Genomic DNA, 57,439 nt, shown 5'->3' on the forward strand with positions numbered 1-57,439 from the left:
AGCGGAAACCTCCGCGTCGCTGAGGGTCTCGGCCTCGTCGAGCGGAATGTCGTAGAGCTCGAACGGGTCCGACTGGTCGATGCCGCCGCGGCGCTCGACCGCGGCGAGCACCCGCTTGCGGTAATCGTTGGGGTCGAAAGCGTGCATGGCGGCTCAGCTGTCGCGACGCCGGGAACGCTGCACCTGGTCGAGCTCGCGCGCGACATCGGCCTGGGACAGGGTTGCTCCGGTCTGCGCCGACAACGTCAGCGGCATGTCGGCGTCGACGTGGTGCGCTGTCACGTGCAGCACGCCGTCGAAGCCCATCTCGAAGGTGACGCGCACCTCGCTGCCCGCGGGGTAGCCCGGGGGAATGCCGCGAATCCGGCCCTCCACAAGCACTTTGGTGTCCTCGGGACGCATCGAGGCGGCCTGTCCCTGCTGTTCCACGATGGTCAGCTCGATCTGATCCTGGTCCTCGCGCACCGTGCCGAACGACCGACGCACCCGAACCGGCAGCGTCTGGTTGCGGTGCACCAGCCAGGCGGCCGCCAACCCGTAGTGCGAATCCAGTGCGAGCACACCGAATCCGCGCGAGACCACCGTGTCGACCTGGATCTCCAGCATCCGCCGCACCAGGCTCACCGGCTGGCCGAACGACTCCGCGACCCGCGCGACCGACTGCTCGAGATCCGCGGGCGCCGCCTCGTTCAGACCGGAGCCGTCGCGCAGCCGACCGCGGGTGACGAGATCGGCGACGATCAACCGCTCCATCTCGAGCTTCTCGCCGTAGAGCGCCGCGCCGCGCGCCACCGACAGATCCGGGTCGCGCAACTCGCCGATCAGGCCGAGTTCCTTCTCCAGCTCACGGGCGACCATCGGCATCCGGGAGGAGCCGCCGACCAGCAGCAGCCGGTCGACCGACGCCACGCCGCGCTTGCCCGCCGCGGCCAGACAATCCCTGGTGAGATCGAGCGTGCGGCGCATCAGCGAGGCCGTCATCGACTCGAGTTCGTCCCTGGTCAGCGTGATGACGGCGCGGGCGCCGTCGTGCGCGACGACGACCTCCGTGCTCTCCTGGACACTGAGCTCGCGCTTGGCACGCTCGGCCGCCAGCACCAGCGTCTGCGAACCCGCCGAATCGTCCAGTGGGTCTTCGGCATCGGGATTGGCCGCGCAGAACCGCTGAGACAGATACAGGGCGATCCGCTCGTCCCAGTCGGCGCCGCCGAGCTGGTGATCGCCTTCCACGGCGAGCACGGAGATGCGGCGATCGGCCAGCTCGATGACGGTGGCGTCGAAGGTGCCGCCGCCGAGGTCGTAGACGAGCACGGTCTCGCGCGCACCGGTTTTGCCGATGTCGACGCCGCCGTCGAGCCTGCCGAAACCGTAGGAGAACGCCGCGGCGATCGGCTCGGACAGCACGCCCGCGACATCGAAGCCCGCGTAGGTTCCCGCCTGAATGGTGGCGCGCCGCTCCTCGTCGCCGAAGTACGCGGGCACCGTGATCACGGCCCGGCGCACCGGCTCGCCGCCGCCGAATTCCGCGTCGGCGGCGAGACTCTTGAGGATCAGCGCGGAAACGGCGGGCGCGGACCAGGTCTCGCCGTGCGCGGCGAAACGCCACTCCGCGTCGCCCATTCGACGCTTCACCAGCGAGCACACGTGCTCGGGATCCAGCCGGGCCTGCCGCCGGGCGCCCTCGCCCACCAGATGATCGAACGCGGACGCGAACAGCACGACGGACGGAACCGTCGGTTCCCCGTTCATGCCGATCATTACTTCGGGCCGACCGTCGGCGTCGATCCGCGCGATCGCCGAGTTCGTTGTGCCCAGGTCGATGCCGTAGACCCCCATGGCAGGCGATGGTATCAGCCACCGCCGACAGTGGCGCAGCGACCGATGGGCGAATCCGGCTGACGCCCAGAACAATCGACTCGCGTCCGGGCTATGGTGCGAGCATGACGGAACCAGTCGCGGAATCGCTCGCCCAACTCGTCGAACGCGTCGAGGACCTGTCCCGGGTCGTCGCGCGCCAGGCCGCCACCATCGAGCGCCTCGCCGACGAAGCGAAGGCCCGCGCCCGCCAGGACCGCGCTGGCGCCGATCTTCCGCTGGTCGTCGAGCTGTTCGCCCTGCACAACGACACCGCCGCCTGCGCGGCGACCGCCGAATCGCCCAGGGAGCGGGCGGCGTTCGAGGTCATCGGCGCACGCGTCGAACGGCTGCTCACCGGTCGCGGGGCGGCGATCGTCACGCCGCGTCCCGACGACCCCTTCGACTCGCTCACGATGGAGGCCGCCGACGTCACCGCCACCACCGACCCGGACGCCGACCGCACCGTCGACGGGCTCGTGCACCCCGGGCTCACCGTGGCGGGCCGGTCGGTCCGTCCCGCGGGTGTCGTCGTCCGCCGCTATCGCGCGGTCGAAGAGTCCGCGTGAGTCAGCGGCCCCGCTCGTAGGAGTGGTCGGGCCGTTCGACGCGGTGGTACTCGCGGACGACGAGCGTCGGGATCGAGTCGCGGTCGCGGCGCGCGCTGCCCGGTTCCACGACGCCGCGCACCTCGAGCCAGGTGTCCTCGTCGAGCGGCTCCTCGATGCCGGACAGGTGCAGCCGAATGTAACGGGCATCGGCCACACAGCAAGTGATCACCACGCGACCGAGGTCGATGCCGTAGCCGCGCATGCGGCGCAGCACGAAACCGCTGACGGTGATCTCCCGGCCGTCCAGCGACCGGGTGGAGTCGAGCGTCGCACGGTTCACCACCTCGGAGATCGAGAGGAAAGGAGCGGGCTCGTCGGGCAACGGCGGGTAGGCGATCAACTCCGGTTGCGCGACAACGGTATCCGGCGGACGAATCGCCGAGCTGGTCACCGCCGCCCCCGCGCCGAGTGCGGGCGGCGCGACCAGCAGCAGGGTGGCGACCGGCGCGAGCAGCAGCCACTGCACGCGCCCATGCCCGTGCTCGTGTCCGTGCTCGTGCTCGTGCTCGTGCTCGTGCTCGTGCTGATGGCGATGGTTGCTGCCGCGCGACGACCCGCGATACAGGTCGCCGATGATGGCCGCGGTGCCGAGCGCGACGATGCCGATCCCGCTGACCAGCAGGAACGGAAAGAGCCCCGGCTTCACGTAGCGCAGGTAGGTGCCGTCGAAGGTGATGCGCAGCACCGCGATTCCGATCAGCAGCAACAGCAGGTTCTGCGTTTCCCGCCTCATCGCGCACCCCCGAGGAAGACGTAACCCGCCACCGTCGCGCAGACGATCGCGACCGCGAAGGTCGACGGCGCGAACCACAGCGCGAACCGCCGCCCGAACGCGCCCGCCTGCATCGCGAACAGCTTGACGTCCACGGCGGGCCCGACGACCAGGAACACCAACCGCGGCAACAACGGCAGCGTCGACATGCTCGCCGCGACGAACGCGTCGGCCTCCGAACACAACGCGAGCACCACCGCCAGCACCGCGAGCACCACGATGGCCAGCAGCATCCGGGTGGCCAGGTGCTCGAACCAGCGCGGCGGAACCAGGACGTGCAGCGCCGCAGCGGTCGCCGCGCCCAGCACCAGGAACGCCCCGGCTTGGAGCAGATCGTGGCGGGCCGCCTCGGCGAAGACCTCGGCCCGGGTGCGGCCGGTCACGCAGTGGTCCGGTCCGCCACGCGGCAGCATCCAGGCGGGGCTGCCGAACCGCGACCACAGCAACCCCATGACGAGGGCGGTGGCCAGCGAGCCGGCGAACCGCGCCGCCACCATTCCCGGTTCGCCGGGAAACGCGACCGCGGTGGCGATCAACACCACCGGGTTGATCGCGGGCGCCGACAGCAGAAAGGCCAGCGCCACCGAACTCGGCGCGCCCTGATCGATCAGCCTGCGCGCGACCGGAACGACGCCGCATTCGCAGCCGGGCAGCGCGAGCCCCGCCAGCCCGCCGACACCGATCGCGGCGGTCTCATTGCGCGGCAACACCTTCCGCAGCAGCGCGGGCGAGACGAACGCGGCGATGGCGCCGCTGACCACCACACCGAGCACGAGAAAGGGAATGGCCTGCACGAAGACTCCGACGAACATCGTCAGCGCGGTCTGGAGCCGCAGCCGCGCGTCGATCGCCGAGGCGAGCTGGGCCTGCCAGACGATTCCCGCCACCAGCAACCCGGCGAGAACGTAGGTCGACGACACCCGGATTCGCGTGCGGCGCGCTGGCAGCTGCTCGAGCATTCCCCCATCTTGCCAGGAATGAATATCGTTTTCGAAATAGCGAACCGGACGGTCAGGCGCTGCCGCGCGGAATCTCCGCGCCCACCTGCGCCCAGCGACCCGTCAGCGTCCGCCAGACCACCGCCGCGAGCCGCAGCACCATGAAAGCGACCAGACCGGACCAGATGCCCGCGATTCCCCAGTCCAAGACGAGCGAGAGCCAGATGGCGGGCAGGAAGCCGATCAACGCGGCACCGAGCGTCGCGGTCCGCAGAAACGCGGCGTCACCGGCGCCGAGCAGCACGCCGTCGAGCGCGAACACCACACCGGCGACCGGAATGATGCCCACGAAGAACCACCACACCACGTGGGTGCGATCCAGCACCGCAGGGTCGTCGGTGAACAGCGGCGGGACGACCGCGTACCCCGCGGCGAACGCACCGGCCAACGCGAGCGCGAAGACCTCCGACCACCGCGTGACGCGCCACGCGAGCCGCCGCGCACCCACGGCGTTTCCACCGCCGAGCGCCGCACCCACCAGGGTCTGGGCGGCGATAGCCAGCGAATCCAGCGTCAGCGCAAGGAAGTTCCACAGTTGGAGGACCAGCTGGTGCGCCGCGACGGACGCCGCACCGAACCGCGACGCCACGGCCGCCGCCGACACGAAACATGCCTGAAAGGCCAAGCTGCGCATGATCAGGTCGCGGCCGAGCACCAGTTGGGCGCGCATCACCGCCCACTGCGGAACCAGCGAAACGCGTTCGCGCACCAAGGCTCCCAGGAACAGCGCGGCCGTCACCGTCTGCCCGGCGACATTCGCCACCGCCGAGCCGGGCAATCCGAGTGTGGGCGCGCCGAGCAAGCCATGCACCAGCACCGGGCACAGCACCGCCGAAAGCACAAGACCGGCAACCACATACAGCAGCGGACGACGGGTCTCCTGAACACCGCGGAACCACCCGTTGCCCGCCATCGCGATCAGAATGAGCGGCACGCCGAACAGCGCGATCCGCACCCAGGGCAGCGCCTCGGCGGCGATGTCCCCGCCGCCCGCGATGGCGCTGGTCAGCGGAACGGCGAACGCCTGCACCGTGATCAGGATCAGCAGGCCGACCAGCACCGCGAGCCAAGTGGCCTGCACGCCCTCGGCCACCGCGCCGCGCTCGTCGCCCGCGCCGTGCCTGCGGGCGGCCCGCGCGGTCGTTCCGTAGGACAGGAAGGTCAGTTGGGTGCTCACCTGCGCGAGGATCAAGCCGCCGACGGCCAGTCCGGCCAGCGCCAGCGCGCCGAGCCTGCCGACCACCGCGAGATCGAACAGCAGGTAGATCGGTTCGGCGACCAAGACGCCCAGCGTGGGTAGCGCGAGGCCGAGAATGCGCCTCGGCCCGGCCTCGGCGGGATCGGCATCGCTCTCGGCACTGACGCCCGCGATATCCCGCGTGCTCATCCGAGCGCCGCGAGCAGTGCCCGCACCACGTCCTCCGGGCGTCCGTCGGTGGTGTACCCGGCCGCGTAACGGTGCCCGCCGCCGCCGAGCGCGGTCGCCACCTCCGCGACGTCGACACCGTCCTGCGCGCCGGGCCCGGAATCGCGGGACCGCAGCGACACGGTCCAGCGGCCGTCGACCGTGCGCGACTCCTTGAACACCGCGGCCACCCCGGCTTCGGCCGTGGTGCGAACGATATCGATGACGCTCTCGACCTCCTCCGACCGCACGCCGGTGACGTCGTCGCGGCGCACGAACGCGTACGCCAACCCGGTGCCGCTCCGCGCGCCGGGCTCCAGCCGGGCCGTGCCGAGCACCCGTGACAGCATCGGCAGCCAGTCGAACGGATGGGTGTCCAGCAGCGTGCGCGCGATCTCGGCGCCGTCGATCCCGGTGGCGAGCAGCCGTTCGGCCAGCTGGTGGGTTCCGGGCCGCACCCAGCGGAACGAGCCGGTGTCGGTGACCAGGCCCGCGTACAGGCAGTGCGCGACCTCGGCATCGATCGGCACGCCCCAGGCGTCGAGCAACCGGGCGATCAGGCTGGTCGTCGATTCCGCGCCCGAGTCCACCACGTTGATCGCACCGAAGCGGGTGTTCGAGCGGTGATGGTCGAGCACCAGCGCCGTCACCGCGCCGGACAGCCGGTCGGCCAGCGCGCCGAGCCGCCCCGCGCTGCCGCAGTCCACCGCGACGAGCAGGTCCACTTCGCGCGGCACCTCCGCGGGCCGGACCAGATGCTCGATCCCGGGCAGCGAGCGCATGGAAGCGGGCAGTTCGGCGGGCTCGGCGAACGACACCCACACCGGGATCCCGCGCCGATGCAGCACGAGCGCCAGCGCCAGACCGCTGCCGATGGTGTCGGCGTCGGGTTGCACATGGCACAGGATGGTGACCGATCCGGCGGCGTTCAGCGCCGCGACGGCCGCGTCGAGTTCGGCCTTGTTACCGCTCGTCGTCATCCGTGTCGCGCGTCACTCGGCGCTGTCGCGCTCGACCTTGTACGGATCGGCCTCGCCCGCGGGCCGCGCGTTGGCGGCCGTCCTTGCCACCGCGTCGTCGGCGGCCCTGGCGCGGGCCAGCAGCTCCTCCATCTCGCGCGCGGCGTCGGGCACCTTGTCCAGCACGAACGCCAGCGTCGGCGTGAACTTCACCCCGGTTCCCGCCCCCACCTTGGAACGCAGCACACCCTTGGCCTTCTCCAGACCGGCGGCCGCGGCCGCGTAATCCGGTTCGGCTTCGAGGGTTTCACCCATCACCGTGTAGTACACCGTGGCCTCGCGCAGATCACCGGTGACCTTCGCGTCGGTGACCGTCACGAAACGCAGCCGCGGATCCTTCACCTCGTATTCGATCGCGGTGGCGACGATCGAGGAAATCCGCTTCGCGAGTCGGCGTGCCCTGGCTTGATCCACCATGGCCGTCTCCTCCTCACTGTTGTCTGTATTCGGTTGGCGTCGCGGGGCTCAGTCTTCGGGCCCGAAGATCCGGCGGCGTACTGCCAGCAACTGTAACTCCGGGCGCGCCGCGACGTGCCTCTCACATTTGTCGAGCACCTCGGTCAGGTGATCCATGCCGGCACTGACCATGGCCACTCCCAGCAACGAGCGCCGGTACCGATCGTGTTCCCCGCCCTCGGCCGCGCTCACGCCGAAGCGTTGCAACTCGGCCAGTATCGGCCGGATGACCGACCGCTTCTCCTTCAGCGAATGGACGTCGCCGAGCAGTATGTCGAACTCCAGTGCACCTAGGTACACCCACACACCTTTCAGTGTTCTAGGCCGAACCGAACACCGCACCTCGCGCCCGGCGCCCCGCCGTAGGAGCGGGGCCTCGGACGCTGGTGCGGTGTTCGAATACTCGGACCGGTCAGTCGCGCGGCTTCTCGCGGAGCTCGTACGCCTCGATGACGTCGCCCTCCTTGATATCGGAGTAGGTCAGCGTCATACCGCACTCGTAGCCCTCGCGGACCTCGGTCGCGTCGTCCTTCTCCCGCTTCAGCGAGGAGATGGTGACGGTCTCGGCGATCACCACGTTGTCGCGCAGCAGACGCGCCTTGGCGTTGCGCTTGACCGACCCGGAGGTGACCATGCAGCCCGCGATGTTGCCGACCTTCGACGAGCGGAAGATGGCCCTGATCTCGGCGCGACCCAGCTCGACCTCTTCGTAGATCGGCTTGAGCATGCCCTTGAGGGCCTTCTCGATCTCGTCGATGGCCTGGTAGATCACCGAGTAGTACCGGATGTCGACGCCCTCGCGGTTGGCCAGCTCGGTCGCCTTGCCCTCGGCGCGCACGTTGAACCCGATGATGATCGCGTTCGACGCCGAGGCCAGGTTGACGTTGGTCTCGGTGACGCCACCGACACCGCGGTCGATGACCCGCAGCCGCACTTCCTCGCCGACCTCGATACCCATGAGGGCCTCTTCGAGGGCCTCGACGGTACCGGAGTTGTCGCCCTTGAGGATCAGGTTCAGCTCCGAAGTCTCCTTCAGCGCGGCATCCAGATCTTCCAGGCTGATCCGCTTGCGGCTGCGCGCGGCCAGCGCGTTGCGCTTGCGCGCGTTGCGGCGGTCGGCGATCTGGCGAGCGATACGGTCCTCGTCGACGACGAGCAGGTTGTCACCGGCGCCGGGCACCGAGGTGAAACCGACGACCTGGACGGGCCGCGACGGCAGCGCCGCCTCGACGTCGTCGCCGTGCTCGTCGACCATGCGGCGCACGCGACCGTAGGCGTCGCCCGCCACGATCGAGTCGCCGACGCGCAGCGTGCCGCGCTGGATGAGCACGGTCGCCACCGGACCACGGCCGCGGTCGAGGTGCGCCTCGATGGCGACACCCTGGGCGTCCATGTCCGGGTTGGCGCGCAGGTCGAGGGCCGCGTCCGCGGTGAGCAGGACGGCCTCGAGCAGTGCGTCGATGTTGGTGCCCTGCTTGGCGGAGATGTCGACGAACATCGTGTCGCCGCCGTACTCCTCGGCCACCAGGTTGTACTCGGTCAGCTGCTGCCGGATCTTCTCCGGGTTCGCGCCTTCCTTGTCGATCTTGTTGACCGCCACGACGATCGGCACGTCGGCCGCCTGCGCGTGGTTGATCGCCTCCACCGTCTGCGGCATGACGCCGTCGTCGGCGGCGACCACCAGGATCGCGATGTCGGTGGCCTTCGCACCGCGGGCACGCATGGCGGTGAACGCCTCGTGACCCGGGGTGTCGATGAAGGTGATCAGTCGGTCGTCGTCGCCGAGGTGGGTCATCACCTGGTAGGCGCCGATGTGCTGGGTGATGCCACCGGCCTCGCCCTCGCGGACGTTGGCCTTGCGGATCGTGTCCAGCAGTCGGGTCTTACCGTGGTCGACGTGACCCATGACGGTCACGACCGGGGGACGGACCTGCAGGTCCTCCTCGTCGCCCTCGTCCTCGCCGTAGGTGAGGTCGAAGCTCTCCAGCAGCTCGCGGTCCTCGTCCTCGGGGCTGACCACGTGCACGACGTAGTTCATCTCGCTGCCGAGCAGCTCGAGGGTCTCGTCGTTCACCGACTGGGTCGCGGTGACCATCTCGCCGAGGTTGAACAGCGCCTGGACCAAAGCGGCCGGGTTGGCGTCGATCTTCTCCGCGAAGTCCGACAGCGACGCGCCACGGGCGAGCCGGATGATCTCGCCGTTGCCGCGCGGCAGCCGCACGCCGCCGACGGCGGGCGCCTGCATGCTCTCGTACTCGGCGCGCTTCGCCCGCTTCGACTTGCGACCACGACGCGGGGCGCCACCGGGACGACCGAACGCACCGGCCGCACCGCCACGGCCACCGGGACCACCCGGGCGACCGCCGCCGCCACCGGGACGACCACGGAAACCACCGGCCGCGGGAGCACCCGCACCGGCACCGGGCGCACCGGTGCCGCCGCCACCACCGCGGTAGCCGCCGCCACCGCCGGGACGACCGGCGCCACCGGCGCCGCCACCCGGACGACCGGGACGACCCGCACCGGCGCCGCCGGGACCCGGACGGGCCGAACGCTGCGGCATCGCACCGGGATTCGGACGCGGAGGCATCGAGCCGGGGCTCGGACGGGGACCACCGGGACGGGGGCCGCCACCCTGGGCAGCGGCCGGACGCGGACCGGCCTGGCCGGGACCCGGACGCGGGCCGCCCTGAGCCGGACCGGGACGCGGGCCACCCTGCGCGGGACCCGGACGCGGGCCGCCCTGGGCCGGACCTGGGCGGGGACCGCCCTGAGCCGGACCCGGACGTGGACCGCCCTGGGGCGCCGGACGCGGGGCGCGCTCGGGCGCGGGCGTCGACGAGTAGGGGTTGTTACCGACGCGCGGGGTCTTGGGGCCGGGCTTCGGCCCACCGGGACGCGGACCACCCTGCGCGGGCGCACCGGGACGCTGCTGCTGGCCCGGACGCGGCGCACCCGGGGTCGGGCGCGGACCGGACGGAGCGGGCGCGGCCTTGGCGGCGGGCGCCGAGTCCTGCGCGGGCGCGGCGGGGCCCGGCTTCACGGCCGGACCGGGGCGCACACCGTCACCGGGACGGGTGGTGGCCGGGCCGGGAGTCGCGGCGGCCTGGGCCGCGGGCGCGGCCGGGGACGACGCGGCGGCTTGCGCCGGAGCCGGGGTACGTGGGCCGGGGCGCGGACCGCCCGCGGCGGGCTTCGCGGCCGGACGGGCCGACGAAGCGGGCCCGGGGCGCGCCCCGGACTTGGAGTCTGCCGCCGGCGCGGACTTCGCCGCCAGCGACTCGCGCAGCCGACGGGCGACGGGCGCTTCCACCGTCGAGGACGCCGACTTCACGAACTCGCCCTGCTCCTTGAGCGTTGCGAGTAGTTCTTTGCTCGTGACACCGAGTTCTTTGGCCAACTCGTGCACGCGGGCCTTGCCTGCCACTGCTCTCCTCACTGAGAGGTCGAGCAGTGCCACCGTTTCAGGGGACGGCGGCCCGCACGACCTCGGGTTATCTCCGATGGACGTTCATCGTTGGTACTTCACGGTGTGCTCATGAGTGCTCGTGCCTGTTCTCGAGGTAATGCTCCAGGGCTGAGATATCCAGATGTCCGGACACTCGTAGTGCTCTGCCGAATGCTCGGCGCCGTTCTGCGGTGCTCAGACAAGACGAAAGGGGGTGCAACCAGGCACCCCTCCCGGGAAGTCTGTGCCGCGGATCGGGAACGATCACGACGATACGGGATCCGTCGCCGGTTTCCCGATCTTGTGCCACGATCCGCAACAGATCGACGGCCAACTCGCGCTTCCGACATCCGATACACGTGCGCACCGGGGCCGACCGCCGCTCGGAAGCGGGGAGTCGATCGGTGGTGCGTTCGAGCGAAGAAGCCGAAGGCTCGTGCTGAACCTGGGACCACTGTACCGCTGCCCGGCCCCGAACGCCGAACCCCTCCCCCGCGGAAGTTACCAACATGTCATCCCCGGGGCGGGATTCCCTGTTCGCGGTGTGAGCTTCGCTCAACTGCGATGCGCCTCCGTCCGCACGCCGCCGCCCACGTCCGGGGCCGCGTCGCTGCGAATATCGATCCGCCAGCCGGTCAAACGCGCGGCCAAGCGGGCATTCTGGCCCTCCTTGCCGATCGCGAGCGAGAGCTGGAAGTCGGGCACCACCACGCGGGCCGCGCGGGCGTCGGGGTCGACGATAGTGACGGAAACCACTTTCGACGGCGAGAGCGCGTTGCCGACGAAGGCGGCCGGATCCTCGGCGTAATCGATGATGTCGATCTTCTCGCCCGCCAGCTCGCTCATCACGTTGCGCACGCGCTGGCCCATCGGGCCGATACAGGCGCCCTTGGCGTTGACGCCAGGCACGGTGGAGCGCACCGCGATCTTGGAGCGATGCCCGGCCTCGCGGGCCACCGCGACGATCTCGACCGAGCCGTCGGCGATCTCCGGCACTTCCAGCGCGAAGAGCCTGCGCACCAGATTCGGGTGGGTGCGCGAGAGGGTGATCTGCGGGCCGCGCGGGCCGCGGGAGACGCCGACCACGTAGCACTTGATGCGGTCACCGTGTTCGTATGTCTCGCCGGGCACCTGCTCGGCGGGCGGGATCAGCCCCTCGGTGCCGTGCAGCTCGCTGCCGATGCGCACCACCACGGTGCCGCGGGCGTTGGCGCGCGCGTCGCGCTGCACCACACCGCCGACGATGTCGCCCTCGTGGGTGGAGAACTCGCCGAAGGACTTCTCGTTCTCCGCGTCGCGCAGCCGCTGCAACACGACCTGGCGCGCGGTGGTCGCCGCGATCCGGCCGAAACCCTCTGGGGTGTCGTCCCATTCGGAGATCACGTTGCCATCGGCGTCGAGTTCGCGCGCCATCACCCGGACCACGCCGGTCTTCTGGTTGATGTCGATGCGCGCGTTGGGCTGGTGGCCCTCGGTGTGTCGATAGGCGGTCAGCAGCGCCGACTCGATCGCGGAGATCACCGTCTCGATCGAGATCCCCTTGTCGGCGACGATCGCGCGCAGGGCTTCGATTTCGATGTTCATTCCACGATCCCTTCGGTCGAATCGGACGCTGTTACGGGTAGTGCATCGGTGTTTCCTCGGGCATCCGCGGCGTCGTCGACCGCGAGAGCATCGTCGTCGTGCCCCGGTTTGGGACGACCTGGCGTCACCCCGCCCGCCAGCTCCAGCTCTCGCTCGCCGGGCGCGGAGAACTCGACCTGGACGACAGCCTCTGCGATATCGGCCAGCGGCACGTGCACCCGGTGCGGGTTGCGTTTGCCGCCGAGCACCAGCGCCACCGAATCCTGCGCCAGCGCACCGACTCGCGCCTCGAACCGCGCCGAACCCCCCGGTTCCGGTGGTTCGGCCCCCGGTCTGAGCGTGACGCGGACCTTGCGGCCCTGCGCGCGGCGCCAGTGCCGGTCGGCGGTGAGCGGGCGGTCGATGCCGGGGGTCGTGACTTCCAGCAGGTAGGGCGTCTCGCCGAAATCGCCCGCGTCGTCGAGCAGCAGCGAGAGTTCCGAGCTGAGGGTGGCGATGGTGTCGAGATCGGCGGTACCGTCGCTGTCGACGGTGACCTTCACCTTGGCCTGCGCGTCCGCGTGCTTGCCTGCCCTCGAGATCTCGACGCCCTCGAGGTCGAATCCCCGGCGTTCGACGAGCTCAGCAACGAGCTGGCTCACCCTTTCCTCGGTCGGCATCGGCATGTGGGGCGGCTCCTGGTTCAGTTGTGACGCGGTCGGAATTTTCTGTACCGAAGGTCTAGCGTAACGCGCCACGAGAGTGTAAAGGACCAGCGGCCCGAGACATGCGTCCCGGGTGCGCGGCGCGCAGGGCGGGTCGCTCGGCGTGACCGGAGTGGTCGGACCGGTCTGGCACGATGGTGCCGTGCCTCTCCGCCTCCTCGCCCCGCCATCGGCCGGGCGCACCTTCGGCAGCCGGGTCGACCGGCACGCGTCCCAGGACCCCCTAGCGCATCGTGTCCCCCTCGTCGACCGCCGCACCGCGTTGCGGCTCGCGGGCGGCGGAGCGTTCGGCGCCCTCGCGCTCGGCGCCGCGACGGGCTGCGCGGACGAATCCGTATACGAACCCGATCCGCTTGCCGCACAAGAGATCTCGGCCCGAACCGACGCCGCGGCGGCGACCGCGGCGATCGCGCTCGCTCCCCAGCGGCAGGCCGTGCTGAGCACGATCGCGAACGAACGCACCGCGCACGCGGACGCGTTGCGAACCGAGATCGCCCGCGCCGTCGGCGTCTACGGCGACGGGACCACCCCGGCGCGCAAGACCCGGGACAACGCCCTGCCGTTCGCCGCGGTCACGACCGGCCCCGAGACGACAGGTACGGACGTGCCACCGATCTCCCCGCCGAGCCTCGACCAGTTGCGCGGGCAGCTCGCCCGCTCGCGTAAGTCCGCGGCCGATCTCGCGGTGACCCAATCCGGTTACCGCGCGGGGCTGCTCGCCTCGATCAGCGCGGCCTGCGCCGCGCACGCCGGGGTGTTGCTGGCATGACCGACGCCGAACGCCAAGCCCTGCTCGACGCGCTCACCGCCGAGAACGCCGCGGTCTACGCCTACGGCGTGATCGCCGCGTTCGCCTCCGCCGAGCGGGATCGCCTCATCGCCGAGAACACCGCGGCGCACCGGGCCCGCCGCGACACCACCGTCGACGCGCTGCGTGCGGCGGGAGCGAGCGCACCGCCGCCGGAACCCGCCTACACGATGCCGTTCCCGGTGGACGGTCCCATCGACGCGGCGCGACTGGCCGTCACCGTCGAGAAGGACACCGCGGTCGCCTGGCGCGCGGTGGTCGAGCACGGCGAATCCGAACCGACCCGCCGCATCGGTGTCGACGCGCTCACCGAGTGCGCACTGCGCATGGCCGCGTGGCAAGCGATTCTCGGCGCGAACCCGCCGACCGTCGCCTTCCCCGGCCAGCCCTGAGACCGGTCCGGTAGCCCGACGTTCGCCGCTCGCTCGGCGAGCCGCCCACGCGGCTGAGATCTTCCAGCTGCGCGACGGTCTTTCAGCTGCGCGCGACCTGGCAGCTTCGACCATCGGTCGCTGGGCGAAGTCCCGACTCGCGCGCCTCGGCCACGGTCCGATCGAGGTCCGAAAGCGGGTGCGGCCGAAAAGTATTCGGCCGCACCCGGCTCGCTCAGGGGCGCATCTCGTAGGCGCCGTCGTAGGACGCCACCTGCGCCCACACCCGGTCGAAACGCTCCCGGTCGACCTCGGGGGTGCGCAGCGCCGCAACCGCCCACTCCCGCTGCGCGGCGGTGGCGGACGCCTTGCCGTACAGGGTGGTGGCGTGCGCGTTGAAGTCGCGGATCTGGAAGTCGAAGATCTGGTCGAGCACGTCGCGGTCCAGGCCGGTGATCGCGGCCTGTTCCAGGATCAGCTGGCCGTAGACCACCAGGGAGAACAGGTGGCCGATGGTGAGCATGAAGTCCAGGTCCTGCTGCTGCGCCTCGTCGGGGGCCGCGGTGGCCATCAGGTCGCGCAGCGCCTTGGCCTGCTCGTAGAAGCGCGCCACGTTCGCGGCGTCGGAGTGCTTCTGGTACACCGGGTTCCAGTCCGCGAACTGCACTCGGCCCGCGCCGCGAGCCGGGCCCTGCCGCCAGAAGAACTCGTCGTCGGCCGCGTCCTGGCGGGTGCCGACCTCGGGGTAGTCCTTCGCGTTGAACAGGTAGTTGGGCAGGAACTTCAGGATCTGCCCGACGTTCACGTGCACCGTGCCCTCGAGCCGGGGCAGGGTGTTGATCAGGCGCTGCACCTCGTTGAAGTAGGTGTTCTTCTCGAAGCCCTTGGCCGCCAGGACATCCAGCAGCAGGGTCATGACCACCTCGCCCTCGGAGGTCACCTTGGACTTGGTCATCGGGTTGAACAGCAGGTAGCGCCGGTCGTCCAGGCTCGCGGTGCGGAAGTAGTCCACGGCGCGGTCGCTGAACAGCTTCATGGCGATGATGCGGCTGTAGGCGTCGACGAAATTGCCACGCACATGCGGGAAGTCGGTGACGAGCTTGCCGTAGAGCACGCGGTTGTTGGCGTGCGTGATGGCCTCGTAGAAGGAGTGCTCCACCATGCCGATACCGCCGTGGCACAGGTTGAACTTGCCGACGTTGACGGTGTTCAGCGCCGCGGAGAACGCCTCGGGACCGGTGTGCAGGATGTCCTCGGCGCGCACCGGGTAGTTCTCCAGCCGGAACGTGCTCACGTACATCTGCTCGTTCACGACGTTGTCGATGAGGTGGTAGTTCTCGTGGCGGCTGTCCGCGGCGAACCAGATGTAGCCGTCGGCGCCCTCGATGTCACCGCGCCGGGAGAACACCGAGACCATGCTGGCCACATTGCCGTTGCCGATGTAGTACTTGGCGCCGTTGGCGCGGAACAGGATTCCGGCCTCGGCGTCGGCACTGCCCGGCTCGGTGGGGGTGAGCACCATGTCGGTGTTGTAGATGTCCGCGCCGTGCGACTGCTCGGACAGCGCGAAGGCCATCACCTGTCCGTCGGCCAGGTCGGCGGCAGCGCGCCGCTTGGCCGCCTCGTTGTCGCTCTGCCAGATCGGGCCGAGGCCGAGGATGGTCACCTGCTCGGCGTACCAGTAGGCCAGGCCGTAGAAACCGAAGATCTCCGAGAGCGCGGCGTTGCGCGCGGCGTCCCAGCGGCGGTTCTCGTCGCCGTCGGCGTACGCCGCGGGGGTCAGGAAGGTGGCGAAGAGCTTCTCCTTGGCGACGAACTCGAGGAAGTCCGCGGTGAACACGGCGTTGTGATCGTCGGCTAGCAGCTGCCGCTTGCCGCGGCTCTCGAACCACTCGATGGTGGCCTTCAGCAGGCGGCGGGTCTCCGCGTCGAAATGCTGCGGATCGTAGGTGGCCGGGTTGAACAACAACGCCTCGGTGTTCGTCATGCCGGTTAACTTACCAGCGGGTAACAGCAGCGTGTGGTGGGTATGTCAGTTAGCAGACCGGCAAATCTAGCCTACGGAAGCGTAAGGAGAGGGCGACTGTCCAACCTTCTCACGCCGGGCGGACCCGGATGCGAGACTCAGTCGAGGCCCGGAGTTTCCGAGACAGTCCCAAAACGAACGCCGCCCCGGTCCACCGTGGTGACCGGGGCGGCGAACGATGCGCGAGCGGATCAGCCGCGGATCTTCGCGACCACCGTCTCGACGGCGGAGCCCGCCGGAATCTCCTCGGCCTCGCCGGTGAAGCGGTTGCGCAGCTCCACCTTGCCCTCGGCCCAGCCGCGGCCGATGACGAGAACCCAAGGCATGCCGAGGAGTTCGGCGTCCTTGAACTTCACGCCGGGCGAGGCGGTGCGGTCGTCGAAGAGCACGTCGAGACCCTGCGCGTGCAGGCCGGACACCACGTCCTCGGCGCCCGCGCGGGCCGCCTCGTCCTTGTTCGCGATGACGACGTGCACGTCGAACGGCGCGATCTCGGCGGGCCAGCGCAGACCCTTTTCGTCGTGCTGCTGCTCGGCGATCACCGCGACCATGCGCGAGATGCCGACGCCGTAGGAGCCCATGATCAACCGCACCGGCTTGCCGTTCTCGCCGAGTACGTCGACCTCGAAGGCGTCGGTGTACTTGTAGCCGAGCTGGAAGATGTGCCCGATCTCGATGCCGCGCGCGGACACCAGCGTGCCGCGCCCGTCCGGTGAGGGGTCGCCGTCGCGGACCTCGGCGGCCTCGATGGTGCCGTCCGGGGTGAAGTCGCGACCCGCGAGCAGGCCGACCACGTGCTTGCCCTCGCTGTCCGCGCCGGTGATCCAGGACGTGCCGGTCACCACCCTGGGGTCGACCAGGTAGCGGATGCCGTTCTCCTGCAACGCCTTCGGACCGATGTAGCCCTTCACCAGGAACGGGTTGGCGGCGAAGTCGGCCTCGGTGAGCAGCTCGACCTCGGCGGGCTCGATCGACGCGCCGAGGCGCTTGTCGTCCACCTCGCGGTCGCCGGGGATGCCGATGCCGACGATCTCGGTCTTGCCGTCCGGGTGGCGCAGCTTGACCATCACGTTCTTCAGGGTGTCGGCCGCGGTGACCGGCCTGCCGTACTGCTCGGCGATGCCCGCGGCGTTGGCCCACTCGACCAGCGTGGCGATGGTCGGGGTGTGCGGGGTGTCGTGCACGACGGCCTCGGGCCTGCCCTCGATCGGCTGCGCTTCGGGAGCGGGCGTGATCACCGCCTCCACATTGGCCGCGTAGCCGGACTCGCGGCAGATCACGTAGGTGTCCTCACCCACGGGGCTGTCGGCGAGGAACTCCTCCGAGGCGCTGCCGCCCATCGCGCCCGAGGTGGCGGCCACGATGACGTACTCGACGCCGAGCCGGTCGAAGATGCGCTGGTAGGCCTCGCGGTGCGCGTTGTAGCTGGCCTTCAGGCCATCCTCGTCGAGGTCGAAGGAGTAGGAGTCCTTCATGACGAATTCGCGCCCGCGCAGGATGCCCGCGCGGGGACGCTCCTCGTCGCGGTACTTGGTCTGGATCTGGTACAGCGCGACGGGCAGATCCTTGTACGAGTTGTACTCGCCCTTCACGGTGAGCGCGAACAGCTCTTCGTGAGTGGGGCCGAGCAGGTAGTCCGCGCCCTTGCGATCCTGCAGCCGGAACAGCGCGTCGCCGTATTCGGTCCACCGGTTGGTGGTCTCGTACGGGTCGCGCGGAAGCAGCGCGGGCAGCGAGATCTCCTGCGCGCCGATGCCGTTCATCTCCTCCCGGACGACGTCCTCGATCTTGCGCAGCACCTTCAGACCCAGCGGCAGCCACGAGTAGACGCCCGGGGCGATGCGGCGGACGTATCCGGCGCGCACGAGAAGTTTGTGACTGGGCACCTCGGCGTCGGCGGGGTCGTCGCGCAGGGTACGCAGGAAGAGGTGGGAGAGGCGGGTGATCACGGGTCCACAGCGTAGTCTCCGGCCACCGCGTCTCCGCAACGCGTTATCCATTTCGGGGCGCGTGGGCTGTGTTCATGATCGCGTCGCGCTACCGCGTCCGGTTCGCCGCGACTCGCGCCGGTACCGTATCGCCTCGTGCTGGTGCTGCTACCTCCCTCCGAAACCAAGTCCGACGGCGGCGCGGGCGGGCCCCTGGACCTGGACTTGCTCGCCATTCCGCAGCTCACGCCGGTGCGCGACAAGCTGGTGACCGAACTGGTGGAGCTGGCCGCCGATCCGGCTGCCTCCCGCGCGGCACTCGGGCTCGGCAAGGGGGCCGACGCCGAGATCGCCAGGAACGCGGCGCTGCGCACGGCCGCGACCCGGCCAGCGCTGGAGCGCTACACCGGCGTCCTCTACGACGCGCTGGACGCGAAGTCCTTCACCAAAGCGCAACGCGCCAAGGCGTACGCGCGGCTCGGCATCGGCTCGGCGCTGTTCGGCGCGGTGCGGGCGGGCGACCCGATCCCCGCCTACCGTCTCTCCGGCGGCTCCAAACTGCCGGGTCTGCCGACCCTCTCCGCAGTCTGGCGCGACGTCCTGCCGGACGCCCTGGTGGCCGAAGCCGCGGGCGATCTCGTCGTCGACCTGCGCTCGGGCACCTACCAGCAACTGGGCCGCGTCCCCGGCGCCGTCACCGCGAACGTCCTCACCGAGCACCCCGACGGCAGCCGCACCGTGGTGAGCCATTTCAACAAGCACCACAAGGGTCTGCTGGCCCGGGCGCTGGTCCTCACCCGCGCCGAACCGACCGACGTTCGCGGTGTGGCCCGAGTCGCGGAGAAGGCCGGGCTGCGCACCGAGATCGCCTCTCCCACCGAACTTCTCATCATCACCTGAGGCGCTCGGGCAGCTTGTCGTCGACTCACCCACGTCGAGAGGTCACAGCGTCTGCGCGGCGTGGCCTGCGAACCGCGGAGCTCAGCGGGGCGGCTCGGCCAATGCGGCGATCTCGCGGCGGAGGTTGCCGCGGGCGGCGGATTCGTAGCGCCGCCTGGCGGATTCGGTGTGGAACAAGTGGGGTTGGCGGGCAAGGCTTTCGAGGACGGCGGCGCGGCCCGCGCGGAAGAGGTCGTCCGGAACGTGGGCGTATTCGGCGCGGACCGCTGCCGCGTACGCGGCATAGCCGGGCTCGTCGGCGGCAAGCACGGCGAGGTCGGCGTCGCACAGGACGCCGCCGTTGTGGTCCTCCGGTTCTGGGTCGTGGGATTTCGTGAGACGCACCAAACGGCCCACTTCGCGCACGAGTTCGGTTGGCGCGCCTATCTTCTCGAGCATCACCTCGGCGAGTTCGGCGCTGAGCTCCTCGTTGTCGGCGCGGTCGACGGCGTACACCGCATCGTGGAAGAACGCCGCGTAACGCACGGCGTCCGCGTCGTCGGCCTGGTCGGCCAGCTCGTCGATGACGCGGAGCATGGCCGCCAAGTGCTCGACGGTGTGATAGCGCCGGTGCGGTTCGCTGTAGCGGCGCACCAGGTCTTCCCCGACCGGCTCGGCAGCGGGACCGGCCAGCGCCGTCCACCGCTCCAACAGCGCCCGCTCCACCTCAGGTGACATCCGCCCAGTCTTCTCCACGGGAACGCTGGCGACAACGCCTCCGGCAATGGAATTCGTCACCGCACGAACCCATTCACTGTCGCCGCAAGAGCACGGGCCAACCGCGCTGATCGCACCACCGCGACAGCCGACGGCCCACCGACTACCTGCCCGGAAAATGAGATGCGCCGTCCACCACCCCGCCGGTACCGTCACCACGGCGACGACGGGGGGATTCCGAAATCTGGCGTCGCCCGAATTCAATCGAAGCGTCCGGGCACCTCGCCGTGGCGCGATCGGGGAGGACGAATGACCAAGCTGAATCAGATCATCGCGGTGGAGAAGGGCGTCAAGAGCGCCGCGTTGCGCGAGCTCGCCGAGACCCAGAACCTGCTGCAGAAGCCGTCGCTACTGGCCGGCATCACCCGCACCTACCAGCCGAAGGACGAAGAGGGCGAGCAGCTTCCGCCGGAGGCGACCCGGGTGCAGGTGAAGTCCGAGGAGGTGCTGCGGCAGACCGCCGCCACGCTGACCCGCCTTTTCGACGTGACCGCGACCAAGGACTGGGCCAACCGCACCGCCGCGGCCGACGTGGTGGTGGACGGCGAGACCATCCTCGACGACGTCCCGGTGCCGTACCTGCTGTTCCTGGAGAAGCAGCTCGCCGATCTGCTGACCTTCGTCAAGCGGCTCCCGGTGCTCGACGCCGCCGAGGCCTGGGGATTCGACGATTCCTCCGACACCTGGCGCACCGAGCCGGTCCGCACCATCCGCACCAAGAAGGTGCCGCGCAACCACGTGAAGGCCGAGGCCACCGACAAGCACCCGGCCCAGGTCGAGGTGTACTACGAGGACATCGCCGTCGGCTACTGGACCACGGTGAAGTTCTCCGGCGCGCTGCCCGCACGGCGCGTGAACGAGGTGGTCGGCCGGATCGAGAAGCTGGCGCAGGCGGTCAAGTTCGCCCGCGAGGAGGCCAACGCCGCGGAGGTCACCGACCGCAAGACCGGCAAGGTGATCTTCGACTACCTGTTCCGCTGACAACCCGAGAACTCCCCCGCGCCGCGGGGGATGCGCGAAGAGCGCAAGCTCAAACTGAAGATCAGCCTGAAGCCACGGGCCGGCCGCCGAGCGGGCGGGCCGCGGCGCAAGCTCAGACTATCGCTCCAGATTGAGTATTCGCCGCCGACGACCGGTTCTCGAGGAGAGGACGCGAAGCGACGAGGTGCGGGTTCAAAACCCGCTCTCCGCGCCCATGCGGAGGTGGTCCAAACGTAGGACGCGTCGCGGTGAGAGTGATCCGATCCCACCGACACCGGTAGGCGACATGGGCGGCACACCGAGGCCCGGGGGCGGGCAAAGCTCCCGGGTCTTCCATGTTCGACCCGCCGAAACCGTTCCGCGACAAGGGGTTGAAGCCCGAGCGCAGGTTCACGGCATACGGGAATGCGCGGCCGCGTCCGGGTGTTCCCCCGAGACATGACCGGTACAGCTGCGCTCTCCGACGACCTGAAGAAGTACCTCGACGAGTCGAAGGTGTTCGCCACGGTGGCCACCGTCGGCGCGAACGGGCAACCGCATCTCACTGTGATCTGGCTCGAGCGCGACGGCGACGACCTGCTGTTCTCCACCACGGTGGCGCGTCAGCAGGCGAAGAATCTGGCCAGGGACCCGCGAGTGACCCTGCTGATCAACCCGCCCGAGAACCCCTACGTCTATGCCGAGATCCGCGGCACCGCCACCCTGACGCCGGATCCGGACAAGGCCCTGCCCAACAAGCTCTCGCTGAAGTACACCGGCAAGAACTACGCCGACTTCAACCCGGCCTCGGTCGAGGACGCCGAACGGCTCATCGTCCGCGTCACCCCGCGCAAGGTGGCCGGACGGCTCTGACTCGCGTCACTCGCACAAGGTGGCCGGACCGTGCTGAGACAGGAATCGAGCTCAGGCCCGCTGCGCTTCTTCCTGGGCGTGGTGGGCCTGCGCGACCTGCTGCGGCGTGTACCGCAGCGTCAACGCGATCAGGCCGATCACCACGGCGACGCCCGCGCAGACCGCGAGCACGAGCGTGTACCCGCTGCCGAGCGCGACGATCTCCGCCGAGTTCATATCCGAGGCCTTACCGGTCTTGCCGCCGAGCGACAGCGTGCGCGAGACCGCGATCGGCGTGAGGACGCCGATCGCCAGCGGCGTGCCCAGGTTCATGAACATCTGCCCCACCGCGGCGAGCGGACCGATGTCGTTGGGCGGCACGCCGACCAGCACGCACAGCGGCGAGACCACCATCGCGACGCCGACGCCGAAACCGATGACGACGAGCAGGATCAACAGCGTCGGCCAATAGGTCACGTCGCGTTCCAGCGTCGAACCGAACAGCAGGCCGAGGGCGAGCACCACGGCCGAGCTCGCGAGCAGCCAGCGCGGCGCGACCATCATCGCCAGCTTCGACGCCATCGCCCCGCCGAGGCCGATGCCGACGGTGAACGGGATCGAGGCCACGCCCGCTTCCAGCGGTCCGTAGCCGACGACGTTCTGCAGGAACTGCGCGACGAAGTAGGTCATCGCGCCGAGCACACCGCCCGAGAGCAGGATCAGCAGGAAGGTGGTGACGCGGTCACGGCTGTCGAACAGCGACCACGGCAGCAGTGGATTGTCGACATTGCGCTCGGCGAGCACGAACACCACGAGCAGCACCGCGCCGCCGATCAACGAGCCGATGATGACCGGGTTGCTCCAGCCCATCGCGGGCCCCTCGGTGGCGCCGAAGACGATGGCGGCGCAGGCCAGGGTGCCGAGCACGGCGCCGCGCACGTCCAGGGTCACGCGGTGATGGGCGGTGTCGGACAGGCAGTACACCGCGCCGAGCACGATGAGCAGGCCGATCGGCACGTTGATCAGGAAGATCCAGCGCCAGGACAGCTGCGTCAGCGCGCCGCCGACCACGAGACCGCCGACCGACCCGATGCCGACCATCGACCCGACGATCGCGATCGCCTGATTCCTCGGCTTACCGGGCGCGAAAGTCGTTGCAACCAGCGCCAATGCGGCGGGTGCCGCGACCGCCGCGCCTGCGCCCTGCACCGCGCGCGACGCGATCAACATCGCGGGCCCTTGGGCGAGCCCGCACGCCAGCGAGGCCAGGGTGAACAGGCCGACGCCGTAGATCAGCATGCGTTTGCGGCCGAAGGCGTCGCCGAGTCTGCCGCCGAGCAGCATGAGTCCGGCGAAGGTGAGTCCGTAGGAGGTGACCGTCCACGCGCTGCCCGCGCTGGTCAGTCCCATCTGATCCTGCAGACGCGGCAGCGCGAAGATCACCACCGTGCCGTCCAGCACGACCATGAGCTGCAGCCCGCTCAAGACTAGGATCGCGAGCCCGAAGGCCCGCTGCGTCACCGGGTACTGCATCGTCGCAGCGGGATTATCGAGCACAGGGAGTCACTGTAATTGATAGCCGAGGCGCGTCGACCCCGGCCGCGGTGAAGGCCGACCCTCGCCGCACACGAATCTCCCGCGCCGCACGGTGCTGTGCGGCGTCGACTTTGCCCGTCGATCCGGCCGGTGCCGCGCTCATCGCTGTTCGACTGGATGGCGGAGGCGAGCGCCCGCGCCAGCCGGGCCGATGGGGTTATTTCGCGGAGAACCCGGCGGTCGGTCCGATCACCACGATCGCGGGCGGCCGGATGCCCTCCTCGCGAACTCGCGCGGCCACGGTGCCGAGGTCCGCGCGCAGCACCCGCTGGGTGCGCAGCGTGCCCTCCTGGATGACGGTCGCGGGGGTGTCGGCGGGGCGTCCGCCGTCCAGCAACGCGGCGGCGAACTGCTCGATCCGCTCCACCGCCATCATCAACACCAGGGTGCCGCGCAGCCGGGCCAATGCGGGCCAGTCCACCAGCGAATCCGGGTGATCCGGCGCGACGTGCCCGCTGACCACCACGAACTCGTGCGTGACGCCGCGGTGAGTCACCGGGATGCCCGCGGCGGCAGGCACCGAAATGGGGCTGGTGACACCGGGAACGACGGTCACCGGGATGCCCGCCTCCACGCAGGCCTCCAGCTCCTCGTAACCGCGACCGAACACGTACGGGTCGCCGCCCTTGAGCCGCACCACGAACTTGCCCGCCTTGGCGCCCTCGATGAGCGTGGCGTTGATCGCCTCCTGCGCCATCGCGCGGCCGTACGGGATCTTCGCCGCGTCGACGACCTCGACATCGGGGCCGAGTTCGGCGAGCAGTTCCGGGGGCGCGAGGCGGTCGGCGACGACCAGGTTCGCCCGCGCCAGCAGCCTGCGGCCGCGCACGGTGATCAGGTCCGGGTCGCCGGGGCCGCCGCCGACCAGGGCGACGCCGGGCGTGACGGGCGACGAATCATCGGTCACCACACCGGATTGCAGCGCCTCGAGCAGCGCGGTGCGCACCGCGGCCGAGCGGCGGTGCTGTCCGCTGGCGAGGACGCCGAGGGTCAGACCGTCGTAGCGGGCGGTGGCGGGGGTGACCGCGGTGCCGAGCCGGGCGACGTCGGCGCGCACGCAGAACACGCGACGCCGGTTGGCCTCCTCGACGACGGCGGCGTTGGTCTCCGGTTCGTCGGTGCAGGCGATCGCGTACCAAGCGCCGTCCAGGTCGCCGTCGGCGTAGGCGCGCAGCGTGACGGTGAGCTGCCCGGAGGTGGCCATGCCCTCGACCGCCGGGGTGACGTCGCGGCTGATGACGTGCACGTCCGCGCCCGAGGCGATGAGCAGGCCGAGCCTGCGCTGGGCCACCGTGCCGCCGCCGACCACGACGACGCGGCGGCCGTTCAGATCGAGCCCCACCAGGTAGTTCGGGTCGCCCGTTTGCTGGGCGGCGGACTGGGATACCGCCTGTTCCTCGGCGTTGTCTGACGTGTTCGGCACAGTGTTCGAGCCTACGGCCTGCCCGCGACGCACCGGCAATCAGAGGCGGGAATCGTGCCGAACTGGTGCGTTGTCGCACTGCGGCGGGTCTGCGGCGGTGAGAAGCGAGACGGCCCAGAGGCTCTCGGCCCGGCCCGGCAAACGGTGGGCTGTTCATGCTGTAGCTCAGCTGGGGCAGCCGGTCGAGTTCGGTCGGCCACAGGCCGATCGAGGACAAAGTGACGAGCGTCACCACGACGGTTGTCGATGGACGAAAAAGGCTGGTGAAGGGGTACTTTCGACGGTGCTCCACGGAGCTGGTCGTGGGAAAATCGGCTGAATCTTGTCAGAGGCGACTGGAACACTGGCGCGGCCCGATGAGTTGACCGGACCATCCCCGTCTTCTCCTGTAGGCCGAGACACACGGTGGTGACTCGTCCAGGGCCAACCCCTCGTCTTTCGCTTACGACCACCCCGGAGGTAACCGATGTCAGCCGTCCAATCCGCCAGTCCGACCGGGCGGCGGACGCCGACCGTCATCCTCTTGTTGGTGCTCGCGACCTTCGTGGTGATCCTCAACGAGACCATCATGATCAACGCGATTCCGCGTCTGATGGCCGATCTCGAGGTCACCGAGCGGTCGGCGCAGTGGGTCTCCACCGCGTTCATGCTCACGATGGCGGCCGTCATCCCGGCCACAGGCTGGTTCCTGCAGCGGGTCACCACCCGCCGCGCCTACGCGATCGCGATGGGCGTCTTCCTCGCGGGCACCGCCTTGTCCGCCGTCGCCCCGACGTTCGAAGTGCTGCTGCTCGGGCGGATCGTCCAGGCGGGCGGCACCGCGGTCATGATGCCGCTGCTGATGACCACCCTGATGACGGTGGTGCCCGAACACGATCGCGGGCGGGTCATGGGCAACGTCACCCTCGCCATCTCGGTGGCGCCCGCCATGGGACCGGTCCTGTCCGGACTGGTGTTGCAGGTCGGCTCGTGGCGCTGGCTGTTCGTGCTGGTGCTGCCGATCGCGGGCGCGGTCACCTGGCTGGGGCTGCGGCGACTCGAGAACATTGGCGAACCGCAGACCGGCGCGATCGACGTGTCCAGCGTGGCGTTGGCCGCCATCGGCTTCGGCAGCCTGGTGTACGGCCTCAGCCGGTTCGAGGCGGACCGCATCGCCGCGCCCGCGGTGATCGTCGCGGTCGGACTCGCCCTCATCGGCGTGTTCGCCGCCCGCCAGCTGCGCCTGCAGCGCACCGGAACGCCGCTGCTGGATCTGCGCATCCTGCTGATCGGCACCTACGCCAAGGCGCTGCTGCTCATGTCGATCGCGTTCCTCGCGATGCTCGGCTCGATGATCCTGCTGCCGCTGTACCTGCAGAACCTGCGCGGCCTGAGCCCCCTCGCGACGGGTCTGCTTGTCATGCCCGGCGGCCTCGCCATGGGTCTGCTCGGCCCGACCATCGGCCGCCTGTTCGACCGCTTCGGTGGCCGTGTCCTGGTGATCCCCGGTTCGGTCGGCATCGCCGCGTCCCTGGCCGGTTTCACCCAGATCTCGATGACCATGCCGTACTGGCAGCTGCTCGGCCTGCACATCCTGCTCATGGTGTCGCTGGCCGCGGCGTTCACGCCCGTCTTCACCCTGGGCCTCGGCGCGCTCCCGCAGCACCTCTACTCGCACGGCAGCTCGATGCTCGGCACGCTCCAGCAGGTCGCCGCGGCCTTCGGCACCGCCTTGGTCGTGACCGTCATGTCCGCCCGCAGCACCACACTGATCGAGGGCGGCGCCGAACCGGTCGCCGCCCACCTCGACGGCATGCGCCTCGCCTTCGGAATCTCCGCCGCGCTGGCGCTGGTCGTGATCGTGATGGCGGTTCTGCTGCCGAGCCGCTCGCACGCGCCGGAGGAGTCGCCCGAGACCGAGCAGGACGCCGTCGAGCTGATCAAGGGCTGATCCGCTCGACTTCCGTCCGCCGATCCGGCCGGGTCAGCTCACGGGCTGACCCGGCCGGTTCAGTTCTGACTCCACCCCCTGGTCGACCGCTGACCCACCGGATCAATTCAGGTTCGGAATCTCCTGAATCCAGTGGAAACGCGGTCCGCGCAAAGGGAATTCGTTTAGGTCGAACTCGTCCAGCGTCACCGTGACCGCCCTCCCGCCGAGATCGCCACGCAAGGCGAGCCGATCGGGCGCGGGCTGCTCGAAGGTGAACGTCGCCACCGGCGTCGGCTGAGCCTCCGGCGAGGTCGGCGGCGCGGTCATCGTGATGGTGCGCGCGGTGGTGTCGACGTCGGCGATGGTCGGCACGAAAGTATCATCCATCCGCTGATAGCTGGTGACGAACTGGTCGAACACCAACCGCTGCCAGCGGGTGGGTTCGGTCGTCAACGGCGGAAGGGGGTGACCGTCGACGGTGAACTCGGTGACGTTCCAGATCCCATAGAGCGCGGGTTTCGGTGCGCCGTAACCGTATTCGTGCCAGGATTCCCACGCGACATACGTCGCGCCGGAACAGGTCCACACTCCGAGCGCTACCTGCAACACCGCCGCGATCCGGTTCGACCGCGCCGAACGGAACAACAACGGCTGTGCGGCCGGTTCCGAAGGTCGTTCCAGCACAAGCACATTCGCCAACCGCCGAGTCTGCGGCGCGAGCACCACCAGCGAGAGCAGCATCAGGTGGAAGGACAGGATCTTGACCGGCACGTCATAGGTCATGTTCAGCACGAAGACCTGCGCCATGCTCACCAGACTCAGCATCGCGCCGACGGTCGCGGTGCGCGGCCAGAACAGCAGCAGACCGCCGAGCACCTCCGCGATGCCGAGCAGCATCTGGTAGGACGGCGACGCGCCGACCTGATTCCACAGGACCTCGGTCATGCTGAGGTTGCCGTAGGGCTGGAGCAGTGTGGTGAGCGAGGGATAGGGCATCTGGTTCGGCACCGCCTTGGCGAAGCCGTACCACAGCATCTGCCCGCCCAGGCAGAGCCGGAGGAACACGACGAACCAGCGGCCGAGGACCGCGTAGTCGGCACGGCGGCGGTCGAGCACCGACCACACCGCCGTAGCGACGGCCGCGACGACCAGCATGCAGAAGATCAGCACCCAGACGATGGTCTGATCACCGCTGCCGCTTTCGTGAATCATCGCGTCGACGCCGAAGACGCGCTCGCCCACCCACCTGACCACCGGCTCGACCGCGTTCATCTGCCACTGGATCGCCGAGTCCGGCAGCCAGCGCATAGCGATGCCCGCGAAGACGAACAGGATCTGCGCGAACGTCAGACAGAACAGCAGCAGATAGACGAAGCCGAACCGGAAACCGATCCGCGCCGGTAGCGACCATCGGGGCGACGGATCCACCGCACCCTCGCTGTCTCGCTCGAGCACCTGCGTGCCGATGGCGCTCACAGCGACACCCCGCCGAGCCTCGACCCCGCGAAACACGCGGACACCGAGTTCATGGTTCGCTCCCGCACGGATCCCTCCTCACTTCCCTGGACGACATTCCGTGAGGACGGTATCCACGCGAACCGCCCGGCCGCTTCCGGCAGGATCCCGATTTCCGGCTCCGTCGCGCGGGGTAGCCGCCATACTCCGAAAGGATGAGGCGAACCCGTGTCAACCCTGGAGTTCGGTCAGCGAACCAATCCCGTGATTCCCCGTGACCCCCGATTAGAACGCGTTACAGTTCGGTTGTTCCGGGAGGAAATGCCGGGTGGTGGGCGGTCCGCCGCCCGACTACAGGAGGACGATGATGGCCGACGAGCCCGATCCCACCGAGCGGCGCCAGCTCACGATCAGCGAACGCGATCTCCAGGGCCTCGCCGAGGACCTGTCGCGCTGGCTGGCGGGCAAGGTCGCGGCCGACGAGCCGCCGCGCGTGCACGAGCTGACGCTGCCGCAGGGTTCCGGGATGTCGAGCGCCTCGGTGCTCTTCGACGCGGAATGGAGCGTGGGGGGTCGCAGCGAAGGCGGCTCGTTCGTCGCGCGGCTGGCCCCGAGCGCCGCCGACTTCCCGGTCTTCGAAACCTACGACCTGGCCAAGCAATACCGCGTAATGGAGGGCGTCGCGGCCGCCACGGACGTGCCGGTGCCGCCGCTGTGCTGGCTGGAGACCGACGAGAGTGTCCTCGGCACACCGTTTTTCGTGATGCGCCGGATCGACGGACGGGTTCCGGCCGACAATCCGCCATATGTCTTCTACGGCTGGCTGTTCGACGCCGAGCCCACCGAACGCGCGCTGCTGACCGACAACACCCTCGCCGTACTGGCCAAGATCCACGCCATCCCCGACCCCGCCGCCAGGTTCCCCATGCTGGACGGGCCGGGCCAAGCCTTGCGCAGGCACGTGGACTGGCATCGCGCCTGGTACCGCTGGGCGCTGGCCGACGACGGATATCCGATCCCGTTGATCGAGCGCGCTTTCGACTGGCTGGACGCGCACTGGCCCGCGGACCCCGGCCCGGATGTGTTGTCCTGGGGCGACTCCCGCCCCGGCAACATCATCTACGACGGGTTCGAGCCGGTCGGCGTATTGGACTGGGAGATGGCGGGTTTGGGGCCGCGCGAGCTGGACATCGCCTGGATCATCTTCATCCACCGGTTCTTCCAGGATCTAGCGACCCGCTTCGAGCAGCCAGGCCTGCCGGACTTCCTGCGTCGCTCTGACGTGGTGGCGAAATACGAAGAGCTGACCGGTTATACGGTACGCGACCTGGATTTCTACCTCGTCTACGCCGCGCTGCGGCACGGGATCGTGATGGCCAGGGTCAAGCGCAGGATGATCCACTTCGGCGAGGACACCGACACTCCCGACCGGGACGACTACGTGATGCACCGGGCAAGCCTGGAGGCGCTGCTCGACGGAACCTACGACTGGACATGAGGAACACCATGGCCGCACCCGCGCCCCTCGACGAATACCCCATCCATCAGACGCCGCTCTCGTTGGGCAGGGTCGGCACCAGCGACCGAAACTTCTACGACCGCAGCTACTTCAACGCCCACGACCGCGACGGCGGCACGCTGCTGATCACCGGCCTCGGCGTCTACCCGAACCTGGGCGTGACCGACGCCTACCTCGCGGTCCGCCGCGGCGACGAAGTGCGCTCGGTGCGGTTCTCCGACGCCCTCGGCGACCGCAGCTTGGACATGCGGGTCGGCGGCTACCGCATCGAGGTGCTCGAACCGCTGCAGCGGCTGCGCGTCGTCTGCGAGCACGACGAACTGAGTTGCGACCTCACCTGGAACGGGGCCTTCCCCACCGTCCAGGAACAGCCACACCTGATCCTCACCGGCAACCGGCCCATCATCGAGGCGTCCCGCTTCGCGCAGGTCGGCTCTTGGGCCGGAACGCTGAGCGTGGACGGCACCGACATCGCGGTCGACCCCGCGGTGTGGACCGGCACCCGCGACCGCTCCTGGGGCATCCGGCCGGTCGGCGAGACCGAGCCCGCGGGGCGCGCCGCCGCCGAGCCTTCGGGCGGATTCTGGTGGTTGTACGTGCCGCTGCGCTTCGACGATTTCGCGATCGTGGTGATCGTGCAGGAGGAGCCGGACGGCAGGCGCACCCTCAACGACGCGGTGCGCATCTGGCCGGACGGCCGCACCGAACAGCTCGGCTGGCCCCGCGTCAGCATCCGCTACCGTTCGGGCACAAGGATTCCCGTCGCCGCCCGGCTCGACCTCACGACGCCGGACGGCAAATCGCTGGAGGTCGAGATCACCCCCGGCACCGGCGTCCCGCTGCACATCGGCTGCGGCTACGGCGGCGACCCGGACTGGCTGCACGGCCAGTGGAAGGGCCGCGACTGGTCCGAATCCCGCCGCTACGACCTCACCGACCCGACCATCGCCCCCCGCATCCCGTACGGCGTCATCGACCACGTCGCCCACGCCCGCTGCGGATCGGCCGAAGGTTGGGGCCTGTTCGAACACGCCTCCCTCGGTCGCCACGATCCCACCGGGTTCGCCGACTGGGCGGCGGTCGCGCCGTAGTCGGCCGAACTGCGATCAGCCGCACAACGAACCGCTCGACCGGCTCCACCGAGCCGGTCGTGCGGGCACCGCACGTGACACTGCTCTACGACGGGCGCGCAAGTCTCGGACACGATCGCTGAGCGCCCCGAAGCGCCCTGCTGTGATCGTCAACTCATCGGAGCAGGAACTCGAGGGTGATCCGCTCGAACGCCTCCTTGGCTTCGACCATCACCCAGTGCCCGCAGTTCGGGAAGATGTGTAGCTCGGCGTTCGGGATCAGGCGCATCGGGATCATCGGCATGTCCGGCGGACACTGCCGGTCGTCGCGACCCCCGGTCAACAAAGTCGGGCGCCGCACCTTGCCCATCATCGACCAATAGGGCGGTAGGCCGGAACTGGCCATCGCCCGCTGCTGCGCCTCGAAAGCCTTGGAGCCGTACATCGCGGCCAAGGTCTTGTGCGACTCCGGATCATTGGCCGTCTCCCAGCGTTCCTCGATCCGCTCTTCGGTGACCAGAGACCGGTCGTAGACCATGCACTCGAGCCAGCGGACCAGCTTCTCGCGGCTCGGTCCGTCGGCGAAGTCCTGCAGCAGCCGTGTACCCTCACTCGGGTTCTGGCTGAAGATGTTCGGACCCACCCCGCCTATGGTGACGAGCTTGCTCACCCGCTCGGGATTCTTCATTGCCACGTTGATGCCGACCACTCCGCCCATCGAATTGCCTATCATCGCGGCGGATTCGATGCCGAGTGCGTCCATGAAGCGGATCACCGACGACACTGCCGTCAGCACGGGATGTCCGTCGACGGGATCGCTCACGCCGAATCCGGGGAATTCAAGGATGTAGCAGTGGAAGTGCTCGGCGAACACATCGAGGTTTCCTCGGTAGTTCCGCCACCCGCTGACCCCGATGCCGGAGCCGTGTAGCAGCAGCAACGGTGATCCTTCGCCCGCCTCGTGGTAGCGCAACACCCCCTTGTCGGTGGCGATCTCCCTCATGGTCCCCTCGTAGGTCGTGTCCATTCCACAACACTAGAACACGTTACAGTTCATGGTTTTCGACCCCGACGCCTTCATCAACACCCAAGCCGTCGCCGCCGTCGCCCGCATCACCCGCGGCAACTTCCTTCTCCTACAACAACTGTTCGCCCAGATCCACCGCGTCATGAAGATCGACGAACTCAACGCCATCACCGCCGACGTCGCCCCGAAACCGGCCGCAGCACCCTCGTCATCGGCACCACCTGACCCTGCGAAGACCGCCACTCATCGCTGCGAGTCACACCCTCGCGCCCCGGTCTCCGTGTGCCATGCGAATGATCAGCCGCTGAGACGCGCCACCGCGACCGTGACGTCGCCGTGTACCTCTTTGGTACGCACCAGTAGTCCCCCGGCGGCAGCAAGGACGGCCGCGGCCTCCGCGACACCGGCCGCGCCAACCGCCGCCTTGGTGCGGGCGGCCGGGTTGGGCACCGTGACCGTGTCCAACTCCGCGGCGGTGAAGGTGCGCACCGGAACACCGAGTTCGGCCGCCGCCGCGCGCAGGCCTGGCTCCTCGCCACGCCGGTCGATGGTCGCGAGGCAGGCCAGGGACTCGTCGCCGACCGCGTGTCGTACGGCCGTGAGGATCGCCGCAGCCGCGGTCCCTGGCCGCATACCGACGCCGACCGCTATCCGGCGGTTGAGCTCAGCGGGCGACATCCGTGCGGGCCTGGTCGACGGCGGTAGACGTGCGCAGCGGAGTACCGGGTTCAACTGCCGCGCGCAAACCCGGCTCCTCCCAGCACAAGTCGATGGTGGCGAGGCAGACGGGTGACTCGCCGCGGACCATATGTCGCGCGGCGGCGAGATTCACAGTGGTCGCGGTTCCCGGCCGACTGTTCGACGCCGACCTCGATCGAGAGGCTAAGCCCAGCGAGGGTCGGCGGCGCGAGCGTAATCGACAGCTGCGGACGAACGGGCTGTCGCCACGAGGCTTCCGCTGACCGGCGGAGCTCAGCAGGCGACATCGGCGCGATGATATTCGACGGCGGCTTCGGGCAAACGGGCTGGCGCCTGGGGGTTTCCGCTGACCGGCGGAGCTCAGCGGGCGACATCGGCGCGGTGATATTCGACGGCGGCTGCGGGCAAACGGGCTCGCGCCACGGGATTCTCGCTGACCGGCGGAGCTCAGCGGGAGACATCGGCGCGAGCGTAGTCGTCGGCAGCGGCGACGAAACGGGCTGTCGCCGCAGGGTTCCCGGCAGGATGGGTGTGCAGGTAGGAGGCGTGCACGCGGCCGACGAGCGCGCCCTCGCGGACGCGAGCGCCCGAGCCGTCGCGCCAGCCCCAGGCGGGGGCGTCCTGCGCGGCGGTGACCAGTCGGGTGCGGTGAAATTCGTGCCCGCGCACGCGCTCCCCCGCCCGCCAGAGCGCGGAGTCGGCCAGCGCGACGGCGTCCCGGTAGCCCAGGGTCAGGCGCGGGCCGAATTCGGCGTCGGCGTCGACGACGCCCGCCATGGCGTGGCCGTCGAGGGATCGGGTCAGATACAGCAGACCCGCGCATTCGGCGTGGATCGGCAGCCCGGCGCGGGCGTGTTCGCGGACCGCGGTCAGCAAGGGTTTGTTCGCCGCGAGGTCAGCGGCGTGCTCCTCGGGGAATCCACCGGGCAGTACGAGACCCGCTGTCCCCGAGGGCAGCTCGTCACGCAGCGGATCGAAGACAACCACCCGCGCCCCAGCGGCGATCAGCAGTTCGCGATGCTCGGCATAGCCGAAGGTGAACGCGGGCCCGCCCGCCATAGCGATCACGGGACCGTCACCACAACGGCCGGTTTCCACCACACCGTCACGGCCGAAGCTGTCCGAGATCGGCCCAGCGGAGACCCACCCCGAGGTAGCGGCCGGGCCGACACCGATCGCGCGTGCGGTGCGGGCACGATGGTCGTCAGCGGGCCCCTCGCCGTGCGCCGCGGTCGGCCACCGCGAAGCCGGCTCGCCGCCGCCCGCGCGGCCAGGACCGGTCGTGGCACCGCCTTCGATCGGCCTACCTGGTCCACCGAGCGGCGCGGATCCGGCAGCTCGCCGTGGCACGCCGGTTGTGTACGCACCGACGCCGGTCGCCGAATCACCCTCGCTCGCCTCACGAATGGCCGACACCGGATCCCACACGGACCCGCCCAACGTCGGCCGCGCCAGCGCCGCTACCGCCGCCAAATCCACATGGGCGGCAACGAGATCGGTCATCGCCTCGACCGCCGCCGACGCCGCCGCACCGTGCTCGACGGCGGGAATCAGACCGAGGTGGCGGGACGGCACTTCGAGCGCGGCCATCCGCGGCAGCGACCCGAGCACCGGCAACCCGACCCGCGCGCAGGCAGCGCGCAGCACCTGGTCGTGGCGTTCACTGCCGACGCGGTTCAGAATCACGCCCCCGAGCCGCACACCGCTGTCGAAGGTGGCGAAGCCGTGCAGCAGGGCGGCCAGGCTCTGGCTGTGACCGCGAGCGTCCACCACCAGCACGACCGGCGCGCCGAGCAGTCCGGCCACCTGGGCGGTGGAACCTTCGGCGACAGGGCCGGTTTCGTGCTCGTCGATGCGGCCGTCGAACAGGCCCATCACGCCCTCGACCACCGCTAGATCACAACCCGCCGCCCCGTGGTGGTACAGCGGCACCACCCGGTCCGCGCCGACCAGCACCGGGTCGAGATTGCGTCCGGGACGTCCCGCCGCGAGCCCGTGGTATCCGGGGTCGATGTAGTCCGGTCCGACCTTGAAGGGCGCGACCCGGTGCCCGGCTCGCCGGAGCGCACCGATCAAACCCGTTGCGAGCGTGGTCTTCCCGTTCCCGGAGGCGGGAGCGGCGATGACAACAGCGGGCACTGTGCCCATCACGCCACCGACGGGCGCGCGATCGCACTGCGCCGGTTCACCATTCGATACCCCGCTGCCCCTTGCGCCCCGCGTCCATCGGGTGCTTGATCTTGGTCATCTCGGTCACCAGGTCGGCAGCGTCCATCAACGCCTGCGGCGCGTCGCGGCCCGTGATGACGACGTGCTGGTTACCCGGCCTGTCGACCAGCGTATGAACCACCTCGTCCACGTCGACCCAGCCCCATTTGAGGGGATACGTGAACTCGTCGAGCACGTAGAAGCGGTGCTGTTGGGCGGCGAGCCTGCGAGCGATCTCCCGCCAGCCCGCCAGCGCGGCGGACGCGTGGTCCTCCTCGGTGCCGTGCTTGCGGGTCCACGACCAGCCCTCACCCATCTTGTGCCACTCGACGGCGCCGCCCGCGCCGGTCTCCTCGTGCAGCCGCCCGAGGGTGCGGAACGCCGCCTCCTCGCCGACCTTCCACTTCGCGCTCTTCACGAATTGGAAGACGGCGACGTCGAATCCCTGATTCCAGGCCCGCAGCGCCATCCCGAACGCCGCGGTCGACTTCCCCTTGCCCGGACCCGTGTGCACCGCGAGCACCGGCTGGTTGCGCCGCTGCCGCGTGGTCAGTCCATCGTCCGGAACCGTCTCCGGCACACCCTTGGGCATCGAATCTCCTTGTGCCTCGTGCAACTGATCGGGAGCGGCGAGATCAGGCGGCGCGCGCCGAGCCGCCGCCGGATCCGGTGCGAACGATGTCCGCGACCGCCGAGCCGGTCAACTCGGCGAGCCGCACGTAGCCGCCGCCCAACGCGCCAGCCAACTCGGTCGCCAGGCCGAGCCGCACCATGCCACGCTCACAGTCCACCACCATCGCGGTGACCGCGTCCTTGGCGAGCATTGCGGCGGCGGCACGGGCCCGCGGCACCGGATCGACTCCGCCCGTGGCGCGTCCGTCGGTGAGCAGCACCAGCATCGGGCGACGACGCGGGTCACGCACGCGCTCGCGCTGAATCACCTCGCGCGCCTTCAGCAGTCCCGCCGCGAGCGGGGTCTTGCCGCCGGTGCGCAGGCCCGCCAGGCGGCGGACCGCGATGTCGACCGAGGACGTCGGCGGCAGCACGAGTTCGGCGTCTTGGCCGCGCACGGTGATGACGGCGACCTTGTCGCGGCGCTGGTAGGCGTCGCGCAGCAGACTGACCACCGCGCCGGTGACGGCGGAGAGCCGGTCCCTTGCCGCCATGGAGCCGGACGCGTCGACCACGAAGACGACCAGATTGCCTTCGCGCCCTTCGCGATACGCCCCGCGTAGGTCCTCGGCGGCGAGTGCGAGCGGGCCGTCCACCCGGCCACGGTCGTGCTGGTGCGGCGCGGCGGCGAAGACGGTGCCGAGCAGATGCAGACCCGCGGTGGTCTCGGTGGTGGAGCGGACGACCCGGCCGTGCCTGGTCTGGGCGCGAGACCGGCGGCCCGGCGCGCCCTCGCCGACTCCGGGGACTTCCCAGCGCGGCGGCTTGGCGGCGGCGGGATTCGGTGTGCCGGTGCGTCCTTCGCGCGGCGCGGGTCCGCCGCCGGGGCCTTCGGGTGGTGCGTCGGGTCCGTCGTCCGGATCATCGGGGCCGCGATCACCCTCGGAATCGGCCGAATCGCCGTCGAATTCCGTTGGCGGTGCGGGTTCCTCGGCACGGTCGGCCTCGGCGGCCGCTTCCTTCATGGCTTCGTCGAGTTGTTCTTCGCTGATGCCCGGCTCGTCGAACGGGTCGCGCCGACGACGGTGCGGCAGTGCGAGTTCCGCGGCGATCCGCACGTCCTCCTCGGTGACGGCGTCGCCGCCGCGCCAGGCCGCGTGCGCGGTCGCGGTGCGTGCCACCACGAGGTCGGCGCGCATGCCGTCGACGTCGAAGGACGCGCACAGGGCCGCGATCCGCCGCAGCTCCACGTCGTCGAGGGCGACCTCGGGGAGCCGGTCGCGCGCGGTGCGGATGCGGTCGGCGATCTCCCGGTCGGCGGCGGCGTAGCGGGTCGCGAATCCCGCCGGATCGGCCTCGTAGTCGAGCCTGCGGCGCACCACCGCCATCCGCACGTCGACATCGCGGGAGGCGGCCACATCGACGGTCAGCCCGAACCGGTCCAGCAGCTGCGGGCGCAACTCGCCCTCTTCTGGGTTCATGGTGCCGACCAGTACGAAACGGGCGGGATGCGAATGCGAGACGCCATCGCGTTCGATGTGCACGCGACCCATGGCCGCGGCGTCGAGCAGCACGTCCACCAGGTGGTCGTGCAGCAGGTTCACCTCGTCGACGTAGAGCACGCCGTGGTGCGCGGCCGCAAGCAGACCCGGCCGGAACGCCTGCTCGCCGTCGCGCAGCACGCGCTCCAGATCGAGCGAGCCGACCACACGGTCCTCGGTGGCGCCGACCGGCAGCTCGACCAGCCGCGCGGGCCGCGCGCCCGTCTCGTCCACCACCGGCGGCAACAGATGCGCCAGCGCGCGCACGACGGTCGACTTCGCAGTCCCCTTCTCACCGCGCACCAGCACGCCGCCGATACCGGGATGCACCGCGCACAAGATCAACGCCAGCTGCAGGCGCTCCTGCCCGACCACCGCGGAGAACGGAAACCCTGCCTCGGCGTCTACACGAGGCGAGCGGGACGACGGAGCGGTCTCTACACGGGACAAGGACACGCCACTAGCCTAGGCGCGCCGGTCCGTCCCAAGGAGACCCACCCCGCCAGCGACTCCGATACACGGCCATCCGCCAGTCGGCCACCGCCGGTACCCGATGGAGATACACATTGTCGTCCGACGGCTGCCTGGACCGAGACACGCACGGCCTGCGTCGAACCCCCGCACCATCCACGCACTCCCGACCGCCTCCGAGGCGAGTCTCACGAGCCCGTTCGCGGCCAGCGCGCCAAAATACAGCTACCCGCGCCGCATCGGCATGTGCATGATCCCGTCGTCCTCGAACTCCTCGCCGTCCGGCTGGAAGCCGTGCTTGGCGTACATGTCGACGAGGTAGGTCTGCGCGTTCAGCCGCACGGTGGCCGAGCCGACCTCGGCGAGCGCTGCCTGCAGCAGGCGGGTGGTGTAGCCGTGGCCACGGGCCGGGACGGCGGTACAGAGGCGGCCGATGCGGAACGACTTGACGCCGCTCTCGTGCTCCTCCAGCAGGCGCAGGGTGCAGATGACCTCACCTTCGTCGTCGAGCCAGAAGTGCCGCGTTTCCGGAAGCAGATCGAGTCCGTCCAACTCCGGGTAGGCGCACTTCTGTTCGACCACAAAGACTTCGACGCGAAGTTTCAACAGCTGATACAGGGTCGCCGTATCGAGATCCTGCGCCCATGACCGTTTGAGAGCAACCGTTGACATCATCGCGCCTTGCTATCACACCTACGGCGTCAGCGCGACCCCTGCGTGCTTGGGCGTGTTCGCGTTGGTGAGGTTGAGCGCCTTGTTGGTCCAGTCCCACACCTCGTGGAACAGGGCCTTGTCCTCGGAGAGCTTCACGCCGAGCGACGGGATCATCTCGCGCAGGCGCGGGGTCCAGTCGGCGTACTCGCGCGGGAAGCAGCGCTGCAGGACGTCGAGCATGGCGGTGACGCAGGTGGACGCGCCCGGCGAGGCGCCGAGCAGACCCGCGATGGAGCCGTCCTTGGCGGCGATGACGGCGGTGCCGAGTTCCAGCACGCCGCCGACGCCCTTGCGGCGGATGATCTGCACGCGCTGACCCGCGGTGATGAGTTCCCAGTCGCGGCCCTCGGCCCGCGGGATGAACTCCTCCATGGTGTAGACCTTGCCGGACTGCGACTTGAGCAGCTCGGAGACCAGGTACTTGACCAGCGACATCTCGGTGAGACCGACGCCGAGCATGGGCGCGAGGTTACCGGCGCGGATGGACTTGAACAGGTCGGTGTTGCTGCCGTCCTTGAGGAACTTCGGGGTCCAGCCCGCGTACGGGCCGAACAGCAGCCCCGGCTTGCCGTTGATGACGCGAGTGTCCAGGTGCGGCACGGACATCGGCGGGGCGCCGACGGCGGCCTTGCCGTACACCTTGGCCTCGTGCTTGTCGATCAGGGCCGGGTTGGTGCAGCGCAGGAACTGGCCGCTGACCGGGAAGCCCGCGAAGCCCTTGATCTCCTTGATCCCGGACTTCTGCAGCAGCGGCAGCGCGCCGCCGCCCGCGCCGACGAAGACGAATTTGGCCTCGATGGTGCGGGTCCGGCGGGTGCGCACGTTGCGGACCCGGACCTTCCAGCTGCCGTCGGACTGCTTGTCGAGGCCGAGCACCTCGTGGCCGAAGGCCAGGTTCGCGCCGGTGGCGCCGAGGTGGGCGAGCAGCTCCTTGGTGAGCGAACCGAAGTCGATGTCGGTGCCGCCGTCGGTCCAGTTCAGCGCGACCGGATCGGAGAAGTCGCGGCCCTTGGCCATCAGCGGCAGCCTGCGGGCGAACTCGTCGGGGCTGTCGATGTACTCCATGCCCTCGAACAGCGGGTGCGGAGCCAGCGCCTCGTAGCGCTTGCGCAGGTACTGCACGTCGTCGGCGCCGTGCACGAAGCTGACGTGCGGGATCGGGTTGATGAAGCGGGACGGGTCGCCGAGCACCCCGTTCTCCACCGCGTAGGCCCAGAACTGGCGCGAGACCTGGAAGCGCTCGTTGATGTCGATGGCCTTGGTCACGTCGACCGAGCCGTCGGCGTTCTGCGGGCTGTAGTTCAGCTCGCACAGGGCCGAGTGTCCGGTGCCCGCGTTGTTCCACGGATCGCTGCTCTCCGCCGCCGCGGCGTCCAACCGCTCGAACAACGAAATCGACCACTCCGGCTGCAGCTGACGAAGCAGCGCGCCGAGAGTGGCACTCATGATCCCGGCACCGATGAGTACTACATCGGTCTTTTCAGTCATGGCAGCGTTCGGCACGGGTAGATCGACTTCCTTGTCACTTCTGGCGCGGCCACCGGCACGGTGGTTTGCCTGGGCACGGGCGCTATGTGGTTGTTGCGACGGGGCGCATTGCAATTGTTGCGAGCCTGGCGTGACTCGGCGGTCGATAAGGTTACCCGCCGTTCACCTATCGCCAATTGTGCACCTCGAGGGATCGCATTCCGGCAACGAACCCGGCGAATGTGACGTAGATTCCTCCCTCCTTCCAGGTCGTGCGCGATCTTCATTCCGGGCCGGACCTCGCCTACATTGGGTCTCGTGACGAACGAAACCTCGCTAGACGTGTCCGAGATCACGGAGCAGACGGGGAGCAAGTGGCGGCCGGATGTCTTGGGAGCGGGGTACGAGCAGCGGTCCATCCCGCTGGGCCCGGATCCGGACGGTGAGGGCGACATCTCGGCGACCCTCGTGCGCTATCTCCCCGACTCCGGCGCGGCGGCCACCGAGTGCGCCGTGATCTACGTGCACGGCTTCACCGACTACTTCTTCCAGCAGCACCTCGCCGAGCATTTCGCCGCACGCGGTCACCGCTTCTACGCACTCGACCTGCGCAAGTGCGGCCGCTCGCTGCGCGACGGGCAGAGCCCGCACTACGTCACCGATCTCGCCTTCTACGACGAGGAGCTGAACGAGGCGCTGCGCATCGTCAAGGAGGAGGCAGGCGAGCAGGTGCTGCTGGTCGCGCACTCCACCGGCGGTCTGATCATGCCGCTGTGGCTGGACCGGCTCAACCGGACCGCGGGCGTCGCCGCCTCGGGCATCGTCGGGCTGGTGCTGAACAGCCCCTGGTTCGACCTGCAGGGCCCGTCGTACTACCGGACCATCGGCACGCCGATCATCGGCGCGCTCGGCCGGTTCCGTTCGATGCTGGAGATGCCGGGCTCCGCGATCAGCACCTACGGCGACAGCCTGCACAAGAGCGCCTCGGGCGAGTGGGACTACAACCTGGACTGGAAGCCGCTGGCCGGTGCGCCGGTGCGCTTCGGCTGGCTACGCGCGATCCGCCGCGGCCACTTCCGGCTGCACCAGGGCCTCGACATCGGGGTGCCCGCGCTGATCCTGCGGTCCAGGTTGACCAAGTTCATGCGCAAGTACGGCCCGGCCGCCGACGTGGCCGACACCGTGCTGGACGTGAAGCAGATTCAGCGCTGGTCCGGCTGCCTCGGCGATCGCACCAACATCGTGCCGATCGAGAACGCCCGCCACGACGTGTTCCTCTCCGCGGCCGAGCCGCGCGCCAAGGCGTTCGAGGAGATGGACAACTGGCTGGACTGGCTGGCGGTGTACCGGCGCAAGGCCGAGTCACCAGAGGCTGGTGCGTAGCACGATCTCGGTGGCCAGTTCGTGGTCGGCCTCGGTGGCCACGTTGTCGACGTCGACCTGCACCACGCGGAACTCGCCGTAGACGAAGCGTCCCGAGGCGTCGGCGACCGTGCGCGGCAACCGCTTGGTGACCAGCACGGTGACCGGAAGCTCGAGCGGACGGCAGCCGGGGTCGACGACCACACCGTCGGCTCCGGCGGCCGCCGGGTGGCCGCGGTCGGCCACCACCAGGCTGATGAAACGTCCGAACGGGCCGGAACAGGTCTGCCAGGCCACCGTCGCACCCTCGCCGCGCCCGGCGACGTGCGCGTAGGGAACGTTCAGCTGGTCGAGGATGGCGTGCACCGCCGCGGGATCGAGGCCCTCGACGGACTCGACCACCAGGGTGCGCAGATCGGAAGTGTGCAGCCGCGCGGCGACCTGGTCGTACACGTCCATCGGATCGCCCGCATCGGGCAAGAGCAATACCGTGTGCCGTGATTCCGGGCCGTCGACCCGCACGGTCCAGGACCGGTCACCGACCGTGATCCGCCGAGACTCCATGTCCGAGTACGCTACACCGCCGCTACCCGCTCCGACGGCCTGTCCGGACGACCGGCTCACACCAGCAATCGCATCCCGGTGGTGGTCGCTGCCGTCGGGTTCAGCGTCACGGTGAGATCGCACCCCGCCTCCCGCCCCAGCTGCTCGACGAGCGCGTCCTCGAAGTCGGCTCCGTCGGCGCAGCGCCGCAGGGCCTGCCGCACGGTGTCGGCCCGCTCGACCACGATCTCGGCGGAGGCGAGCAGGCCGAGCATGATCTCGGTGACTGTCTCGGCGTCCAGCCCGTACCGGCGACGCAGCGCCCGATGGATCTCGGTCAGCGCGACCATCGTGACGTAGCCGGGCCGGTTCTTGCTCAGCCCTGGCCAGGACGGTTCAGGGTTCGTGGCGCGGGATCGCCGCCGAGATCTGGGCGACCAGTTGCCAGGGGCGGTTGGTGTCGCCCGTCGCCTTGCCACTCGTGAGGATGGCGCCGGAGAGCCCGCGCGCGGGGTCGGCCCAGCCGTACTGGGTAGTGAGTCCGCTACGGCCGAAATGGGTTTCGGTGTGGCGGCCGAACTTCGAACGGCTGCCGCCGAGTTCGTAACCCGCCGCGCTGACCCGGCCCGCCGCCCCGGGTATCCGGCTCGCCGGGCGCACCGCCGCGTGTAGCGTCTCCGGTCGCATGATCCGGACGCCGTCCAGTTCCCCTCCGCGCGCGAGGATTTCGTAGAAGCGGGACAGTTCGTAGGCGGTGGTGACCAGGTTGCCGGACGGCAGTTCCGCGGTGAGGAACGCGCGGGTTCCCTCGTCGTTCATCCCGCCACCCATCCCGCCGCCGAGCGCCTTGCGCGCCAAGAACTTCCACACCCGCGACGGACCGGGACCGACCGGTACGCTCGGCGCCACCTGGTCGACTTCCTCGGGCCGCACCCCGAAGTTGGTCCAGCGGAAGCCGAGCGGCGCGAGCACCTGCTCGTGCAGGTGATCCCGCATCCTCCTCCCCGTGGCCCGCTGCACCAGAAGCCGCTGGATCAAACCGCTGGTCAGCGCGTGGTACACGCGAAAACGACCGGGCGGCCAGCTGGGCCGGAGGTCGGCGAGCGCCCGCACCGCCAGCTCCTCGTCGACCACCAGCTGGTAGCCCCGATACGGCGCGGTCACGAACGGCACGCCCGCCGAATGCGACAGCACGTCGCCGATCGTGATGCGCTCTTTGCCGTTGGCGGCGAACTCCGGAATGTATTCGCACACCGGGTCGTTCAGCGCGAACGCGCCCTGCTCGGCCAGCATCGCCATCAGCGCCGCCGAGACGCCCTTGGCGGTGGAGAATCCGCAGAACGGCAGATCCGGCGTCGCGAGCACCCGCGCCACGTCCGGACCGTCCCCCGGCCCGTTGCCCCACCCGTGCCCGATCGCCCGGTTCAGCAGGATCTTCCCGTCGCGCCGCAGGCACACCTGAATCGCCGGTGTGGTTCCCAGCCGGTACCAGGCGCGCACCGACTCCCACACGGCGTCGATCGCGGCGGGGCTCACCCCGGCATCGGCCGGATCGTCTTCCGGGCCGGTCGTCGTCACCGAATCCAGATCCGCGGCGACCGTCACCAACAAACCAGCGGGCGTATTCACCCTGCCAGCCTAACGATGCCCCGACTTCCTCTGTCTAACGTGCCGATAGCGCCCCGCGATGGAACAAGAGAGCGTGCGATGGCACGGTCTCGACAGAATCGAGGGGACGATGAACCACATGGTTCGCATAGCCGCGCTGATAGCCACCGCGGCCGCACTGGCAGCAGGCTGTAGCAGCGACGACTCGGGGCAATCCACGCCGAGTACACAGCGGACGACGGTGGGGGCCGCGTCCACGCCCGGCGGAACGACCGCACCCGCGGCGCCCAGTCCGCAGGCGCCCGGCGGAGCAGCCACACCCGAGCCAGGGACGAGCCCACCGCCCGCCGCGACACAAGCGCCGCAGCAGCCCGACCCGTCCACCCCTGTCGTCACCACGCCCGCGCCGACCGACGACATCAGCGGCCCCGGGCGCTGCGTCGACCCCGCCTCGGCGGGTGTGCGCACCGCGCTGGCCGGACTGGGCGAAGGCTGGCATGCCACGCAGGCCTCGACCGACCAGCCGGGTAGCTGCGGACAGTTGCTGTGGGTGCGAGCCGTGGGCGGAAATTCGGCGGGCGCGCCGATCCACGTGATGTTCTTCCACGACGGAAAGTACCTGGGCACAGCGACTTCCGAAGCCTACGCGTTCACGCACGTGGCGGGTTCGAACGGCAACTCGGTCAGCGTCCAATACAAGTGGCTGGTGGCCGACGAGCCGTTCGCCGCGCCGCAGGGCGGTCCGGTCACGATCACCTACACCTGGACCGGTTCGGGTGTCGCCATGAGCGACCCCCTGCCGAAGGAGGTCACCGACCCGCAGCGCTAGCGGCCGGGGACGTTGGCGGCAACGCCACGCCCAGTCGTCGCGCCCACCACTCGGCCGGGGACCGTGAGCCGGGTGGCAGGCCTCGTCCTAGCGCCGATCCGCTACGTCGGGCGCGTCGAGACTCGAGGTGAGCGTGGGCATCGCGCCGGGCGCGCCCTCGGCGATCAGCCTCTCGAGCAGGTTCGTGTCGAGGTGGTTCTCCATCAGATCCGCGAGCAGATCCAGTTGGGCGGTCCGCACGGCGGCGACCGAAGTCGCCTCGGCGGCAACGAAACCCGCGCGGCCCGCCCGGCGGGCGACTTCGCGCAACCACGCGCGGCGGAAGTCGTCGGATTCCATCAGTCCGTGCAGGTGCGTTCCCCAGATCGCGCCGCGAACACTGCCCTCCGGCTCCCCCGCCGCCACGAGCCACGCGGGATCGCCGCTGCGCGTCACCCGACCGTGGTGAATCTCGTAGCCGTGCAACGGAATACCTTCGGTCCCGAGAGACCTGAGGGGGTCCGCCGCACCGTGACCTTCGCTGCGACGCAACACCTTCGGTTCGGCGAACTCGACGTCCAGGTCGAGCAGGCCGAGTCCGTCGACCGTGCCCGCCGCCGATTCCACGTCGTCGACGATGCGGCGGCCGAGCATCTGATAACCGCCGCAGATGCCGAGGATGGGCCGTCCGGCCGCGGCGCGCTCGGCCAGGGCGGCACCGATTCCGCTGCGGCGCAACCAGTCCAGATCCGACACCGTCGACTTGCTGCCGGGCAGCACCACCAGGTCGGCGTCGGCCAGCCGGGAGGGATCGCGCACCCAGCGCACCGCGACGCCGGGTTCACAGGCCAGCGCCTCGACGTCGGTGGAGTTCGAGATGCGGGGCAGCCGGATGGCGGCGACCGTCAGCCATTCCGTGCCCGCGGGTGTGGCCGGACGACCGACCGGTGCGTCGGCGATGGTGCCGAGCGAGTCCTCGGCGTCGATCCACAGTTCTTCGGTGAACGGGACGACACCGAGAGTGGGTCGCCCGGTCAGCTCGGTGAGCCGGTCGAGGCCCGGCCGTAGCAACTCGACGTCACCGCGAAACTTGTTGATCACGAAGCCCGCGATGAGCCGCTGGTCGTCGGGTTCCAGCACCGCCAGCGTGCCGAACAGATGCGCGAGCACTCCGCCCCGATCGATGTCGCCGACGACGAGCACCGGCAGCCCCGCGGCCTCGGCCAGCCCCATGTTCGCCAGATCGGTAGCGCGCAAGTTGATCTCGGCGGGCGATCCAGCGCCCTCGCAGATCACCACGTCGAATTCGGCTCGCAGCGCGTCGAGTTCGGCCGCGACGACCGCGCGCAACGCCTGCCGGTGCCGGAAATAGTCGGCCGCGCCCACGGTGCCGACGGCCTTGCCGCGCACCACGAGCTGCGAGCGACGGTCGCTGCCCGGTTTCAACAGCACCGGGTTGAACCGCACGCTGGGCTCCAGACCGCAGGCCTGCGCCTGCAACGCCTGCGCGCGTCCGATCTCGCCGCCGTCCAGCGTGACGACCGAGTTGTTGGACATGTTCTGCGCCTTGAACGGCGCCACCCGCACGCCCTTCCTGGCCAGCATGCGGCAGATCCCCGCCACCACAACGCTTTTCCCGGCGTCGGAGGTGGTGCCCGCGACGAGCAGCGCGCCCTTCATCGGGCCCGCTCCCGTCCGTGGAGAGCGGGGCCGCGGCGGGCGCTCACGGCAGGGTAAGGATTTCCGCGCCGGTGTCGGTGACGACCAGGGTGTGCTCGAACTGCGCGGTCCACTTGCGGTCCTTGGTGACCACGGTCCAGCCGTCGTCCCAGATCTCGTAGTCGATGCCGCCGAGGTTGATCATCGGCTCGATGGTGAAGGTCATGCCGGGCTCGATGACCGACTCCACCGCAGGCTGGTCGTAGTGCAGGATCACCAGGCCGCTGTGGAAGGTGGGGCCGACGCCGTGGCCGGTGAAGTCGCGCACCACGCCGTAGCCGAAACGGTTGGCGTAGGACTCGATGACGCGCCCGATCACGTTGAGCGCCCGGCCGGGACGGACCGCCTTGATGGCCCGCATGGTGGCCTCCTCGGTCCGTTCCACCAGCAGCCGGACCTCCTCGTCGACGTCACCGGCGAGGAAGGTCTTGTTGGTGTCGCCGTGCACGCCGTCGATGTAGGCGGTGACGTCGATGTTGACGATGTCACCGTCCTCGATCACGGTGGAGTCCGGAATGCCGTGGCAGATCACCTCGTTCAGCGAGGTGCAGCAGGACTTCGGAAAGCCCTTGTAGCCCAGCGTCGACGGGTACGCGCCGTGGTCGCAGAGGAATTCGTGGGCGATGCGGTCCAGTTCGTCGGTGGTGACGCCGGGCGCCACCGCCTTGCCCGCCTCCTCGAGCGCCTGCGCCGCGATCTTGCCCGCGACGCGCATCTTCTCGATGGTCTCCGGCGTCTGCACCCAGGGCTCGCGCCCCTCGTTGACGGTCTTCTTCCACGCGTACTCCGGTCGCTCGATGGAGCGCGGCACCTCCCGAGTGGGCGAGAGCGTGCCGGGAACGAGGGGCTTACGGGTACGCACGGACATGGGACAAGAGTATCCGCACCCGGTCAGCGGTACCCGTCCGCCCGCGCCGAGACGGAATAGGACCGGACCGCAGTCCGTTTATTCTGGACAACTACTCAGGAAGAGGACGAGAGCTGTGGAACTGGGACTGACGACGTTCGCCGAGCTGTACCCGGCGGGCGACCGGCCCGCGCCGAGCGCGGCGCAGCGGCTGCGCGAAGTGGTCGAGGAGGCGGTGACGACCGAGCGCGCCGGGCTGGATGTATACGGCGTCGGCGAGCATCACCGCAAAGACTTCGCCGCGTCGTCGCCCGCGGTCGTGTTGGCCGCGATCGCGGCGCGCACCGAACGCATCCAGCTGACCAGCGCGGTCACCGTGCTCAGCTCCGACGACCCGGTCCGGGTGTACCAGGACTTCGCGACGCTGGACGGCCTGTCGGGAGGACGCGCCGAGCTGATGGCGGGGCGCGGCTCGTTCACCGAGTCGTTCCCGCTGTTCGGCTACGACCTGGCCGACTACGACGAACTGTTCGAGGAGAAACTGGCGCTGTTGCTGCGCCTGCGCGAGGACGCGCCCGTCACCTGGTCCGGGAAGTTCCGCGCCCCGCTGCGCGACGCGGTCGTCTATCCGCGCACCGAGGACCGGCCGCTCCCGGTGTGGATCGCGGTCGGCGGCAGCCCGGAATCGGTGATCCGCGCCGGGCTGCTCGGCCTGCCGCTGGCCATCGCGATCATCGGCGGCCAGCCCGCGCGCTTCCAGCCGCTGGTCGATCTGTATCACCGGGCCCTGACCGAGGGTGGTCACGAGCGGCAGCCGGTGGCGGTGCACGCGCACGGCTACATCGCCGACACCGACGAAGCGGCCGTCGCCGACTTCTATCAGCCGTACGCGCTGGCCATGAGCACCATCGGCCGCGAGCGCGGCTGGGGTCCGATGACCCGCGCGCAGTTCGACGCGCTGCGTTCGCAGAGCGGCTCGCTGTTCGTCGGAACGCCGGACTACGTCGCCGAGAAGATCGCCGATGTGCGCGACACCCTCGGCCTGGACCGGTTCATGCTGCACACCAGCGTCGGCACGCTGCCGCACGAGAAGGTCCTCCGCAACATCGAACTGCTCGGCGAGAAGGTCGCACCGCAGGTCCGGTGACCGGCTACTTCGACAGTCGCGCCTCGAACGCGATCCGATCGCCGCGATACAGGGCGCGCACCCGCTCGATGGGCGCGCCCTCGTCGTCGACGCTGCGCCGGTGCAGTAGCAGCAGCGGCAGGGCCGTCGTGCATTCGAGCAGGGCGGCCTCGCGCGGGGACGCGAGCACCGTCTCGATGCGCTCGGTGGCGGCGCCGAATTCCACCCCCGAGGCGCGCACGGCCGCATAGAGGGAGGTGGTGGGGTCGTAGCTGTCCCGAAGTCCGGCGAAACGCGACAGCGGAAGGAAGGTGCTCTCCAGTCCGATGCGCTCACCGTCGGCGAGCAGCACTCGCTCCAGATGCATCACGGAAGTGCCCGGAGCCACGCCGAGATCGCGCGCGGTGTCGGCGTCGGCGGGGACGTCCTCCCACGTGACAAGGATGCGCCCCGGCACCCGGCCCAGACTCAGCGCGCCCTCGGTGTAGGAGCGCAGCGACAACGGCTGCACCATCTTCGGCCGGGAGACCACCGTTCCGCGCCCCTGCCGCCGAATCCGCCCTTCCACCAACAGATCTCGCAGCGCCTGCCGAACGGTCTCCCGCGCCACCTCGAATCGCACGGCGAGTTCGCGCTCCGAGGGCACCGGATCGCCCTCGGCCAGCTCGTCGATCATCCCCTCCAGCTCGGTGCGCACTCGATACGACTTCGGCAAGCGCTCCGGCAGGACCAATTCGGTGCTCCCGCCGGATGTCTCGCCGCGCCGACCGCGCGTCACCTCCGTTGCTTCCATGCCCGACAGCCTACCCGCAATTGGTCTATACCAATTGTTAACCCGCCGTTCGTTCGGGCAATACCCATCGGTCTAGACCATTGCTCACCATGGGTCCATGCGAGTGGTCATCATCGGAGGTGGAATCCTCGGCACCGCCCACGCCCTTGCCGCGGTCCGCCGCGGACACGAGGTCGTGCAGCTGGAGCGCGAGCCCGAGGCGCGCGGCGCGACGGTGCGCAACTTCGGGCTGGTGTGGGTGTCCGGGCGGTCGGCGACGGAGCTCGACCTGACCTTGCGTTCGCGCGAGCTCTGGGAGGAGATCGGCGGCAGGGTCCCTGGCGTCGGTTTCCGACCGACCGGGTCCATCACGCTGGTGCGCACCCCCGAAGAACTGGCGGTGGCGAGCGCAGCGGCCGCTGGCGACAGCGCCGAGGCACGCGGATTCGAACTGCTCGAGCCGGAGCGGGTGCGTGCGATCAACCCCGCGCTGCGCGGCAAGTACCTGGCCGGACTGCACTGCTCGACCGACGCCGCCGTCGAGTCGCGGCAGGCACTGCCCGCGCTGCGCGCCTATCTCGCGGCCTCCGAACGCTATTCGTTCCACGCCGGTGCCGAAGCGCGATCCGTCACCGACACCGGTTCCGGCGCAACGGTTCTCGACGATCAGGGCCGGGCCTTCCCGGCCGACCTGGTGCTGGTCTGCCCCGGCGCCGCGCACTCCGGGCTGACTCGGGAACTCGTCGGCACGATCCCGGTGCGCCGGGTCCGGCTCCAGATGATGCAGACCGCGCCGCTCGGCGAGCCGCTGACCACCGCCATCGCCGACGGCGACAGCTTCCGCTACTACCCCGGCTTCGCGGGGCGGGAGGTGGACGCGCTCGAACGCGAGCAGTCCCAGACCGCCACCGCGGCCGAGCACCGGATGCAGTTGCTGTGCGTGCAGCGCCTGCACGGCGGACTCACCATCGGCGACACCCACGAATACACCGAGCCGTTCGCCTTCGACGTGGACGAGGCGCCCTACGAGCACCTCACCTCCGTCACCGAGGAACTGCTCGGCCGCAAGCTTCCGCCGATCGTGCGCCGGTGGGCCGGGGTGTACAGCCAGAGCGTCGATCCCGCCGCGATCGTCACCCGGGCCAAGGCCGACGAGCACGTCTGGGTGATCACCGGCTCCGGCGGCCGCGGCATGACCCTCGGCCCCGCCCTCGGCGAGGAAACCGCCGACCTGCTCGGCCTCTGAAGGAGACACGATGCCGGACAACACGATTCAGCTCGCCGTGCTGGACATGGCGGGAACCACCGTCGCCGACGGCGGCTTGGTGCTGCGCGCCTTCGAAGCGGCGGCGACGGCCGCGGGCATGGAAACCGACGGGCTGCGGCGAGAACAGGCGCGCCAGTATGTGCTGGACACCATGGGGCAGTCCAAGATCGCCGTGTTCCGAGCGCTGCTCGGCGACGAGGAACGCGCGCAGGCCGCCAACCGCGTCTTCGAGGACGCCTACGACGCCCTGATCGACGAGGCCGACATCGCGCCCATTCCCGGTGCGGCCGAGGCGATCTCGGCGCTGCGTGACGCCGGTGCGCGGGTCGCGCTGACCACCGGTTTCAGCCGGAGCACCCAGGATCGGCTGCTCGACGCGCTCGGCTGGCGGGACATCGCCGATCTCACGTTGGCGCCCTCCGACGCCGGTCGCGGCCGCCCCTACCCCGACATGGTGCTCACCGCGCTGCTGCGCCTGCGCGTCGACGCCGTCGACCGTGTCGCGGTGCTCGGCGACACCACCAGCGACATCGCCACCGGCCGGGCCGCGGGCGCGCGCATCGTCGCTGGCGCGCTGACCGGCGCGCACGACGAGCGGCGGCTGCGTGCCGCGGGCGCCACGCACGTGCTGCCCTCCGTCGTCGAATTCGCCGAACTGATCCGCGCCGAGCGCGCCTGAGCCCTCGCCCCTTCGACCATCGACACCACCAAGCGAAAGTTGCTCCCACCGTGCGTATTTCCCCCACGCGCCTGTCCCACATCCGGTCCAAGACCGCCCTGCTGGTCATCACCGCCACCGCCGTCGCCCTGACCGCGGCTTGCGGCGGCACGGGCTCCGGCGGCTCCGACGGGCAGACGGTCACCGTCTACTCCGCCGACGGCCTCGACGCTTGGTACCGGACCCATTTCGAGAAGTTCCGGTCCGAGACCGGTATCGCGGTGAACGTCGTCGCGGCGGGCTCCGGCGAGGTGGTCAACCGCCTCGACAAGGAGCAGTCCAACCCGCAGGCCGACGTGGTGGTCACCCTGCCGCCGTTCATTCAGAAAGCGGACGCCGCAGGTCTTTTGCAGCCACTCGGTGTCGACACCTCGGCCTACCCCGCGACCGAGAAGGACCCGAACGGCAGGTTCGTCAGCCTGGCGGGCAACTACCTCGACTTCATCGCCAACCACTCCGTCGACACCTCGAAGCTCACTTGGGACGACCTGCTGAAGCCGGAATACCAAAGCAAACTCCAGTATTCGACGCCGGGCCAGGCCGGTGACGGCACCGCCGTCCTGATCCTGCTGCAACAGCTGCGTGGCAAGGACGGCGCGCTGGAGTACTTGAAGCGGTTGCAGGTCAACAATGTCGGGCCGTCGGCGTCCACCGGCAAGCTGCAACCGAAGGTCGACAAAGGCGAGTTGCTGATCGCCAACGGCGACATCCAGATGAACATGGAGTCGATCACCTCGAAGGGCTCGAAGTTCGGCATCTTCTTCCCGGCCTCGGCCGACGGCGCCAAGCACACCGTCGCGCTGCCCTACTTCATGGGACTGGCCAAGGGCGCCCCGCACGCGGAGGCCGCCAAGAAGCTGATGGACTACCTGCTCAGCAAGGAGGTGCAGCGGACGCTCGGCCCGGACGCGTTCGCCGTCTCGGCCCGCACCGATCTGGCCGACGCCGCCGCCACCGGCCCCGGCCCGAGCCCGGCCGCGCTGTTGCAGGGCGTCCAGATCGTGCACCCCGACTGGACGAAGGTCCTCACCGATCTGAACGACGACGTAGCCGCCTACGTGAAAGCCATCGGAGACTGACATGACCCGCGGCGACACGCTCACCGGAACGTCCACCGCCACAACGGCTGCACGCCACGACGCCGACAGCGAACCCGCCATCGTGTTCGACCGGGTCGGCGTCCGGTACGGAACCAGACGCAAGTCCACCGTCGCCCTGGCCGATTTCACGTTGCGCGTCGCCGCTGGCGAGACCGTCGCCTTGCTCGGGCCAAGCGGCTCCGGCAAGTCGACCGCGCTGAAGGCGCTGGCGGGGTTCGTCCGGCCGACCTCTGGGGCGGTCCGGCTGGCCGGGCGCGACGTCACGAATCTGTCACCGGCCAAGCGCGGTATCGGCGTGGTGGTGCAGTCCTACGCGCTGTTCCCGCACATGACCGTGCACGGCAACGTGGCCTTCGGGCTGAAAGCGCATCGCGTGCCGAGCAATACGCTCGCGGAGCGGGTGACCGAGGCGCTGACCATGGTCGGCATGGCCGAGTACGGCAAGCGGCTGCCGCGCGAGCTGTCCGGCGGGCAGCAGCAGCGCGTGGCCATCGCCAGGGCGCTCGCCATCCGGCCCAAAGTGCTGCTGCTCGACGAGCCGCTCGCGGCGCTCGACGCCCAGCTGCGCCAGACCATGCTGGGTGAGTTGCGACAGTTGCGGAAAGCGTTGCCGGACACCGCGATGCTGTACGTGACGCACGATCAGGCCGAGGCGCTGGCACTGGCCGACCGGATCGCGGTCATGCGCGACGCCCGCCTCGTCGACGTGGACACCGCCGAGAATCTCTGGCAACGGCCGCCCAGCGAATTCACCGCCGCGTTCCTCGGTGGGGCGAATCTGGTGCCGTGCGTGGTGAATCGGGTTTCCGGCGGCACCGCGCTGGTGACCGCCGGGTCGCACACGCTACGCGCTCATGCGCCCGAGCCCGGCGTCGGCAGGCTGGCCTTGGAACCGGATTCGGCTGCGCTGCTGTGCATTCGGCCGCACACCGTGACTATCGGCGGGTTGTCCGACCGGAACGCGTTGCGCGGTGTCGTGGTATCGAGCGTGTGGCGCGGGCCGGCTACGCGGCTGGAGGTCGGTGTGGACGGAATGCCGGATCCGATCGCGGTCGACGTACCGGGCCGCTCTGCGACGGCTCCCGGCTCCGCGGTCGGCATCCGGTTCCCTGATCCGGCGGGTGTGCTCATCCCGCGACCGGTCGGTGCCGGGCTTACCACTGCGCCAGGTACTTCGGATGAGTCAGGAGCGCGGTCATGAGCGGGCTGGCGGGCGAAGGCACGAGGAGGCCCGCCGCTACCTGCGCAGGTGTTGCGATCGGCTGGCCGCGAGTCCTCCACCGCGGCGCGGCGTCCTCGCGAGGCGGCAGCGGGAGCCCGCTCGGGCTCGCGGTGCCGTCCAGTTGGCCGAACGGCCGTGCGCAGGAGGGTCCGGCATGAGCGCGGTACTGCTCGAACATCCGGTGGACAGGGTCGAGCCTGCACCGGGCACCACGCGGCGGACGTGGCGCGAGGTGCTGTGGACGCTACCGCCGGTGGTCCTGGTTCTCTTGGTCGCCGGATATCCGATCCTGCGGGTGCTCACCGAGTCGACGGTCACCTCGGACGGGCGCGGGACCGAGGTGTGGTCCTCGGTGCTGGGTTCGGAATCGTTCCGAAACGCGCTGTGGCGCACCGTTTCCATCGCGTTCGCCTCGACCGCGGGGTGCCTGGTGCTCGGCGCGTTCCTCGCCATCGTGCTGGCGTTCGTGCCGTTCCCGGGTTCGGCGGTGGTCGGCAGGCTGATCGACACGGTGCTCACCCTGCCCTCGTTCCTGGTGACGCTGGCGTTCACCTTCCTCTACGGCACCGCGGGCGCACTCAACACGCTCATCGCCGAAATCACCGGACGCGACGCTCCCCTGCTGAATTTCCTCAACACCCCGCTCGGCGTGATCGCCGCCGAGATCACCTTCTTCACGCCGTTCGTGGTGCGTCCGCTGCTCGCCGCGTTCGCCCGGCTGCCGCGCGAACAGCTCGACGTGGCGGCCAGTCTCGGCGCTTCGCCGTGGCGGGTGCTGCGCCAGGTCGTCCTCCCGGAGGCCTGGCCCGCCATGGCCGCGGGCGGCAGCCTCGTTCTCCTGTTGACGCTCAACGAGTTCGGCATCGTGCTGTTCACCGGCGCCAAGGGCGTGCTGACGCTGCCCGCGCTGATCTACACCCGCGGCATCGTGACCTTCGACCTGCCGGGCGCGGCGGTGCTCGCTTCGGTGCAGGTGGCGCTTTCGCTGACGCTGTACGCCGCCTATCGATTCGTCTTCGCGCGCCTCACGGCGTGGAAAGGACAGTGAGCATGCTGGTGTGGACCCGAACCGGCCGGGCGGTGCTGCTGACGGTGTTCGGTCTGGTCGTCGCGATCGTGTTCGTCGCCCCCATCGCGACCGTCGTCGGGGCGTCGCTGGCCGGGAGCTGGACCGGCCCGATTCCTTCGGATCTCGGGCTCGCCAATTTCCGGCAGGCACTGTCGGGCGAGGAGGCGGCGAGCCTGTCGGTGAGTTTGCAGACCGCGCTGCTGGCGGGCGCCTTCGCCTTGGTCGTCGGCACTTGGGCCGCACTCGCCGCGCGGGAGGCGCCGACGTGGTGCCGCAGGCTGACCGACGCGGTGTTCCACCTGCCGGTCGCGGTGCCCTCGGTCGCCATCGGCCTCGGCATGCTGATCGCGTTCAACGAGCGGCCGCTGCTGCTTGGCGGTTCCAAGTGGATCGTCATCGTGGCGCACGCGGTGCTGGTGCTGGCCTACGCGTTCAGCGCGGTGTCGGCCGCGCTCGACCGGCTCGACCCGGACTATCGGCAGGCCGCCGAATCCCTTGGGGCCGGGCCGGTTCGGGTGCTCTGCCAGGTGACTCTTCCATTACTGCTGCCCGCCCTCGGCGCGGCGGCGGGCCTGGCGATCGCGCTGTCGATGGGCGAATTGGGCGCGACCATCATGGTCTATCCCGCTACTTGGCGCACCCTGCCGGTCACCATCTTCGGGCAGACCGATCGGGGGGATGTGTTCGACGCGGCGGCGGGGACGACGGTGTTGGTGGTGGTCACGCTGGTGGCGCTGGTGCTGCTCGGCAGGGTTAGAGGACGCGCGGCCCTGCGGTGAGTGCGGGGCACCGCAAAGGCGGGCGGCGCCGGGCGGGTTGAAGGGGGCCTTCGGCCGGTTTGCCGCGCCGAGCGTTCCGGGCGCGGCACTAGGATCGAGGTGTGTCCCTGCTCCCCTTGATCTTCACCGCGGGTTGGGCCAGCGGTATCAACGCCTACGCCGTGGTGCTGTTGTTCGGGTTGTTCGGCGTCACCGGGCTTTCCGACGAGGTGCCGGAGGGCCTGCAACGCACCGACGTGCTGATCGCGGCCGGGGTGCTGTTCCTCATCGAGGCGGTGGCCGACAAGGTCCCGTACCTCGACACGTTCTGGGACACGTTGCACACCGTGGTGCGCCCAGCCGCGGGAGCCGTGGTCGCGGCGCTCATCGCGGGCTCCGACGATTCGCTGTCGCAACTGGTCGCGGCGGCGGTGGGTGGCACCACCGCGCTGGTCAGCCACCTCGTCAAGGCCGGGCTGCGGATGGCGATCAACACCTCGCCGGAACCGGCCAGCAATATCGTGACCAGCGCCGTGGAGGATCTCGCCGTCGCGGGCGTCATCACGCTCGCGATCTTCCACCCGGTCGCCGCGGCGCTCGTGGCGGGATTGCTCCTGCTGATCGGCCTCGTTTTGATCATGTTGCTGGCGAGCCGGATTCGCCGCTACCGCCGTCGGCGTCGCGAACGCCGCCGAGCCGGACGGGTGCCCGCGGTAGGCGCGGACGGCAATCGACCGTAGTCGAAGTATGGCTTGCTTTCGATTGCCACCAGTCGGCTACCGTCGATGTGCGGCAACCACATCCAGCGGGCGTGCCGCGCCAGTCGACCACGCGGCACGCCGGGCGGGGCGCCCCGTTGCGCCCGCCGTCACTACGGGCGGCGACGCTTCCGGGCGGACGCACTGGTCGGATGACATTCCACCCGGGACGTCGCCGTCGTGGCGGTGGCGCGGTAGCCCGTCGGCCGTCGTGAGCAGCTACTGCTCGGGCAGTCGACGCCGGCCTCCGGCCACGTCGGTTACCAAATCAGTGTAGCCGTCGACGAGTTCGGCCAAGTGGTACCAGTGTTTATGGGTGTTGTCACTGCGCGGCCCGTCGACGTCGATGGCCTGGTTCGCGTTCACCCAGCTGCGCGCCATACGGTCGACCACGGCGCCGAGACTCTCGGTGTGCAGTGAGGCGCCGTTGCGATGCTGCGGCATCTCCTGGGCGACCCAGTCGTTGATATCGTCGACGAGTTCCCCACGCCGACAATCTATTTCGGCGACCAAATGGGCGTCGCGCACCTCGGCGCGCCGAGCGTGCAGCTCGGCGAGCGCGTGCGCGGACCGCAACAGCTCGCGGTCTTGGAAGCGCCGTCCCTGAAACGCACACAAAATCTGCGGAGCCGTCGGCAGCACCCCCACCGTCGGCGCGCTCATGCCTTCGCCTCGCTGACGCTCGGCTCCGGCCTGCGCGATGCGCGCTGGCACATGATTCGCTCACTGCGTTCGCTCATCGCCACACCCCTGACTCACCCGACACCAAAGCTCTATATACCAACATCATTGGCTCTCGATTCGGTAATTCCCGCTCATCGGATCGGTTGTTCGTACCCAGGCTAGCTGGATCATGCTCTTACAGATGCAAGAACACAATATTGCGTTCTCTTTGCTGCATCTGTTGTGTTCTTACGGCGTGCTGCTGACCAGTCCTGCGCCTTCGTGACCTCGACGGCGCTGTTCGGAGAGGCGGAACAGCATGCGTAAGGGGACTTTCCAACCGCTTGTGCCACCTTCGGCAAACCCTCGGCAGAGTGTCTCGACCGCGCGCTCGCCCCTACCGCTTCCACTCGTCAAGTCCCATTCCACGCCGACGCGTCCTCGGACTGTCGCGCTGGAGGTTCGACCGATCGATGTCCGGGGCCGGTTAGTGGCACAACACGTTCTGGCGGTGCTGGGTTGGGACGCCGAGACAGCACTAGATTGGCGGTTCGAGTCAGGCTGGATCGCGATCGTTCCGTCGGCAACTTCCCGGATCCGACTGGCAGACAGACGGCTGTGGCTGCCAGCCCAGGCGCGCTGTCGTCTTGGACTTGTCGCGAGGGACCGAGCAGCGCTGTTCGCCGATGTCGACGCCCAGCAATTGGCTATCTACCCCGCCGTCGTTCTGGAAGACCTGTTGCGATCGCACTCGAGGGCGGAAAGGACCGCTGAATGACGAGTGCACGAATGCGCGCATCAGAAGCCGACATCGCCGCCGCTGCAGCGATTCTCGAACGCCTGAACGTCACCACCGACGATTTGATGGCCACCGCATCCAGGCCCACCGTCGTCGTGCCGACCTTCGCCGAGTATGTACCGCGCGTGTATGCGGCGATGCCACCGACCCGCACCCGCGACAACTACCGCTCCTACTGGAACAAGATCGCCGCCCTCTGGCCGGACCGGCGTCTCGACGAACCCACCACCAGCGAACTCGCCGCACTGGTCAATCAGATTCGTCAGCAGCGAGTCATCCGACGTAGCGACCGCGGAGGAAAAGGGGTTGCCCGCGCGGCGGTCGACGCACTGCGTTGCCTATACCGGCACGCGGTCCGCGACCGGCTCATCGACGCTGCAAGCAACCCCACCACCGAACTCGACCGCAGCGCACCACCACATCCCCACCGCCGAGCCCTGCCCGACACCGTTCTCACCGACATCTATCGCGTCACAGCCGACGGTCCCGACCCCGAGCTTCACCAAGTACTGATCCGCTTGCACATCGAAACCGCATGCCGACGCGGCGGCGTGCTGGCCCTGCGGCCACAGGACCTCGACCCCACCGAGTGCTCGATTCGCCTGCGCGAGAAGGGCGCCACAGAACGCTGGCAGCCCGTCTCGCCCACCCTGATGAGCGCCCTACAGCACCTCGACAGCCAACGTCGACCGGCCCCCGAGTCCAAACGAAATGCGGCTGGCCGACTTGCCGGTCACGACGACCAGCGCGGTCGCGGCCGTCACCCAGAGCCGCTCCTCGAGTTCGACGGCTTGCTCCGTCACCGGACAAGAAGAGCGAAGACGCCCGACACCATCCCATTCCAATTTCCGGAAGCACTGCCCCCATCTCCGATACCCAATTTCTTCTGCACTACAACAACCTTGGACAACCGTGGCCGTCTCGGCACCAAATCACTGCTCCGCGTGATGTCGTGGACGCCCGGTGACCCTCTCGCCATCACCGTTGATGGGCAGATTCCGGTTCTTCGACGCTCGCGATCGGGACGGTTTTGCATCCACACCAATGGCTACCTTTACCTGCCCGCCGCGGTCCGACGCGACTGCGCGCTCGCTGCCGGTGAACGAGTCCTCCTTGCGGCAGCACCCGCAGGGG

52 protein-coding genes (2 of these 52 cut by a window edge) are annotated in these 57,439 nt (G+C 69.5%); 20 read left to right on the top strand and 32 right to left on the bottom strand.

All coding sequences use genetic code 11. From position 1 onward, the window contains the following. Both AB0H49_RS22175 and AB0H49_RS22180 read right to left on the bottom strand, forming a co-directional pair. On the bottom strand, window positions 1-147 hold the 5' end (the start) of the coding sequence (locus tag AB0H49_RS22175; protein WP_357253959.1) for a hypothetical protein. Its footprint begins 2,829 nt before the window's first position; 147 of the gene's 2,976 nt are visible here — the first part of the coding sequence; it begins with the start codon at window positions 145-147; the stop codon falls past the left edge of the window. 6 nt (window positions 148-153) lie between these two features. After that, a complete protein-coding gene (locus AB0H49_RS22180; RefSeq protein ID WP_354999460.1) occupies window positions 154-1,836 on the bottom strand; it encodes an Hsp70 family protein in 1,683 nt (560 codons plus the stop codon). A 104-nt stretch (window positions 1,837-1,940) separates the two neighbouring features. Between AB0H49_RS22180 and AB0H49_RS22185 the strand changes: the two genes are divergently transcribed. Continuing rightward, entirely contained in the window at window positions 1,941-2,423 is a 483-nt protein-coding gene (locus AB0H49_RS22185) for a nucleotide exchange factor GrpE (protein ID WP_357253962.1), read from the top strand. A gap of 1 nt (window position 2,424) precedes the next feature. Here AB0H49_RS22185 and AB0H49_RS22190 read toward each other — a convergent pair whose 3' ends face one another. The 10 genes from AB0H49_RS22190 to rimP all read right to left on the bottom strand — a co-directional run bounded on the left by AB0H49_RS22190 (window position 2,425) and on the right by rimP (window position 12,812). Further along, window positions 2,425-3,198, bottom strand: coding sequence for a TIGR03943 family protein (locus AB0H49_RS22190; RefSeq protein ID WP_357253963.1), 774 nt, complete (start codon window positions 3,196-3,198; stop codon window positions 2,425-2,427). Then, window positions 3,195-4,196: a permease gene (locus AB0H49_RS22195; protein WP_354999457.1), complete on the bottom strand. Its 1,002-nt coding sequence runs from the start codon at window positions 4,194-4,196 to the stop codon at window positions 3,195-3,197. Before AB0H49_RS22195 ends, AB0H49_RS22190 begins: the two co-directional genes overlap by 4 nt. 52 nt (window positions 4,197-4,248) lie before the next feature. Continuing rightward, window positions 4,249-5,622 carry an MATE family efflux transporter gene (locus AB0H49_RS22200; protein WP_357253966.1) on the bottom strand — a complete coding sequence of 458 codons (1,374 nt, stop codon included), beginning with the start codon at window positions 5,620-5,622 and terminating at the stop codon, window positions 4,249-4,251. After that, entirely contained in the window at window positions 5,619-6,620 is a 1,002-nt protein-coding gene (locus tag AB0H49_RS22205) for a bifunctional oligoribonuclease/PAP phosphatase NrnA (protein WP_357253968.1), read from the bottom strand. Before AB0H49_RS22205 ends, AB0H49_RS22200 begins: the two co-directional genes overlap by 4 nt. Before the next feature lie 12 nt (window positions 6,621-6,632). After that, window positions 6,633-7,076, bottom strand: a complete 444-nt coding sequence (rbfA, locus tag AB0H49_RS22210) for a 30S ribosome-binding factor RbfA (protein ID WP_354999454.1) — start codon at window positions 7,074-7,076, stop codon at window positions 6,633-6,635. Window positions 7,077-7,124: 48 nt separating this feature from the next. After that, entirely contained in the window at window positions 7,125-7,415 is a 291-nt protein-coding gene (locus AB0H49_RS22215; RefSeq protein WP_067782782.1) for a DUF503 domain-containing protein, read from the bottom strand. Between the two features lie 112 nt (window positions 7,416-7,527). Further along, window positions 7,528-10,542 (bottom strand): translation initiation factor IF-2, encoded by a 3,015-nt coding sequence (gene infB / locus AB0H49_RS22220; RefSeq protein ID WP_357253970.1) that lies wholly within the window; start codon window positions 10,540-10,542, stop codon window positions 7,528-7,530. 109 nt (window positions 10,543-10,651) lie between these two features. Further along, entirely contained in the window at window positions 10,652-10,930 is a 279-nt protein-coding gene (locus AB0H49_RS22225) for a YlxR family protein (protein ID WP_354999452.1), read from the bottom strand. Window positions 10,931-11,118: 188 nt separating this feature from the next. Further along, window positions 11,119-12,147: a transcription termination factor NusA gene (nusA, locus tag AB0H49_RS22230; RefSeq protein WP_067782429.1), complete on the bottom strand. Its 1,029-nt coding sequence runs from the start codon at window positions 12,145-12,147 to the stop codon at window positions 11,119-11,121. Continuing rightward, complete coding sequence (gene rimP / locus AB0H49_RS22235) at window positions 12,144-12,812, bottom strand: ribosome maturation factor RimP (protein WP_354999451.1); 669 nt, start codon at window positions 12,810-12,812, stop codon at window positions 12,144-12,146. Before rimP ends, nusA begins: the two co-directional genes overlap by 4 nt. A 181-nt stretch (window positions 12,813-12,993) precedes the next feature. Between rimP and AB0H49_RS22240 the strand changes: the two genes are divergently transcribed. Continuing rightward, a complete protein-coding gene (locus AB0H49_RS22240) occupies window positions 12,994-13,620 on the top strand; it encodes a hypothetical protein (protein ID WP_357253972.1) in 627 nt (208 codons plus the stop codon). Continuing rightward, on the top strand, window positions 13,617-14,051 hold the full coding sequence (locus tag AB0H49_RS22245) for a ferritin-like domain-containing protein (protein ID WP_357253974.1): 435 nt from the start codon (window positions 13,617-13,619) through the stop codon (window positions 14,049-14,051). The genes AB0H49_RS22240 and AB0H49_RS22245 overlap by 4 nt, the downstream gene beginning before the upstream one ends. Before the next feature lie 214 nt (window positions 14,052-14,265). Here AB0H49_RS22245 and AB0H49_RS22250 read toward each other — a convergent pair whose 3' ends face one another. Both AB0H49_RS22250 and AB0H49_RS22255 read right to left on the bottom strand, forming a co-directional pair. After that, window positions 14,266-16,017, bottom strand: a complete 1,752-nt coding sequence (locus AB0H49_RS22250; protein WP_354999448.1) for an acyl-CoA dehydrogenase family protein — start codon at window positions 16,015-16,017, stop codon at window positions 14,266-14,268. Between the two features lie 230 nt (window positions 16,018-16,247). Next, window positions 16,248-18,005, bottom strand: coding sequence for a proline--tRNA ligase (locus tag AB0H49_RS22255; protein WP_354999447.1), 1,758 nt, complete (start codon window positions 18,003-18,005; stop codon window positions 16,248-16,250). 135 nt (window positions 18,006-18,140) lie between these two features. On the opposite strand from AB0H49_RS22255, the gene yaaA reads away from it, so the two are divergent. Continuing rightward, window positions 18,141-18,884 (top strand): peroxide stress protein YaaA, encoded by a 744-nt coding sequence (gene yaaA, locus AB0H49_RS22260; RefSeq protein WP_357253976.1) that lies wholly within the window; start codon window positions 18,141-18,143, stop codon window positions 18,882-18,884. Between the two features lie 81 nt (window positions 18,885-18,965). On the opposite strand, the gene AB0H49_RS22265 is transcribed toward yaaA, so the two are convergent. Further along, the gene (locus AB0H49_RS22265) at window positions 18,966-19,601 is read right to left on the bottom strand and encodes a metal-dependent phosphohydrolase (protein ID WP_357253978.1); all 636 of its coding nucleotides are present in this window, start codon (window positions 19,599-19,601) and stop codon (window positions 18,966-18,968) included. A 288-nt stretch (window positions 19,602-19,889) separates the two neighbouring features. Between AB0H49_RS22265 and AB0H49_RS22270 the strand changes: the two genes are divergently transcribed. Both AB0H49_RS22270 and AB0H49_RS22275 read left to right on the top strand, forming a co-directional pair. Next, on the top strand, window positions 19,890-20,621 hold the full coding sequence (locus AB0H49_RS22270) for a hypothetical protein (protein WP_357253980.1): 732 nt from the start codon (window positions 19,890-19,892) through the stop codon (window positions 20,619-20,621). A gap of 438 nt (window positions 20,622-21,059) precedes the next feature. Then, window positions 21,060-21,473: a PPOX class F420-dependent oxidoreductase gene (locus tag AB0H49_RS22275; RefSeq protein WP_357253982.1), complete on the top strand. Its 414-nt coding sequence runs from the start codon at window positions 21,060-21,062 to the stop codon at window positions 21,471-21,473. A gap of 51 nt (window positions 21,474-21,524) precedes the next feature. On the opposite strand, the gene AB0H49_RS22280 is transcribed toward AB0H49_RS22275, so the two are convergent. After that, window positions 21,525-22,985, bottom strand: coding sequence for an MFS transporter (locus AB0H49_RS22280; RefSeq protein ID WP_354999851.1), 1,461 nt, complete (start codon window positions 22,983-22,985; stop codon window positions 21,525-21,527). Between the two features lie 220 nt (window positions 22,986-23,205). Next, on the bottom strand, window positions 23,206-24,471 hold the full coding sequence (gene cobA, locus AB0H49_RS22285) for a uroporphyrinogen-III C-methyltransferase (protein WP_357253984.1): 1,266 nt from the start codon (window positions 24,469-24,471) through the stop codon (window positions 23,206-23,208). A gap of 466 nt (window positions 24,472-24,937) precedes the next feature. On the opposite strand from cobA, the gene AB0H49_RS22290 reads away from it, so the two are divergent. Further along, window positions 24,938-26,401: an MDR family MFS transporter gene (locus AB0H49_RS22290; RefSeq protein ID WP_354999429.1), complete on the top strand. Its 1,464-nt coding sequence runs from the start codon at window positions 24,938-24,940 to the stop codon at window positions 26,399-26,401. 102 nt (window positions 26,402-26,503) lie between these two features. Here AB0H49_RS22290 and AB0H49_RS22295 read toward each other — a convergent pair whose 3' ends face one another. Continuing rightward, entirely contained in the window at window positions 26,504-27,859 is a 1,356-nt protein-coding gene (locus tag AB0H49_RS22295; RefSeq protein ID WP_357253985.1) for a DoxX family protein, read from the bottom strand. A gap of 346 nt (window positions 27,860-28,205) precedes the next feature. Here AB0H49_RS22295 and AB0H49_RS22300 point away from each other — a divergent pair, with 346 nt between their 5' ends. Further along, complete coding sequence (locus AB0H49_RS22300) at window positions 28,206-29,336, top strand: phosphotransferase family protein (RefSeq protein ID WP_357253986.1); 1,131 nt, start codon at window positions 28,206-28,208, stop codon at window positions 29,334-29,336. 8 nt (window positions 29,337-29,344) lie between these two features. Continuing rightward, a complete protein-coding gene (locus tag AB0H49_RS22305; RefSeq protein WP_357253987.1) occupies window positions 29,345-30,448 on the top strand; it encodes a hypothetical protein in 1,104 nt (367 codons plus the stop codon). 154 nt (window positions 30,449-30,602) lie between these two features. Here the strand turns inward: AB0H49_RS22305 and AB0H49_RS22310 are convergent, their stop codons facing one another. From AB0H49_RS22310 to mqo, 7 genes are all read right to left on the bottom strand, one after another. Then, a complete protein-coding gene (locus AB0H49_RS22310; RefSeq protein ID WP_357253988.1) occupies window positions 30,603-31,454 on the bottom strand; it encodes an alpha/beta fold hydrolase in 852 nt (283 codons plus the stop codon). Between the two features lie 297 nt (window positions 31,455-31,751). Further along, window positions 31,752-32,132, bottom strand: coding sequence for a cobalamin biosynthesis protein (locus AB0H49_RS22315; RefSeq protein ID WP_357253990.1), 381 nt, complete (start codon window positions 32,130-32,132; stop codon window positions 31,752-31,754). A 468-nt stretch (window positions 32,133-32,600) separates the two neighbouring features. Continuing rightward, window positions 32,601-34,301, bottom strand: coding sequence for a cobyrinate a,c-diamide synthase (locus AB0H49_RS22320; protein WP_357253992.1), 1,701 nt, complete (start codon window positions 34,299-34,301; stop codon window positions 32,601-32,603). Between the two features lie 37 nt (window positions 34,302-34,338). Continuing rightward, window positions 34,339-34,953 (bottom strand): cob(I)yrinic acid a,c-diamide adenosyltransferase, encoded by a 615-nt coding sequence (gene cobO / locus AB0H49_RS22325; RefSeq protein ID WP_357253994.1) that lies wholly within the window; start codon window positions 34,951-34,953, stop codon window positions 34,339-34,341. A 43-nt stretch (window positions 34,954-34,996) separates the two neighbouring features. Further along, window positions 34,997-36,964 (bottom strand): magnesium chelatase subunit D family protein, encoded by a 1,968-nt coding sequence (locus AB0H49_RS22330; RefSeq protein WP_357254207.1) that lies wholly within the window; start codon window positions 36,962-36,964, stop codon window positions 34,997-34,999. Window positions 36,965-37,210: 246 nt separating this feature from the next. Then, the gene (locus AB0H49_RS22335) at window positions 37,211-37,660 is read right to left on the bottom strand and encodes a GNAT family N-acetyltransferase (RefSeq protein ID WP_357253996.1); all 450 of its coding nucleotides are present in this window, start codon (window positions 37,658-37,660) and stop codon (window positions 37,211-37,213) included. An 18-nt stretch (window positions 37,661-37,678) separates the two neighbouring features. After that, window positions 37,679-39,187 carry a malate dehydrogenase (quinone) gene (mqo, locus tag AB0H49_RS22340; RefSeq protein ID WP_354999421.1) on the bottom strand — a complete coding sequence of 503 codons (1,509 nt, stop codon included), beginning with the start codon at window positions 39,185-39,187 and terminating at the stop codon, window positions 37,679-37,681. A 297-nt stretch (window positions 39,188-39,484) separates the two neighbouring features. Here mqo and AB0H49_RS22345 point away from each other — a divergent pair, with 297 nt between their 5' ends. Beyond that, complete coding sequence (locus AB0H49_RS22345) at window positions 39,485-40,549, top strand: alpha/beta hydrolase (RefSeq protein ID WP_354999420.1); 1,065 nt, start codon at window positions 39,485-39,487, stop codon at window positions 40,547-40,549. Here AB0H49_RS22345 and AB0H49_RS22350 read toward each other — a convergent pair. The 3 genes from AB0H49_RS22350 to AB0H49_RS22360 are packed head-to-tail and all read right to left on the bottom strand — an operon-like array spanning window position 40,529 to window position 42,700. After that, complete coding sequence (locus AB0H49_RS22350; protein ID WP_357253998.1) at window positions 40,529-41,092, bottom strand: alpha/beta hydrolase; 564 nt, start codon at window positions 41,090-41,092, stop codon at window positions 40,529-40,531. The two genes, AB0H49_RS22345 and AB0H49_RS22350, sit on opposite strands and share 21 nt — an antisense overlap. Window positions 41,093-41,148: 56 nt before the next feature. Continuing rightward, a complete protein-coding gene (locus AB0H49_RS22355) occupies window positions 41,149-41,421 on the bottom strand; it encodes a hypothetical protein (RefSeq protein WP_354999418.1) in 273 nt (90 codons plus the stop codon). A 46-nt stretch (window positions 41,422-41,467) separates the two neighbouring features. Further along, the gene (locus AB0H49_RS22360) at window positions 41,468-42,700 is read right to left on the bottom strand and encodes a serine hydrolase (RefSeq protein WP_357254001.1); all 1,233 of its coding nucleotides are present in this window, start codon (window positions 42,698-42,700) and stop codon (window positions 41,468-41,470) included. 118 nt (window positions 42,701-42,818) lie between these two features. On the opposite strand from AB0H49_RS22360, the gene AB0H49_RS22365 reads away from it, so the two are divergent. Beyond that, window positions 42,819-43,508 (top strand): LppP/LprE family lipoprotein, encoded by a 690-nt coding sequence (locus AB0H49_RS22365; protein WP_357254003.1) that lies wholly within the window; start codon window positions 42,819-42,821, stop codon window positions 43,506-43,508. 87 nt (window positions 43,509-43,595) lie between these two features. Here the strand turns inward: AB0H49_RS22365 and AB0H49_RS22370 are convergent, their stop codons facing one another. Together AB0H49_RS22370 and map are read right to left on the bottom strand one after the other, a co-directional pair. Beyond that, window positions 43,596-45,167, bottom strand: a complete 1,572-nt coding sequence (locus tag AB0H49_RS22370; protein WP_357254005.1) for a cobyric acid synthase — start codon at window positions 45,165-45,167, stop codon at window positions 43,596-43,598. A gap of 43 nt (window positions 45,168-45,210) precedes the next feature. Further along, window positions 45,211-46,074, bottom strand: a complete 864-nt coding sequence (gene map, locus AB0H49_RS22375) for a type I methionyl aminopeptidase (RefSeq protein ID WP_357254007.1) — start codon at window positions 46,072-46,074, stop codon at window positions 45,211-45,213. Window positions 46,075-46,189: 115 nt separating this feature from the next. Here map and AB0H49_RS22380 point away from each other — a divergent pair, with 115 nt between their 5' ends. Beyond that, a complete protein-coding gene (locus tag AB0H49_RS22380) occupies window positions 46,190-47,200 on the top strand; it encodes an LLM class flavin-dependent oxidoreductase (protein WP_357254009.1) in 1,011 nt (336 codons plus the stop codon). Window positions 47,201-47,204: 4 nt separating this feature from the next. On the opposite strand, the gene AB0H49_RS22385 is transcribed toward AB0H49_RS22380, so the two are convergent. Further along, window positions 47,205-47,972 (bottom strand): GntR family transcriptional regulator, encoded by a 768-nt coding sequence (locus tag AB0H49_RS22385; RefSeq protein WP_357254011.1) that lies wholly within the window; start codon window positions 47,970-47,972, stop codon window positions 47,205-47,207. Window positions 47,973-48,069: 97 nt separating this feature from the next. Here AB0H49_RS22385 and AB0H49_RS22390 point away from each other — a divergent pair, with 97 nt between their 5' ends. The 7 genes from AB0H49_RS22390 to AB0H49_RS22420 all read left to right on the top strand — a co-directional run bounded on the left by AB0H49_RS22390 (window position 48,070) and on the right by AB0H49_RS22420 (window position 54,825). Beyond that, the gene (locus tag AB0H49_RS22390; protein ID WP_357254013.1) at window positions 48,070-49,197 is read left to right on the top strand and encodes a TIGR03364 family FAD-dependent oxidoreductase; all 1,128 of its coding nucleotides are present in this window, start codon (window positions 48,070-48,072) and stop codon (window positions 49,195-49,197) included. 10 nt (window positions 49,198-49,207) lie between these two features. Next, a complete protein-coding gene (locus tag AB0H49_RS22395; RefSeq protein ID WP_357254015.1) occupies window positions 49,208-49,897 on the top strand; it encodes a phosphonatase-like hydrolase in 690 nt (229 codons plus the stop codon). A 56-nt stretch (window positions 49,898-49,953) separates the two neighbouring features. Beyond that, on the top strand, window positions 49,954-51,015 hold the full coding sequence (locus tag AB0H49_RS22400) for a 2-aminoethylphosphonate ABC transporter substrate-binding protein (RefSeq protein WP_357254209.1): 1,062 nt from the start codon (window positions 49,954-49,956) through the stop codon (window positions 51,013-51,015). A gap of 1 nt (window position 51,016) precedes the next feature. Continuing rightward, the gene (locus tag AB0H49_RS22405; RefSeq protein ID WP_357254017.1) at window positions 51,017-52,237 is read left to right on the top strand and encodes an ABC transporter ATP-binding protein; all 1,221 of its coding nucleotides are present in this window, start codon (window positions 51,017-51,019) and stop codon (window positions 52,235-52,237) included. Between the two features lie 175 nt (window positions 52,238-52,412). Then, window positions 52,413-53,306: a 2-aminoethylphosphonate ABC transporter permease subunit gene (locus AB0H49_RS22410; RefSeq protein WP_357254019.1), complete on the top strand. Its 894-nt coding sequence runs from the start codon at window positions 52,413-52,415 to the stop codon at window positions 53,304-53,306. A gap of 2 nt (window positions 53,307-53,308) precedes the next feature. Continuing rightward, window positions 53,309-54,106 (top strand): ABC transporter permease subunit, encoded by a 798-nt coding sequence (locus AB0H49_RS22415; RefSeq protein WP_357254021.1) that lies wholly within the window; start codon window positions 53,309-53,311, stop codon window positions 54,104-54,106. Window positions 54,107-54,207: 101 nt separating this feature from the next. Continuing rightward, window positions 54,208-54,825 (top strand): DUF4126 domain-containing protein, encoded by a 618-nt coding sequence (locus AB0H49_RS22420; RefSeq protein WP_357254023.1) that lies wholly within the window; start codon window positions 54,208-54,210, stop codon window positions 54,823-54,825. 237 nt (window positions 54,826-55,062) lie between these two features. Here AB0H49_RS22420 and AB0H49_RS22425 read toward each other — a convergent pair whose 3' ends face one another. Next, complete coding sequence (locus AB0H49_RS22425) at window positions 55,063-55,422, bottom strand: DUF4254 domain-containing protein (protein ID WP_354999847.1); 360 nt, start codon at window positions 55,420-55,422, stop codon at window positions 55,063-55,065. An 858-nt stretch (window positions 55,423-56,280) separates the two neighbouring features. Here AB0H49_RS22425 and AB0H49_RS22430 point away from each other — a divergent pair. After that, window positions 56,281-57,439, top strand: partial view of a hypothetical protein gene (locus AB0H49_RS22430; RefSeq protein WP_357254025.1) — the 5' portion only. The gene runs 83 nt beyond the window's last position; the window shows 1,159 of its 1,242 coding nt (coding positions 1-1,159); it begins with the start codon at window positions 56,281-56,283; the stop codon falls past the right edge of the window.

This window comes from Nocardia sp. NPDC050713 (assembly GCF_040654315.1).
Classification (GTDB): Bacteria; Actinomycetota; Actinomycetes; order Mycobacteriales; family Mycobacteriaceae; genus Nocardia.

Coding starts and splice junctions, on each gene's coding strand:
- AB0H49_RS22315 (WP_357253990.1), bottom strand. CDS start 32,132: ATGTCGCCCGCTGAGCTCAACCGCCGGATAGCGGTCGGCGTCGGTATG.
- AB0H49_RS22270 (WP_357253980.1), top strand. CDS start 19,890: ATGACCAAGCTGAATCAGATCATCGCGGTGGAGAAGGGCGTCAAGAGC.
- AB0H49_RS22290 (WP_354999429.1), top strand. CDS start 24,938: ATGTCAGCCGTCCAATCCGCCAGTCCGACCGGGCGGCGGACGCCGACC.
- AB0H49_RS22365 (WP_357254003.1), top strand. CDS start 42,819: ATGGTTCGCATAGCCGCGCTGATAGCCACCGCGGCCGCACTGGCAGCA.
- AB0H49_RS22385 (WP_357254011.1), bottom strand. CDS start 47,972: ATGGAAGCAACGGAGGTGACGCGCGGTCGGCGCGGCGAGACATCCGGC.
- rimP (WP_354999451.1), bottom strand. CDS start 12,812: ATGCCGATGCCGACCGAGGAAAGGGTGAGCCAGCTCGTTGCTGAGCTC.
- AB0H49_RS22415 (WP_357254021.1), top strand. CDS start 53,309: ATGCTGGTGTGGACCCGAACCGGCCGGGCGGTGCTGCTGACGGTGTTC.
- AB0H49_RS22320 (WP_357253992.1), bottom strand. CDS start 34,301: ATGGGCACAGTGCCCGCTGTTGTCATCGCCGCTCCCGCCTCCGGGAAC.
- AB0H49_RS22395 (WP_357254015.1), top strand. CDS start 49,208: ATGCCGGACAACACGATTCAGCTCGCCGTGCTGGACATGGCGGGAACC.
- AB0H49_RS22305 (WP_357253987.1), top strand. CDS start 29,345: ATGGCCGCACCCGCGCCCCTCGACGAATACCCCATCCATCAGACGCCG.
- AB0H49_RS22370 (WP_357254005.1), bottom strand. CDS start 45,167: ATGAAGGGCGCGCTGCTCGTCGCGGGCACCACCTCCGACGCCGGGAAA.
- map (WP_357254007.1), bottom strand. CDS start 46,074: ATGTCCGTGCGTACCCGTAAGCCCCTCGTTCCCGGCACGCTCTCGCCC.
- AB0H49_RS22195 (WP_354999457.1), bottom strand. CDS start 4,196: ATGCTCGAGCAGCTGCCAGCGCGCCGCACGCGAATCCGGGTGTCGTCG.
- AB0H49_RS22245 (WP_357253974.1), top strand. CDS start 13,617: ATGACCGACGCCGAACGCCAAGCCCTGCTCGACGCGCTCACCGCCGAG.
- nusA (WP_067782429.1), bottom strand. CDS start 12,147: ATGAACATCGAAATCGAAGCCCTGCGCGCGATCGTCGCCGACAAGGGG.
- AB0H49_RS22280 (WP_354999851.1), bottom strand. CDS start 22,985: ATGCAGTACCCGGTGACGCAGCGGGCCTTCGGGCTCGCGATCCTAGTC.
- AB0H49_RS22405 (WP_357254017.1), top strand. CDS start 51,017: ATGACCCGCGGCGACACGCTCACCGGAACGTCCACCGCCACAACGGCT.
- mqo (WP_354999421.1), bottom strand. CDS start 39,187: ATGACTGAAAAGACCGATGTAGTACTCATCGGTGCCGGGATCATGAGT.
- AB0H49_RS22335 (WP_357253996.1), bottom strand. CDS start 37,660: ATGATGTCAACGGTTGCTCTCAAACGGTCATGGGCGCAGGATCTCGAT.
- AB0H49_RS22310 (WP_357253988.1), bottom strand. CDS start 31,454: ATGGACACGACCTACGAGGGGACCATGAGGGAGATCGCCACCGACAAG.
- AB0H49_RS22300 (WP_357253986.1), top strand. CDS start 28,206: ATGGCCGACGAGCCCGATCCCACCGAGCGGCGCCAGCTCACGATCAGC.
- AB0H49_RS22410 (WP_357254019.1), top strand. CDS start 52,413: ATGAGCGCGGTACTGCTCGAACATCCGGTGGACAGGGTCGAGCCTGCA.
- AB0H49_RS22390 (WP_357254013.1), top strand. CDS start 48,070: ATGCGAGTGGTCATCATCGGAGGTGGAATCCTCGGCACCGCCCACGCC.
- AB0H49_RS22190 (WP_357253963.1), bottom strand. CDS start 3,198: ATGAGGCGGGAAACGCAGAACCTGCTGTTGCTGCTGATCGGAATCGCG.
- AB0H49_RS22350 (WP_357253998.1), bottom strand. CDS start 41,092: ATGGAGTCTCGGCGGATCACGGTCGGTGACCGGTCCTGGACCGTGCGG.
- AB0H49_RS22250 (WP_354999448.1), bottom strand. CDS start 16,017: ATGACGAACACCGAGGCGTTGTTGTTCAACCCGGCCACCTACGATCCG.
- cobO (WP_357253994.1), bottom strand. CDS start 34,953: ATGCCCAAGGGTGTGCCGGAGACGGTTCCGGACGATGGACTGACCACG.
- AB0H49_RS22180 (WP_354999460.1), bottom strand. CDS start 1,836: ATGGGGGTCTACGGCATCGACCTGGGCACAACGAACTCGGCGATCGCG.
- AB0H49_RS22205 (WP_357253968.1), bottom strand. CDS start 6,620: ATGACGACGAGCGGTAACAAGGCCGAACTCGACGCGGCCGTCGCGGCG.
- AB0H49_RS22200 (WP_357253966.1), bottom strand. CDS start 5,622: ATGAGCACGCGGGATATCGCGGGCGTCAGTGCCGAGAGCGATGCCGAT.
- AB0H49_RS22275 (WP_357253982.1), top strand. CDS start 21,060: ATGACCGGTACAGCTGCGCTCTCCGACGACCTGAAGAAGTACCTCGAC.
- AB0H49_RS22185 (WP_357253962.1), top strand. CDS start 1,941: ATGACGGAACCAGTCGCGGAATCGCTCGCCCAACTCGTCGAACGCGTC.
- rbfA (WP_354999454.1), bottom strand. CDS start 7,076: ATGGTGGATCAAGCCAGGGCACGCCGACTCGCGAAGCGGATTTCCTCG.
- AB0H49_RS22355 (WP_354999418.1), bottom strand. CDS start 41,421: ATGGTCGCGCTGACCGAGATCCATCGGGCGCTGCGTCGCCGGTACGGG.
- AB0H49_RS22265 (WP_357253978.1), bottom strand. CDS start 19,601: ATGTCACCTGAGGTGGAGCGGGCGCTGTTGGAGCGGTGGACGGCGCTG.